General features: G+C 39.6%; 44 protein-coding genes and 2 rRNA genes (1 of these 46 running past the window's edge). 20 read left to right on the top strand and 26 right to left on the bottom strand.

The annotated features are described in order from the left end of the window. The 3 genes from hutC to hutH all read left to right on the top strand — a co-directional run. On the top strand, positions 1-362 hold the 3' portion of the coding sequence (gene hutC / locus EU510_RS09710; protein ID WP_149593337.1) for a histidine utilization repressor. 346 nt of this gene lie to the left of the window's left edge; only the last 362 of its 708 coding nucleotides appear in the window; the start codon falls outside the window, past its left edge; it ends in the stop codon at positions 360-362. Positions 363-427: 65 nt separating this feature from the next. Continuing rightward, positions 428-2,101, top strand: a complete 1,674-nt coding sequence (hutU, locus tag EU510_RS09705) for a urocanate hydratase (RefSeq protein WP_149593336.1) — start codon at positions 428-430, stop codon at positions 2,099-2,101. 2 nt (positions 2,102-2,103) lie between these two features. Next, positions 2,104-3,639: a histidine ammonia-lyase gene (gene hutH, locus EU510_RS09700; RefSeq protein WP_149593335.1), complete on the top strand. Its 1,536-nt coding sequence runs from the start codon at positions 2,104-2,106 to the stop codon at positions 3,637-3,639. Here the strand turns inward: hutH and EU510_RS09695 are convergent. Continuing rightward, positions 3,636-4,406, bottom strand: a complete 771-nt coding sequence (locus EU510_RS09695; RefSeq protein ID WP_149593334.1) for an NADP-binding protein — start codon at positions 4,404-4,406, stop codon at positions 3,636-3,638. The two genes, hutH and EU510_RS09695, sit on opposite strands and share 4 nt — an antisense overlap. A gap of 116 nt (positions 4,407-4,522) precedes the next feature. On the opposite strand from EU510_RS09695, the gene EU510_RS09690 reads away from it, so the two are divergent. From EU510_RS09690 to EU510_RS09675, 4 genes are all read left to right on the top strand, one after another. Further along, a complete protein-coding gene (locus tag EU510_RS09690) occupies positions 4,523-6,550 on the top strand; it encodes a methyl-accepting chemotaxis protein (RefSeq protein ID WP_149593333.1) in 2,028 nt (675 codons plus the stop codon). A 371-nt stretch (positions 6,551-6,921) separates the two neighbouring features. Next, positions 6,922-9,630 carry a preprotein translocase subunit SecA gene (gene secA / locus EU510_RS09685; RefSeq protein ID WP_149593332.1) on the top strand — a complete coding sequence of 903 codons (2,709 nt, stop codon included), beginning with the start codon at positions 6,922-6,924 and terminating at the stop codon, positions 9,628-9,630. 59 nt (positions 9,631-9,689) lie between these two features. Continuing rightward, positions 9,690-10,088: an 8-oxo-dGTP diphosphatase MutT gene (gene mutT, locus EU510_RS09680; RefSeq protein ID WP_149593331.1), complete on the top strand. Its 399-nt coding sequence runs from the start codon at positions 9,690-9,692 to the stop codon at positions 10,086-10,088. 22 nt (positions 10,089-10,110) lie between these two features. After that, complete coding sequence (locus EU510_RS09675; RefSeq protein WP_149593330.1) at positions 10,111-11,211, top strand: phosphotransferase enzyme family protein; 1,101 nt, start codon at positions 10,111-10,113, stop codon at positions 11,209-11,211. Positions 11,212-11,257: 46 nt separating this feature from the next. Here EU510_RS09675 and EU510_RS09670 read toward each other — a convergent pair whose 3' ends face one another. The 3 genes from EU510_RS09670 to pmbA all read right to left on the bottom strand — a co-directional run bounded on the left by EU510_RS09670 (position 11,258) and on the right by pmbA (position 15,657). After that, a complete protein-coding gene (locus EU510_RS09670) occupies positions 11,258-13,333 on the bottom strand; it encodes a M13 family metallopeptidase (RefSeq protein ID WP_149593329.1) in 2,076 nt (691 codons plus the stop codon). Between the two features lie 416 nt (positions 13,334-13,749). Beyond that, complete coding sequence (locus EU510_RS09665; RefSeq protein WP_149593328.1) at positions 13,750-14,235, bottom strand: DUF721 domain-containing protein; 486 nt, start codon at positions 14,233-14,235, stop codon at positions 13,750-13,752. A 72-nt stretch (positions 14,236-14,307) separates the two neighbouring features. Continuing rightward, positions 14,308-15,657: a metalloprotease PmbA gene (gene pmbA / locus EU510_RS09660; protein WP_149593327.1), complete on the bottom strand. Its 1,350-nt coding sequence runs from the start codon at positions 15,655-15,657 to the stop codon at positions 14,308-14,310. 144 nt (positions 15,658-15,801) lie between these two features. Between pmbA and yjgA the strand changes: the two genes are divergently transcribed. Next, positions 15,802-16,335: a ribosome biogenesis factor YjgA gene (gene yjgA / locus EU510_RS09655; protein ID WP_008137688.1), complete on the top strand. Its 534-nt coding sequence runs from the start codon at positions 15,802-15,804 to the stop codon at positions 16,333-16,335. Positions 16,336-16,459: 124 nt separating this feature from the next. Continuing rightward, a complete protein-coding gene (hemN, locus tag EU510_RS09650) occupies positions 16,460-17,833 on the top strand; it encodes an oxygen-independent coproporphyrinogen III oxidase (RefSeq protein WP_149593326.1) in 1,374 nt (457 codons plus the stop codon). Between the two features lie 76 nt (positions 17,834-17,909). Here the strand turns inward: hemN and EU510_RS09645 are convergent, their stop codons facing one another. The 3 genes from EU510_RS09645 to EU510_RS09635 all read right to left on the bottom strand — a co-directional run bounded on the left by EU510_RS09645 (position 17,910) and on the right by EU510_RS09635 (position 20,404). Continuing rightward, positions 17,910-18,425 carry a DUF2489 domain-containing protein gene (locus tag EU510_RS09645; RefSeq protein ID WP_149593325.1) on the bottom strand — a complete coding sequence of 172 codons (516 nt, stop codon included), beginning with the start codon at positions 18,423-18,425 and terminating at the stop codon, positions 17,910-17,912. A 12-nt stretch (positions 18,426-18,437) separates the two neighbouring features. Further along, complete coding sequence (gene yihI / locus EU510_RS09640; protein WP_149593324.1) at positions 18,438-19,022, bottom strand: Der GTPase-activating protein YihI; 585 nt, start codon at positions 19,020-19,022, stop codon at positions 18,438-18,440. Positions 19,023-19,771: 749 nt separating this feature from the next. Continuing rightward, on the bottom strand, positions 19,772-20,404 hold the full coding sequence (locus EU510_RS09635) for a c-type cytochrome (RefSeq protein WP_024600405.1): 633 nt from the start codon (positions 20,402-20,404) through the stop codon (positions 19,772-19,774). Positions 20,405-20,685: 281 nt separating this feature from the next. On the opposite strand from EU510_RS09635, the gene yihA reads away from it, so the two are divergent. Beyond that, entirely contained in the window at positions 20,686-21,354 is a 669-nt protein-coding gene (yihA, locus tag EU510_RS09630) for a ribosome biogenesis GTP-binding protein YihA/YsxC (protein WP_008165591.1), read from the top strand. 9 nt (positions 21,355-21,363) lie between these two features. Here the strand turns inward: yihA and EU510_RS09625 are convergent, their stop codons facing one another. From EU510_RS09625 to polA, 3 genes are all read right to left on the bottom strand, one after another. Beyond that, complete coding sequence (locus tag EU510_RS09625; protein WP_149593323.1) at positions 21,364-21,882, bottom strand: DUF1285 domain-containing protein; 519 nt, start codon at positions 21,880-21,882, stop codon at positions 21,364-21,366. After that, positions 21,879-22,466, bottom strand: a complete 588-nt coding sequence (locus EU510_RS09620) for a YceI family protein (protein WP_149593322.1) — start codon at positions 22,464-22,466, stop codon at positions 21,879-21,881. The genes EU510_RS09625 and EU510_RS09620 overlap by 4 nt, the downstream gene beginning before the upstream one ends. Before the next feature lie 486 nt (positions 22,467-22,952). Then, entirely contained in the window at positions 22,953-25,688 is a 2,736-nt protein-coding gene (gene polA / locus EU510_RS09615) for a DNA polymerase I (RefSeq protein WP_149593321.1), read from the bottom strand. Positions 25,689-26,212: 524 nt separating this feature from the next. Between polA and elbB the strand changes: the two genes are divergently transcribed. From elbB to EU510_RS09600, 3 genes are all read left to right on the top strand, one after another. Then, entirely contained in the window at positions 26,213-26,860 is a 648-nt protein-coding gene (elbB, locus tag EU510_RS09610; protein ID WP_149593320.1) for an isoprenoid biosynthesis glyoxalase ElbB, read from the top strand. A 233-nt stretch (positions 26,861-27,093) separates the two neighbouring features. Then, entirely contained in the window at positions 27,094-27,489 is a 396-nt protein-coding gene (locus EU510_RS09605) for a c-type cytochrome (protein ID WP_149593319.1), read from the top strand. Between the two features lie 164 nt (positions 27,490-27,653). Beyond that, positions 27,654-30,218: a diguanylate cyclase domain-containing protein gene (locus EU510_RS09600; RefSeq protein WP_149593318.1), complete on the top strand. Its 2,565-nt coding sequence runs from the start codon at positions 27,654-27,656 to the stop codon at positions 30,216-30,218. Between the two features lie 15 nt (positions 30,219-30,233). On the opposite strand, the gene rep is transcribed toward EU510_RS09600, so the two are convergent. Then, positions 30,234-32,252, bottom strand: a complete 2,019-nt coding sequence (rep, locus tag EU510_RS09595) for a DNA helicase Rep (protein ID WP_149593317.1) — start codon at positions 32,250-32,252, stop codon at positions 30,234-30,236. Between the two features lie 162 nt (positions 32,253-32,414). On the opposite strand from rep, the gene ubiK reads away from it, so the two are divergent. Then, positions 32,415-32,678: a ubiquinone biosynthesis accessory factor UbiK gene (ubiK, locus tag EU510_RS09590; protein WP_149593316.1), complete on the top strand. Its 264-nt coding sequence runs from the start codon at positions 32,415-32,417 to the stop codon at positions 32,676-32,678. Between the two features lie 54 nt (positions 32,679-32,732). On the opposite strand, the gene EU510_RS09585 is transcribed toward ubiK, so the two are convergent. The 8 genes from EU510_RS09585 to ilvG all read right to left on the bottom strand — a co-directional run bounded on the left by EU510_RS09585 (position 32,733) and on the right by ilvG (position 41,850). After that, on the bottom strand, positions 32,733-33,377 hold the full coding sequence (locus EU510_RS09585; protein WP_149593315.1) for an NAD(P)H-binding protein: 645 nt from the start codon (positions 33,375-33,377) through the stop codon (positions 32,733-32,735). Positions 33,378-33,381: 4 nt separating this feature from the next. Then, positions 33,382-34,044 carry a carbonate dehydratase gene (gene can, locus EU510_RS09580; RefSeq protein WP_149593314.1) on the bottom strand — a complete coding sequence of 221 codons (663 nt, stop codon included), beginning with the start codon at positions 34,042-34,044 and terminating at the stop codon, positions 33,382-33,384. A gap of 30 nt (positions 34,045-34,074) precedes the next feature. Further along, entirely contained in the window at positions 34,075-35,250 is a 1,176-nt protein-coding gene (locus tag EU510_RS09575) for a methyltransferase (protein ID WP_149593313.1), read from the bottom strand. A 61-nt stretch (positions 35,251-35,311) separates the two neighbouring features. Further along, positions 35,312-36,295 (bottom strand): ABC transporter substrate-binding protein, encoded by a 984-nt coding sequence (locus EU510_RS09570; protein WP_149593312.1) that lies wholly within the window; start codon positions 36,293-36,295, stop codon positions 35,312-35,314. Between the two features lie 147 nt (positions 36,296-36,442). Then, positions 36,443-37,996, bottom strand: coding sequence for a threonine ammonia-lyase, biosynthetic (gene ilvA / locus EU510_RS09565; protein ID WP_149593311.1), 1,554 nt, complete (start codon positions 37,994-37,996; stop codon positions 36,443-36,445). A 2-nt stretch (positions 37,997-37,998) separates the two neighbouring features. Then, positions 37,999-39,855: a dihydroxy-acid dehydratase gene (gene ilvD / locus EU510_RS09560; RefSeq protein WP_149593310.1), complete on the bottom strand. Its 1,857-nt coding sequence runs from the start codon at positions 39,853-39,855 to the stop codon at positions 37,999-38,001. Positions 39,856-39,958: 103 nt separating this feature from the next. Next, positions 39,959-40,204, bottom strand: coding sequence for an acetolactate synthase 2 small subunit (ilvM, locus tag EU510_RS09555; protein ID WP_002959893.1), 246 nt, complete (start codon positions 40,202-40,204; stop codon positions 39,959-39,961). After that, positions 40,201-41,850 carry an acetolactate synthase 2 catalytic subunit gene (ilvG, locus tag EU510_RS09550; RefSeq protein WP_149593309.1) on the bottom strand — a complete coding sequence of 550 codons (1,650 nt, stop codon included), beginning with the start codon at positions 41,848-41,850 and terminating at the stop codon, positions 40,201-40,203. Before ilvG ends, ilvM begins: the two co-directional genes overlap by 4 nt. Positions 41,851-42,403: 553 nt before the next feature. Here ilvG and EU510_RS09545 point away from each other — a divergent pair. The 6 genes from EU510_RS09545 (at position 42,404) to EU510_RS09520 (ending at position 49,463) form a co-directional block, all read left to right on the top strand. Further along, the gene (locus EU510_RS09545) at positions 42,404-44,074 is read left to right on the top strand and encodes a phosphoethanolamine transferase (RefSeq protein ID WP_149593308.1); all 1,671 of its coding nucleotides are present in this window, start codon (positions 42,404-42,406) and stop codon (positions 44,072-44,074) included. Then, positions 44,071-44,442 carry a diacylglycerol kinase gene (locus EU510_RS09540; protein WP_149593307.1) on the top strand — a complete coding sequence of 124 codons (372 nt, stop codon included), beginning with the start codon at positions 44,071-44,073 and terminating at the stop codon, positions 44,440-44,442. The genes EU510_RS09545 and EU510_RS09540 overlap by 4 nt, the downstream gene beginning before the upstream one ends. After that, positions 44,433-46,379: an LTA synthase family protein gene (locus EU510_RS09535; RefSeq protein WP_149593306.1), complete on the top strand. Its 1,947-nt coding sequence runs from the start codon at positions 44,433-44,435 to the stop codon at positions 46,377-46,379. The genes EU510_RS09540 and EU510_RS09535 overlap by 10 nt, the downstream gene beginning before the upstream one ends. A 63-nt stretch (positions 46,380-46,442) precedes the next feature. Then, positions 46,443-47,117 carry a response regulator transcription factor gene (locus tag EU510_RS09530; protein WP_149593305.1) on the top strand — a complete coding sequence of 225 codons (675 nt, stop codon included), beginning with the start codon at positions 46,443-46,445 and terminating at the stop codon, positions 47,115-47,117. Next, positions 47,098-48,534 (top strand): sensor histidine kinase, encoded by a 1,437-nt coding sequence (locus EU510_RS09525; protein ID WP_149593304.1) that lies wholly within the window; start codon positions 47,098-47,100, stop codon positions 48,532-48,534. Before EU510_RS09530 ends, EU510_RS09525 begins: the two co-directional genes overlap by 20 nt. 50 nt (positions 48,535-48,584) lie before the next feature. Beyond that, positions 48,585-49,463, top strand: coding sequence for a TraB/GumN family protein (locus EU510_RS09520; protein WP_149593303.1), 879 nt, complete (start codon positions 48,585-48,587; stop codon positions 49,461-49,463). Positions 49,464-49,510: 47 nt separating this feature from the next. Here the strand turns inward: EU510_RS09520 and EU510_RS09515 are convergent, their stop codons facing one another. From EU510_RS09515 to EU510_RS09480, 7 genes are all read right to left on the bottom strand, one after another. Continuing rightward, positions 49,511-50,920, bottom strand: coding sequence for an ATP-binding cassette domain-containing protein (locus tag EU510_RS09515; protein ID WP_149593302.1), 1,410 nt, complete (start codon positions 50,918-50,920; stop codon positions 49,511-49,513). Between the two features lie 345 nt (positions 50,921-51,265). Continuing rightward, entirely contained in the window at positions 51,266-52,993 is a 1,728-nt protein-coding gene (locus EU510_RS09510) for a response regulator (protein ID WP_149593301.1), read from the bottom strand. Positions 52,994-53,125: 132 nt separating this feature from the next. Continuing rightward, positions 53,126-55,459: a fatty acid cis/trans isomerase gene (locus tag EU510_RS09505; RefSeq protein ID WP_149593300.1), complete on the bottom strand. Its 2,334-nt coding sequence runs from the start codon at positions 55,457-55,459 to the stop codon at positions 53,126-53,128. Further along, entirely contained in the window at positions 55,456-55,818 is a 363-nt protein-coding gene (locus EU510_RS09500) for a hypothetical protein (protein ID WP_149593299.1), read from the bottom strand. Before EU510_RS09500 ends, EU510_RS09505 begins: the two co-directional genes overlap by 4 nt. An 88-nt stretch (positions 55,819-55,906) precedes the next feature. Beyond that, entirely contained in the window at positions 55,907-56,701 is a 795-nt protein-coding gene (locus EU510_RS09495; protein ID WP_149593298.1) for a VOC family protein, read from the bottom strand. Positions 56,702-57,282: 581 nt separating this feature from the next. Beyond that, positions 57,283-57,397, bottom strand: a 5S ribosomal RNA gene (rrf, locus tag EU510_RS09485). Between the two features lie 144 nt (positions 57,398-57,541). Next, positions 57,542-57,671: ribosomal RNA gene (locus EU510_RS09480) — 23S ribosomal RNA — on the bottom strand; the annotation flags it as partial.

Raw genomic sequence — 57,671 nt, 5'->3', positions numbered from 1 at the left:
TTGAGGTTGACAGTGTTGTATATCGAAGTGTACTTGTGCATAACGAAAACGACAGCCCTTTGCAGCTAGAAGAGCGTTTTGTAAATCCTGCCCTTGCGACTGGCTACTTACAACAAGACTTCAGCATGCTTACACCTCATGAATATCTATCTAGTGTTGCCCCACTTACCCAAGCAAGGCATACCGTAGAGGCCATTATGCCAAACAGCGAAATGTGCCAATGGTTAAACTTATATAATGAAGAACCATGCTTACAAGTAATCCGACGTACCTGGTCTGTTAAAGGCATTGTGAGCTTTGCACGCCTTGTATCACCAGGCAGTAAATATCGCTTAGGTGGCCACTTAACATTTAAAAAATAACAAACGATAGCGCTTACTGCGCTTTTTTATAACAAATCACCTTGTATATACAACAGGAGCAAAACATGAACAACCGACTCGACACAAGTCGCGTAATACGTGCACCTCTCGGCGATAAAATAAGTGCTAAAAGCTGGCAAACAGAAGCTGCTAAGCGCATGCTAATGAATAATTTAGACCCTGAAGTAGCAGAACATCCTCATGCACTTGTTGTATATGGTGGTATTGGCCGAGCAGCTCGTGATTGGCCAAGTTATGACAAAATTATAGAAACCCTCGATAGACTCGAAAGCGACGAAACCCTGCTTGTACAATCAGGAAAACCCGTTGGTGTATTTAAAACCCACAGTAATGCACCTCGCGTGCTTATTGCTAACTCAAATCTTGTTCCACACTGGGCAAATTGGGAGCACTTTAATGAGCTCGATAAAAAAGGCTTGATGATGTACGGGCAAATGACGGCGGGTTCTTGGATTTATATTGGCTCGCAAGGCATAGTACAAGGAACTTACGAGACCTTTGTAGCTATGGCAAAGCAACACTTTGCAGGTAGCGCTAGTGGTAAGTGGGTATTAACAGGTGGTCTTGGTGGTATGGGCGGTGCGCAACCACTTGCAGCTACAATGGCTGGCTTTAGTGCACTGGTTGTTGAATGTGATGAAAGCCGTATCGATTTTCGTATAAAAACAGGCTACGTTGATGTAAAAGCAACGAACCTTGAACACGCACTGCAATTAATAACCGATGCATGTGTTAAAGGTAAAGCCCTCTCAGTGGGTTTACTAGGTAACGCTGCCGATATTTTTAGTACACTGGTTAAAACAGGCATTACCCCTGATGTAGTCACAGATCAAACATCTGCTCACGATCCATTAAATGGTTACTTACCACAAAACTGGACAATGGAGCACGCTGCAAAAATGCGTGAGCAAGATCCAAAAGCCGTAGTAAAAGCGGCTAAACAATCAATGGCAGTCCAAGTTAAAGCGATGCTGGCACTACAAAAAGCCGGTGCCGCCACTACTGATTACGGAAATAATATTCGTCAAATGGCGCTTGATGAAGGTGTTACCAACGCGTTTGATTTTCCTGGATTTGTACCCGCCTATATTCGCCCTTTATTTTGTGAAGGTATTGGACCATTTAGATGGGTAGCATTATCGGGCGACCCTGAAGATATATATAAAACCGACGCTAAAGTAAAAGAGCTTATTCCTAATGATGCACATTTGCATAACTGGCTTGATATGGCGCGGGAACGCATTCAATTTCAAGGTCTACCTGCACGTATTTGCTGGGTTGGCCTAAAAGATAGAGCGCGCCTTGCACTGGCCTTTAATGAAATGGTTAAAAATGGCGAACTTAAAGCCCCTATCGTTATTGGTCGTGACCACCTCGACTCGGGCTCAGTTGCCAGCCCTAACCGCGAAACAGAAAGTATGAAAGATGGCTCAGATGCAGTATCAGATTGGCCACTACTCAATGCACTGCTTAATACCGCAAGTGGCGCTACTTGGGTGTCTCTTCATCATGGTGGCGGTGTTGGTATGGGCTTTAGCCAACACTCTGGTGTGGTTATTGTTGCAGACGGAACAGATGAAGCTAAAGAGCGTATTGCTCGCGTACTGTGGAACGACCCTGCAACGGGTGTAATGCGCCATGCTGATGCCGGATACGACATAGCAAAAAACTGCGCTAAAGAACAAAATTTAGACCTACCTATGTTAAACGAGGAATGATCATGTTCGAACTTACTCTCACACCCGGATCACTTGATTTAAACACACTAAGAAAAATTAATAATTCACCGGTAAAGTTAAGCCTTGCAAAGCATGCCGAGTCGCAAATAGCAGCCAGCGCACAAACCGTTCAAAACGTTATTAATGAACACCGTACTGTATACGGGATTAACACCGGCTTTGGGTTATTAGCCAATACCAAAATTGCCGACGACGAACTTGAATTATTACAGCGCTCCATTGTGCTTTCACACGCTGCAGGTATTGGCGAATACATGGATGACAGCACAGTAAGGTTAATGATCACCTTAAAAGTAAACTCGCTTTCACGTGGCTATTCGGGCATTCGCCTGCAAGTAATCCAATTTTTTATGCAGCTGCTTAGTAGCGAAGTATATCCATGCGTGCCTAAAAAAGGCTCTGTGGGAGCTTCGGGAGATTTAGCCCCTCTTGCGCATATGTGCCTACCTTTATTAGCTGAAGGTCAAATGCGACATAAAGGAGAAATAATTAGCGCAGCACAAGGGTTAAAAATAGCAGAGCTTGAGCCCCTAACACTTGCAGCTAAAGAAGGCTTAGCATTATTAAATGGCACACAAGCGTCGACTGCGTTTGCACTACAAGGCCTATTTAGAAGCGAGAACTTATATGCACAAAGCTGCGTTATCGGCTCGATAAGTATAGAAGCTGCAATGGGCAGTCGTGCGCCATTTGATGCGCGTATCCATGAAATTCGCGGTCAGCGCGGACAAATAGACACCGCTCAAGTATTTAGAGAGCTACTCGATACGCACTCTCAAATTAGTAACTCCCACGTCAATTGTGAAAAAGTACAAGATCCATACTGCCTTCGCTGCCAACCTCAAGTGCTAGGTGCTTGCCTAACTCAGATACGCCAAGCTGCAGAAGTGTTGCTATGCGAGTCAAACGGTGTAACCGATAATCCGCTAGTTTTTGCCGATGTAGGCGACATTATATCAGGCGGAAACTTTCATGCAGAGCCCGTTGCTATGGCCGCTGACAACTTAGCTATCGCAATTTCCGAAATTGGCGCATTAGCAGAGAGGCGAATTGCATTACTTATCGATTCAAACCTATCCAAATTACCGCCATTTTTAGTTGAAAACGGCGGGGTAAATTCAGGATTTATGATTGCCCAAGTTACCGCAGCAGCGCTTGCGTCAGAAAACAAATCATTAGCGCATCCGGCTTCGGTCGATAGCTTGCCTACATCTGCAAATCAAGAAGATCATGTTTCTATGGCAACCTTTGCAGCAAGGCGCTTAGATGAAATGGCCAATAATACCCAAGGTGTTTTGGCAATAGAATGGTTAGCATCGGTTCAAGGGCTAGAATTTAGAAAGCCGCTTGAACCATCAAATAAAGTGCAAAGCGCTAAAGCGTTGTTACGCGAACATGTGAGTTATTATGATAAAGACCGCTACTTTGCTCCCGATATCGAAGCTGCTAATACATTACTAAGTGAAGGTAAGCTATGCGACTTCATAGAGAGCAGTCCCCTGCCTTCAGCATATTAAATACCGTGCTGATAGCTAAACCCTAAGGCTTCAATGGCTGAGCCTAATATTTTGCGCTCAGCCGAATCAGTTCCTGTGAACGTTGGCATTTCACCATCATGTTGCTGACACTTCATCGCGTAATATTCAGCTTTTGTGGGGTGCGCAGGATTCACAACATTATAAATATTTTGCCCTACTTGCCAGTGCTCTATCACCGCAAAAATAGCATTAATTACATCTTGTTGATGCACCATATTTACTACTTGCTCACTTGATGTATTGAGCTCTTTGCCTGCCACAAAACGCCCCGGTTCTCTATTAGGCCCTAGTAAGCCAGCTAAACGAATTACTTTGCCATCTTGTTCAAACACTTGCTCTTCAGCTTCGTAAAGCTTTATTTGGCGCTCGTTTGTGCATGAAATATCGCTACTTTCGCTATATACACCAGGCTCTTGATCGTACACCCCGGTTGATGAGCACAATAAAAAGCCCTTTGCGTTTAGCTCCTTTGAAAGCTTAAGTGCTGCGGTGAGTGTTTCAGGATAATTACTTTCACTGTGCCTGCTACGTGGTGGAATAGCACATACCCAATAAGCATCTTGTAAATCAACTTGATGCCTCAATTGCCCATCTTCAAGTGTAAACTGACGTTCAAAGTCAAACTCGTGTATATCAGTTCTATGCGTTCCTTGTACTTGCCAGTCAGTCTTTTGCGCACTTACGCATAAAGCATGTCCTAACCAGCCTGCACCTAATACTACTAATTTATTACTTTTATTTGTCATTTTTGTATAAGCCTTTATTTTAAACTCATAATTAGTTCTTTCTATCTAACTTTATAGAGATTTTAAGTAAGATATGATTAGATATAATTTCATAAATAATAAAAATATGTGTACTCATGCTAAATAATTTATCATTACGGAAGAAAATATTATTATTGATTGGTGGAACAATTACCGTTTTACTAATTATCGCCTCAACATTTTTTGTTAAACACATTGCCAACCTTTCTAGAGAAAACATAGAAAACGAAGCACAAAGTTATCTACAGACCGAGCAACTTTCAATGCAAAGTTACTTCGCGATGTACGGTAAAATGGTATCAACCTTTGTTAATAACCCACATTTAATCACCTTTTTTGAAAATTGGGATACTCGCGATCAAGCACTTGAAAGTGCACCTGGCTACAACGAAGTAAACCAAGATTTTGTACGTTTAAGCTCAAATGACGAAAACATTTTATCGGCCTTTTTTGCCTCAGCAACCACCGGTGAATACTTTAAAGAAAACGAGCGTACAAGTCACTACAACGGCCAGCCTTATTACGCTTACAAGCGTGGTTGGTGGCAAGAAGCCATGCGAGTTAACAAGCTTTACGTAGGTCCAATCTCTGTTGATTTAACCACAGGCGTAGCATCGGCTGTAGTACAACAACCTGTTTATAACGCTCAGCGTAAACTTATTGGCATGGGTGGTGTTGATTTACAATTAAACAAAATTAACGACATGGTCGAAAATATTCGCTTTAACGGGCAAGGCTATGGTTTTTTACTCGATGGTAATCAGAAAGTAGTTCATTTTTCAAAAGCCACTGGGCATAAACTTTCAATTACAGATGAAGGTGCAAACGGTAAAGAAGGGCTCGATGCGCTTGAGCAACAATTTACAAATACAACAGGCTTTAAAGAGTTAAATACACAAATGCGAAAAAACCTTGAAGGCAGCCAAATGGTTACTTTTAAAGGTGAGCAGTTTTATGTGGTTTACCATCGTCTGCAGTTAGAGCAGCCTTATATAGATTGGTATGTAGGCTTACTTATTCCAACTAGTATGATTGAAGCGCCCGTAAATGCCGCAGTAACCGCAACAACAACTGCAGTAATTATTATCTTAATCATTATATTGGCCATGATTTTATGGGCTACCCATATGATTTCAAAACCCATTACAACGCTTACACACATTATGCGTGATATAGCATCGGGCGAAGGCGATCTTACTCAAAAAATTGATATTGATAGCCAAGATGAAGTCGGCCAACTGGCCAATCACATGAATACGTTTATTGATAAGTTACGCGCCATGATGCTCGAAACCGCAGCCCAAGCAGAGCAACTAAGTAACGCTGCTGCCCAGTTAAGAAGTGTTTCTGAACAAACAAATTCTGAAATTCAGCAAGAAAAGCAGCAAGTTGATAGCGTGAGCGCAGCCGTGACTGAAATGGCAACTACCGTGCTTGAAATATCACGCAATGCACAACATACAAATAACGCAGCTGAAGAAGTACAAGCAATTACAGCTGAAGGTGCTAGCCGCTCTACACAGGCGCAAACAGTAATGACTGAACTGGCATTACATATTGGCGAAGCATCTAAAGTGGTTGCAGGTCTTGAGCAAGAAAGTAATAATATTGGTGCATTAGTCGATGTAATTAACTCAATTGCCGATCAAACCAACTTACTTGCACTTAATGCGGCTATAGAAGCTGCTCGTGCGGGTGAACACGGTAGAGGCTTTGCCGTTGTTGCTGATGAAGTGCGCTCACTAGCAAGTCGCACTCAAGAATCAACTGACGATATCCGAAATATGATTTCGCGATTGCAGCAAATAGCTCAACAAGCCTCAGTAATGATGCAACAAGGGCAAGATCAAACCGAGGGCTCAGTGCTTCAAACTAAAGAAGTGCTTAGCTCACTTCACAATATTGCGCAGTCGGTTACTAAAGTACAAGACCAAAGTCATCAAATAGCCACATCTACCGAGGAGCAAACAGTTGTTGCTGAAGATATTAATACGAGTCTTTCGGCAATTAATAACTTAGTGAACAGTACCGCTGACCATGCGCACACCCTCGCTGACGAAGCTCGTGACTTAAGTGATTTAGCGGCGGCGCTTAACAAAACGGTTAATCAATTTAAATTATAAAACCTACATTTTATAGTTGTGTTTAACTCTAAAACTTAAGCGCAACTATAACCCTTGTTTTTAATTTATTTAGCACCATATCTTTACAGTTCACTGCTATTTTTACTGTAATTGGGTAATACAAAGTTATTTTTACGAACCAGATCAAATTTTTCGATTTTATACACAGATCTTTTTATTGAGATAGTTTGTTGTTTGGCAGAGTCTGGTATAGTAGCGCACGTAATAAACAGTGCTTTTTGAACGGTTTAATACAAAATTGCTAATTAATATGTTCTAAGTGTTACTCAAAAGCACATATTAATTACCAATTGTTAAAAATGGGTTAGCCGATACTCGGCTGACAAAGAATACATTGTAACGGTTTTATCATGATATCTAATTTATTTACCAAGCTTTTTGGTAGTCGCAATGACCGCACTATTAAAAACTTAAGAAAGACGGTCGCGCTAATCAATGCGCTAGAAACGCAACTTGAAGCGCTTTCTGATGAAGATTTAAGAGCTAAAACAGCTGAGTTTAGAGAACGTTACGATAACGGACAAAGCCTTGACGACATTCTACCTGAAGCTTTTGCTGTGGTACGTGAAGCATCAAAACGTGTAAATGGTATGCGTCATTTCGACGTGCAGTTATTAGGTGGTATGGTTTTACATCAAGGTCGTATTGCAGAAATGCGTACCGGTGAAGGTAAAACACTAACAGCGACCCTACCAGCTTATTTAAACGGTTTAACAGGCAAAGGTGTTCACGTAATTACTGTGAATGACTATCTTGCTAAACGTGATGCTGAAACCAATCGTGCGTTATTTGAATTTTTAGGCCTTACTGTAGGCTGTAACGTACCGGGTATGATGCCACAGCAGAAGAAGCTAGCTTATACTGCCGACATTACATACGGTACAAATAACGAATTTGGTTTTGACTATCTTCGCGATAATATGGCTTTTAGCATTGATGAACGAGTTCAACGTCCATTATTTTATGCTGTAGTCGATGAAGTGGATTCAATCTTAATCGATGAAGCACGTACGCCACTTATTATTTCAGGCCCAGCTGAGGACAGCTCTGAGCTATACACTGAAATAAATACCATCGTTCCTTTACTTGAACTTCAAGAAAAAGAAGACGAAGAAGGTATTGAAGGCGATGGCGACTACACAATCGATGAAAAGTCTAAGCAAGTTCATTTAACAGAACGTGGCCAGATCAAAGTAGAAGAGCTACTTTCTGAACGCGGCTTAATTGAAGAAGGCGATTCGCTTTATTCAGCAGCAAGCATTACGCTACTAAGCCACGTTTATGCAGCCCTTCGTGCTCACAAGCTATACCAAAAAGATGTTGATTACGTAGTAAAAGAAAACGAAGTAATCATTATTGATGAGCATACTGGTCGCTCGATGGAAGGTCGTCGTTGGTCAGAAGGTTTACACCAAGCTGTTGAAGCAAAAGAAGGTGTAAAAATTCAAAACGAGAACCAAACACTTGCCTCTATTACGTTCCAAAACTACTTCCGTTTATACGAAACGCTAGCAGGTATGACAGGTACAGCCGATACTGAAGCATTTGAGTTTCAGTCAATCTACGGCCTTGATACCGTTGTTATGCCAACTAATAAGCCGATGATTCGTGATGACCGCGCCGATTTAGTTTATTTAACACAAGAAGAAAAATACGAAGCTATTTTAATTGATATTAAAGACTGCCAAGACCGTGGACAACCGGTGCTTGTTGGTACTATTTCAATTGAAAGCTCTGAGTATTTATCGCAGTTTTTACGCAAAGAAAAAATTAAGCACAATGTACTTAATGCTAAATTTCATGCGCAAGAAGCTGACATTGTTTCAGATGCAGGCCTACCAGGGACAGTAACAATTGCAACAAACATGGCCGGTCGTGGTACCGATATCGTGTTAGGTGGTAACTGGAACAGTGAGGTTGAAAAACTTGAAAACCCAACTGACGAACAAATAGCTGAAATTAAAGCTGCGTGGAAAATTCGCCACGATGCAGTAATTGATGCCGGCGGTTTACATATCATTGGTACTGAACGTCACGAATCTCGTCGTATAGATAACCAATTACGTGGTCGTTCTGGTCGTCAAGGTGATGCTGGTTCAAGCCGTTTTTACTTATCGATGGACGATGCGCTAATGCGTATATTTGCCGGTGAGCGTATGACTAACATGATGCGTAAACTCGGTATGCAACGCGGTGAAGCAATTGAACATCCATGGGTTAACCGTGCGATTGAAAATGCACAACGTAAAGTAGAAGCACGTAACTTCGACGTTCGTAAGCAACTACTTGAGTACGATGATGTAGCAAACGATCAACGTCGTGTTGTTTATTCTCAGCGTAACGAACTGCTTGAAGAAGGTGATATTTCAGAAACTATTACTGCAATTCGTGGTGATGTACTTGCTGGTGTTATTGATCAGTACATTGCACCACAAAGTCTTGCTGAAATGTGGGATGTGCCTGGACTTGAAGAGCGTTTAAAGCAAGACTTCTTAATTGAACTACCAATCACTCAGTGGTTAGCTGATGACAATAAGCTATACGAAGAAAAGCTTCGTGAGCGTATTGAGCAGGCGGTTGAGCAGTCATATAAGCAAAAAGAAGAGCAAGTTGGCGATTCTGTTTTACGTCAATTCGAAAAAGCGATTATGCTACAAAGCCTTGATCAGCATTGGAAAGATCACCTTGCTGCAATGGATCATCTACGCCAAGGTATTCATTTACGTGGTTACGCGCAAAAGAATCCTAAGCAAGAATACAAGCGTGAATCGTTTGAACTGTTCTCTGAAATGCTTGAAAACTTGAAAGTAGATGTTGTAAGCATTCTAAGTAAAGTACAAGTACGCGCAGAAGAAGATGTTGAAAAAGTAGAAGAGCAACACCGTAAAAGTGAAAATGCTCCTCGCGAATACCAACATGAAGAAGCTGAGCACGTAGGTGGCGAAGCGCCAGAAACAGCGACAGTAATGGCTAGAACAGAGCCAAAAGTTGGCCGTAATGATCCGTGTCCTTGTGGTTCAGGTCAAAAATTCAAACAGTGTTGTGGTAAATTAAAATAGTCACACATTGTAAGTAATTAAAAAGCGACGCTAGCGTCGCTTTTTTTATGGAGTAAAATATGACAATAAAAATAGTAAATGTAGCCGTAGGTGTTATTAAAAAAAACAATGCCATTTTTATTTGTAAGCGCGCCGAGGAGCAACATCAAGGTGGCTTATGGGAATTTCCGGGTGGCAAAGTAGAGTCCGGAGAAAGCGTATTTGCAGCGCTTAAGCGTGAACTAACAGAAGAAGTGGGGATCACAATTCACAGCTCTAGCCAGCTAATGGTGATTGAGCATGACTACGGCGATAAATGCGTTAAATTAGATGTACATGTAGTAAGTAACTTTAGCGGTGAGGCACATGGCGCTGAAGGGCAACCTAGCGAATGGGTAGCAATTACTGAATTAGAAAATTATGATTTTCCTGAAGCGAATGCTGAAATTATCGAAAAAATAGTTGCCCGATACGCATAAAAAAAAGGCATAAGTGAGCACAATGAATATCTCAATACAAAATAAGCTAAGCGAACTATTAACACTGCCCCCTGAGTTAACTCAAGTTACTGCGATTGGTAGCGGCCATATAAATAGTACATGGCTACTTACAAGTATTGATAAACAGTTTATTGTGCAAAAACTAAATACTGAGGTATTTAAAAACCCTGCTCAGTTAGTGAGTAATGCAAAACTAATTGAGCTGCATTTAAATGCTAAACAACTGCAAAATAATTACCCGCTTGAAATAATCAAACATATAACTACACAAAACGACGAACACTTAATAAAAATTGATAATGCGTATTATCGCGTCCTTAACTATATTAGCGATAGCTACAGCGAAGACGTTGTTAAAAATACCCAGCAGAGCGAGCAAGCGGCTTACGCCTTTGGCGCATTTGCTCATGCATTACAAGATTTTAATGCGCAACAGCTACACACTGTAATTCCTGATTTTCATAACTTAGCGATGCGTTTTGAGCAATTAAATACCGCAATCACTAACAACGTAATTAATAGAGTAAAGCACTGCGCTGACGAAATAGAGTATTGCTTAACGCAGCAGCATTTAATTACCGAGCTTAGTAGTATAGCTAAACACATACCGCTTAGAGTGTGCCATAACGATACAAAAATAAATAATATGCTGTTTTGTAATACAACTCACAAAGCAAAAGCCGTTATTGATTTAGACACCTGTATGGCAGGATTTAGGCTTTATGATTTTGGTGACATGGTGCGTACATTTTGCTCCCCCGAAGCTGAGGATTCAACTAACTTACACAACGTTGTTATTCGAAAAGATATATTTTCAGCTATTGTTAAAGGCTATGTAACGCCATTAAAAAGCAGCATGAGTATACTAGAGCAAGAAAGCTTATTATTAGGCGCTAAAATAATGCCGCTCATGTTAAGTGTGCGCTTTTTAACTGATTACTTAAATAACGATGTGTACTTTAAAGTGGCTCATGCAGAGCATAATTTAGAACGAGCAAAAAACCAACTCGCGCTTTATAAAAACATACTGAGTAACGAAGAATGGATGCACGCGTGCTTAGTCGATAAAAAAATTCAAGATACAAAAAAACCAGTAAGCTAAAAACTTACTGGTTTTTTATTAACTTTAAATCGGTCTATTTAGTAAATTACCAAATTTTTACGCGATCTTCTGGCTTGATATACATTTTATCACCTTCTTTTACGTCAAACGCTTCATAAAACTCAGGCATGTTCGACAAGATACCGATTACACGGTAGTGGCTTGGTGAATGAGGGTCTGTTAGTAAACGATTACGTAACTCTTCATCGCGATAGTTACGACGCCAAATTTGTGACCAACCCATAAAGAAACGTTGATCGCCTGTGTAACCATCTATCACTGGTGCTTTTTTGTCACCTAAAGACAGCATATACGCTTTATGCGCAACCGTTAAGCCACCTAAGTCACCAATATTTTCGCCAAGCGTTAGCTCGCCATTAACACTTGCATCTTCAAACGGTTTATATTCGTTATACTGTGCAACTAAAGCCGCTGTACGCTCTTCAAATTGCTTAAGGTCAGTCTCACTCCACCAGTTACGTAAGTTGCCATCACCGTCGTATTTAGCACCTTGGTCGTCAAAACCATGACCAAGCTCATGCCCAATTACTGCGCCAATTGCGCCGTAGTTTACAGCATCATCTGCTTCTAAATTAAAGAATGGTGGTTGTAAAATAGCGGCTGGGAATACAATTTCATTGTTTACTGGATTGTAATACGCATTTACTGTTTGCGGAGTCATGTGCCACTCAGAGCGATCAACTGGTTTACCCAATTTAGCAATCATGTCTGCGTATGCCCATTCGCTATAACGGATATAATTACCTACTAGTTCATCTGAGTTAATCTCTAGCTCTGAGTAATCTTTCCATGTATCTGGGTAACCAATCTTAGGCGTAAATTTGTCTAACTTTTCTTTCGCTGCAAGCTTTGTTTCAGGGCTCATCCACTCAAGATTTTCAATAGCAACGCCATAGCCTTTAATTACGTTATCAACTAACTCTTCCATGCGCGCTTTAGCTTCTGGCGGGAAGTTATCTTTAACGTATACCTTACCTAAAATTTCACCAAGTACACTGTTAGATGCGTCAACCGCTTGCTTCCAAAGTGGTGCTTGTTCTTCTACGCCACGAAGTGTTGTGCTATAGAAGTCAAAGTTAAGGTTAACTAAGTCTTCACTAAGTAGCTCTGCATAACCGCTTACAAAATGAAATTTTAAGTAGTTTTTCCACGTTGCTAAATCTGTATCTTTATAAATAGTAGCAAGCGCTTCTAAGTAGCTAGGTTGACGTACAATAATATCACTTACACTCACGCCGGCATCTTTAAAGAATGCGGCTAAATCAAGTTCACCCATTAGCTTACTAGCATCTGCTACTGTCATCTTGTTATAAGATTTAGTTGCATCGCGGCTTTGCACACGGCTCCACTGAGCATCAGCTAGTGTTTTTTCAAATGCAAGTACGCTCTTGGCAGCTTCTGCTGCATTTTTAACGCCTGACTTTGCTAAAACATCTGTGATGTATTGCTCGTAAGAAGCGCGAATTTTAGTGAATTTTTCGTCATCATTTAAGTAATAATCACGATCTGGTAAACCAAGACCCGACTGAGATAAATACAATGCATACTCGCTTGAGTTTTTAGCATCGTTATTTACAAACCAACCAAATGGTAAAGTACCACCTTGTTTTTGGATTTTAGCCATTAAACCCACTAAATCAGCTTTAGATTTAATGCTATCAATCGTATCTAATGACGGTTGTAATGGCGTAATACCTAACTCATTACGCGCATCTTTATTCATGTAGCTTTTATAAAATGCGCCAATTTTATACTCATCGCTGCCTTTTTTAGCGGCCTTGTTTGCGGCTGCACTTTCAAGGGCAATTTTCATCGCTTTTTGTGACTCATCATATAGCTGCGAAAAAGAACCGTAGTTAGATTTATCACCTGGTATTTCAGTTTTTGCTAGCCACTCACCGTTTACATGGTAATAAAAATCGTCTTGTGCGCGTACTGAACTATCCATATTCGCTAGTTCAATACCAAGCTCTAGTGGCTTTTCAGCGGGTGCTGTTACTACAGGAGTATCGGTTACTTTAGTTTCTTGTTGTTTTTCACCACAACCTACTAGACCAAGTGCAAGCGCTATACTCGCAGCGGCCATTGTTACTTTATTCATAATGATTCCGTTTGTTAGTTAGAATTAAATCATACCAATCTGCTTATGTATGGGGTCTATTTAACGTTAAGAAAATTACGCTAGAACTAGGCAAAAGTTTTTGTATCTAGTTGTTCTAAATAAAAAATTTTTAACGACGTTATAGTACAATTTAATTCGTTAAATTGATCAAAGATTTATGCAGGTTGGTATCACATACCAACTCCATTAAATTCTTGAATATAGCAGGAGTAAAAATAGCACTGCCTGTACGCTTTTACTTAATGGAATGGGTATCAAGGGAGCTTTAAATAATAAAGCACACCACGCAGTATCATAAACCTCATTAAGCCAACAATAAAATGGAATATGTAACAAAGTATTTTGAATGCGGTGAGCTGCCAAATTAGCCCCATCAATAACAAGATGGTGAGTAGTTAAGACTTGCTTTTATTTTTTCCGTGAAGCGCTAAACGCTCTAGTTTTTCTTTTAATGAAGGGGGCGCAGACGATGCTATCGCGTTTAAGTAATCCGCTGTTTGCTCACTCATTTTACGTGAGTTGGTAACGGTAGGACTGCCCGACTTGTTCGCAGTACTTAATCTTTGAGTTGCTTGAGGATTTGCAGTTATTTTTATTTGTCCGAGCTCTGCCATTCCAGCTGCTCTAAAATGTGAAAGCATATCCATTTTTAAATAATTAAGCCTAAGCGCGATAGGCGCAGATACCGCCTCTATCATTAGCGTGCCATCTCGGTAATTACTAACTCGGCATTTATCACCCAATTTAGGACCTAAAAAATCTTTTAATAGGGTTTGCTGTGTATCAAGTGCTTGGCTTTTGCCTGCATAAGCCGATAAACGACTATTTAACCCCGCCATAATATCGGTTAGCGGTTTTGGTGCATATCTATCTTTAGCCATTTTACACCTCGTAAAAGCTCACTTAGACCCAGAGATAATACTCTGGGTCTAAGTATACACTGCGTATTAATACTACGCGCCAGCTATTTGCATTTGCTCTATTAATACTGAGCCGGTTTGAATACCACCACGACGCTCTATATCACCACCAATGGCGGAAATGCCTTTAAACATGTCTTTTAAATTACCAGCAATGGTAATTTCACTTACAGGATATTGAATTTCACCATTCTCAACCCAAAAACCTGCAGCACCACGAGAATAGTCACCCGTTACTGTATTTACGCCCTGCCCCATTAGCTCTGTAACTAATAAGCCAGTACCCATGGTTTTTAATAGTGCAGTTAAATCGTTATGAGTTTGCTCAACAAGCCAGTTATGTATACCGCCCGCATGGCCTGTCGGCGTCATATTCATTTTGCGTGCGGCATAACTTGCTAATAAATAGGTTTGTAGCTCGCCGCCTTGAATAATTTCTCTATCGAATGTTTTAACACCTTCGCTATCAAACGGTGACGATGCCAACCCTTTTAAAATATGTGGGCGCTCAGCAATATTCACACTATTACTAAATACCTGAGTGCCTAAGCTATCAAGTAAAAAACTTGATTTACGATAAAGCGCACCACCACCAATTGCCGACACCAAGTGACCAAACAATGAATTTGCAATATCGGCTCTAAAAATAACAGGCACTTTCATTGTGCCTAGCTTTTGGCTGTTTAACTTAGCTAAGGTTTCAGCTGCCGCTTCAAGACCCACTGCCGCCGCATCATTTAAACCAGCCTGATCGCGAGCAACTGTATAAGCAGAGTCGCGTTGCATATGCTCGCCATCTTGGCCTATTACCATAGTACTAATACTGTGACGAGTGCGCGGAAAGCCTGCAATTAAACCGTGGCTGTTACCATAAACACGTAACCCCTGATGCGATGAAAAGCTCGCACCATCAGAGTTAACAATGCGCTCATCTGCATTTAATGCAGCTTGCTCAGCAGCATGACAAAGATCAATGCCTTCCTCAGGGCTTACATCCCAAGGATGGTATAAATCTAAATCTTTAGGATTAAATTCAAGTAACTCTTTATCAGCAACGCCGTTAAATGGGTCATCCGATGTAAATTTGGCTATATCAATCGCTTTTTCGACTACCGTGCGCAATGTTTTTGGATTTAAATCAGCTGTTGACGCCGAGCCTTTATTATTACCAACATATACACTAATACCTAAGCCGCCGTCTTGGTTGAACTCAATGGTTTCTACTTCACCCATTCGTGTACTAACCGATAAACCAGACGTGCTAGACATCGCAGCTTCTGCAGCTGTAGCGCCTAATTTTTTAGCATGTTCGAGTACTTCTGCTACCGCATCTTTAACTTGAGATATTTGAGAATAAATTGGATCGTTTTGTTGGCTTTTCATAAATTAAGTCCTGAGCCTTAGAGGCATAATGCACGCATTTCTTATATTTAAATGCTAACACACTCAATGCATCACATCAGCTAATATTCCTAAGTATCATATTCATGTATAATGGAAAAAGTTATTTTTATTTAAGAGCACCCCATGGCAAAGAAAAAAGGCAAGCCTGCTGAAATTGAAGAAGAAATTGAATATGTATCAAGAACGGAGCTTAAACGCGAAGCGCAAGAGTTTCATCAGTTAGGTACTGAAATTGCCAAAATGGGTAAAAAACAGCGCGAACGCCTACCATTAAATGACGATTTAAAAGAAGCGATGGTTGTTGCTGATAAAATAAGTAACAAAAGCGACGCGTACCGTCGCCACTTAAATTACATCGCTAAAACACTGCGTACTGTAGAAAACATTGATGATATTAAAGCGATTATCGATGTGATGCTTAATAAAAATAACCAAGCTGAAGTATTGGTCAAAAAAATTGAGCAACTACGTTCAGACCTAATTGAACAAGGCGATGACCTTATCAATGAGACTATTGAGCAGTTCCCGTCTCTTGATCGTCAGCAAATGCGTCAATTGGTTCGTAATGCGGCAAAAGAAGCGAAAGCTGAAAAGCCGGGTAAAGGTTATAAAGAGTTATTTCAATATCTCAAAGATGCCCATACTGTTACATATTAATTAGACCGCATTAATTGATATTTTATTAAAAAAGGTGCTTCGGCACCTTTTTTGTTATAGATCAAACCGCCTTACTGCGTACTTTTTTATAATCACCCCCTGAATAAATACTTAGGTGCGCGTGATGATTAAACTTCCACAATGGGATCAAACCCTAATAAACAAATATAATGTGTCTGGTCCGCGTTATACCTCGTATCCCACCGCTTTATCACTGCGTGACGGGTATGAGCAACAAGATCTACTAAGCGCTATAGAATCGTCAACAAGTCGCTCTCTTTCTTTATATATTCATATTCCGTTTTGTAGCCAGCTTTGCTACTACTGTGGCTGTAATAAAATAATTACCCGCCATCAATCTAAGGCAGATACGTATCTCGACTTTTTAGCAAAAGAAATTACTGCCCAAGCGCCTTTATTTAAAAGCTACACGGTTGAGCAATTACATTTAGGTGGCGGTACTCCCACCTTTTTAACAGCAAAACAAATGACTCGTTTAATGGCGATTTTAGAACAGCACTTTAATTTTACAAGCACCACAGAGCGCGGCATTGAAATAGACCCACGTTCACTTGCCGACAATATGCTTGTTGATTTAAGAATGCTTGGCTTTAACCGCGTCTCGTTTGGGATTCAGGACTTTAATGACGACGTGCAACTTGCTGTTAATCGTCCGCAAAATGCAGGTACTGTAAAACAATTAATTACACAAGCTCGCGAGCTGGGATTTCAATCTATTAATGCAGATATGATTTACGGTCTGCCTCTACAAACGCCAGAGAGCTTTAAGCAAACTATTGAGCAACTTATTGAGCTAAGCCCTGATCGTGTATCAGTGTTTAACTACGCGCATTTACCTGAGCGCTTTGCCGCACAGCGTAAGATTAAAGATGCAGATTTACCCAGTGCACATAATAAGCTCACTATGTTTAAAAATACGCTGGAGCAAATGACGCAGGCAGGTTATCAATTTATTGGTATGGACCACTTTGCAAAAACTGATAACGAACTAGCTGTTGCACAAAATGAAGGTAAGTTACATCGTAACTTTCAAGGTTATACAACCCATGGAAATTGTGATTTATTAGGTTTAGGCGTGTCATCGATTTCGCAGATTGGCACCGCCATTTTACAAAATCAAAAAGAATTAAAACATTATTACCACAGCGTAGAAACACAAGGCGGCTGTGCACTTAATAAGGGCATGCACTTAACACATGATGATGTAATTCGTGCTGATGCTATTAAGCAGCTCATTTGTCAATTTGAGTTAGATATACAAGCATTTAGTGAAAAACACGCCCTTATATTTAATGACTACTTTGAGGATGCATTAGTAGCGCTAACGCCACTTATAAAAGATGGGCTAGTCACTATAATTGATAATAAAATTAGCGTAACACCACGCGGTAACTTATTTATTCGTATTATTTGTATGTGCTTTGATGCTCACTTACAGAAACAAATAAATGCGACGCGTTTTTCAAGAGTGATTTAACCTGAACTCTGGATAATAAATACATCGGCACAAAAAAAGCAGACCTAGGTCTGCTTTTTGTATTTAAGTTGTAGCTTTAATTAAAAACGACTTTATCGCTACCTGGAGCGGCTTTAAACTCGATGATAATTTTAGCGCAATCAGCTTTAACTTCATCTTTAAGTGTTTTTTCAGCTTGCCAACGAGCCTTATCCAGCTTAAAAATCTCTTTTTTAGAGTATTTTTTACGTGCGTCGTGCGTCGGCATTTCTTTAACTACCTGATACATTTTATAAATACCAGGATACTGCGTCGTTAAATCACGCTCGCTTTCAAAGGCATACTGAGAGATAAGTACCCATATGCGTAAACAGCCTTCAGAAAACTCACACTGCTCTTCATTCATTGCACGTGCGATTAAATGAATACTATCGGCTAGTTTTGCGTTTCGCTTTAAACGCGACTTTTCAAGCTTTTGCTTTTGCTCAGCCTGCGTTTTAGCAATTAACTTTTTTTGCGCATTTAACTTATACAGCAACTGACCCGCATAAAATGCCAAACCAGCTATGATAGCAGCGCCTAAAAGTAAGGCTAAAATTACCGAGGTACTCATTATTTATCCTTACTATTTGTCGTCTTCATCTAGCCATTCGTTAGCTAAATCATCAGATAAGTATTGATCGAAGTCAGAGCTGCCTTTGCTTTCAATATCATCTTCAAACTCGTCTTCGTCCTCATCTTCAATACCAAGAATTTCACATAACGCCTGATGACGGGCAATGCGACTATTGAAGTACTTAGCATCTTTACCTGTTAGCATTTCACCTTTTTCATGACGCTCTACTAGTTTAAGTAAACGTTCGTCATTCTCAAGTGCTTCTAGCTCTTGTTCAGGTGTAAATTCAGGCTCGATTACTTTTTTTAGCTCAATAGTTGGCTTTAAGTTGCGTTTCATTTCAACTTTAGGCTCAGGCGCGGTTGCGATTAACGGCACAGGCTTTTTACTGCCTACACGCTTATCTTTAGGCGCATGATTACTATTTTGGCTTTCGCTATCAAGTAAATCTGGCGCATTACGAGAACCGGGCTTTGCGCCTTTGGTTTTTTTAACTCTCTGCTCTTTTAATGCGCGCATTTCTTTAAGCTTATCTTGGCTTAAACGAACAGGTCCGTTTGCTGGGCTTTTGCGTGACTTTTTAGTTCTACTCATATCTTGATCATCTCACTTAAGAGGTTTTGAGCGAAGCGCAAATTAATGGGCATCGCAGTGCTGGCCTAGCCAGAAGAATTCAGTTTGCGCTATAGAGGTTGGGTTTCTCATTTAAAAGCGCCTTAGCTAATTAATCGCTAATTTTAAACGGTGGGTATTGTAACAGGACAAATAAAAAGGCGGTAGAGAAAACATCTCTACCGCCTGCTAATCTGAGCGCCATTATCTGGACACTTCTCCCTTCGACTTTTTTAGTCTTTATTATTTTTATTATTATCAGTCCGTATTGTTATTATTTTTACGTTCCTTGTTACATTCCATTTTGTTTTTATTATTAAACTTCCATGAGTTTTTTATTATTTTCGGTCATCCTGACACTTTTTTATTATTTCCTTTAGTAGCACCAATCTTGTGCTATGTAGTCATGCCGCGCCACTTTCCTTATAGCTGTTTCCGTTTTGTTATTGTTTTTACGACAGGGGTTAATTTACTCGTTAATAATTTTGTTACAACTGATTTATATAACTTTTATTATAATTATTGTACTTAAAAAACACATAAACGTTAAATTACAATAGCTTAGCTTATTATTTAAAAATAAAATAAGACTTTTCTCACAAGATAGCATAGTCAATGTCTTACATACAAAAGGGTGATATCGTTAATTATAGGCACAAAAAAAGCAGCCTTAGCTGCTTTTTGTAACACATTGTAGTGTATTTATTATCAACTGCTAAATAAATACGACTTTAGTGTAAGCCACCTAAGTACTGAGATAGTACTTCAATGTCTTTATCTGTTAATTTCTTTGCAATGTCGCCCATCATGCCATTTAAGTCATTATGGCGAGTGCCATCACGGAACTTTTCAAGTTGAGACTTGATATATCCAGGATGCTGAAAAGAAATTTTTGGAAACTTAGCCAGTGACGAGCCATTACCACGTGGGCCATGACATGCTGCACATGATGGAATTCCACGCTCTGCGTCACCTGCTTTAAAGAGCATTTCGCCTACTTCAACGACATCTTTAGGTGTAGCACCTTCAGACATGTTCATTGAAGAAAAATAAGCTGCTAGATCTTTCATGTCTTGCTCGCTTAGTGGCATAGCCATAGCGCTCATTACTGGATCCATACGCCCTTCTTTGCCGCCTGATGTCATACCTAATTTTAAATCCTGAAGTTGCTTAAGGATATAATCTGGATGTTGACCTGCAATTTTAGGGTAAATATTAACCGGCGCATTACCGTCTGGGCCGTGACAAGCCGCACACGTTGCTGATTTTTCTTTACCTGCGTTTACATCGCCATCAAATGCTGTTGCGTTGCTTGCTGACAACGCACCAAGCAATATTGTTAAAGATAGTGCTATTTTTTTCATGGTGAATTCTCTGTTTCCGACCCTGTATCATCTACAATCGTGATGCTGTAATACATATATTCTACACGATAATAAATTCTCTGGCACGTTTTCTACACATATTAAGCTTATAATTTACAGGGTTTTGACTTAGATTAAGCTTTAACATGTTTTAAATGTACCATAGGTGCTGTTTTTAGGTGGTTAAATACGCTTTTTAATACATCCTTTATAGTATAAAATACGCGCCCTGAGTGAATTTGGTTTACTCAATGTTATTTTTTTAAGTTTTAGGAGAGCCTGTGCTCAAATCTCGTATCAAATATAATACTGCGTCTTTCGTAACAAGCGCTCCCGACATTACTAAATTACCTGCTGATACGGGAATTGAAGTTGCGTTTGCCGGTCGCTCCAACGCAGGTAAGTCGAGTGCATTAAATGCATTAACCGATCAAAAACTAGCACGTACAAGTAAAACTCCAGGACGTACTCAGCTAATTAATACATTCGATTTAGCTGATGTTGACGATATGCGCCTTATCGATTTACCAGGCTATGGTTTTGCTAAAGTGCCAATCGAAATGAAAAAGAAATGGCAGAAGTCGCTAGGTGAATATCTGCAAAAGCGTCAAAGCTTAAAGGGTATTGTTATTTTAATGGATATTCGTCATCCGTTAAAAGATTTAGACCGCGATTTAATTAATTGGGCTATTGGTAGTGAAATTCCAGTATTAGCACTATTAACTAAGGCCGACAAATTAAAGCAAGGTCCTCGTAAATCACAAGTACTGCAAGTTCGTCGTGAATTAAGCACGCTTGATGGGGATATTACAGTTCATGCGTTTTCATCATTAAAAGGCACAGGCTTACCAGAAGTTGCTAAAAAGCTAGATGAATGGTTTTTAGGGCCTGTTATTGCTGTACCACCTACTGATGAAGTAGTCACAGACGAAACTAACCCAGAGGCTTAAGCTCTGGTATTAGGATAAATAAAACTGCTTTCCTGCAGACTTAATAAAATAGCCGAGCTTGTCAGACTCGGCTTTTTCAGCCCACTGATAAAATACACTGCGTGAAACTCGCGCACTACAGCCATAAGGTAACTTTAAATAAGGTACTTTTGACCCTTTATAGTCTTTTATAACTAAAGGCTGCTGGGCGCTCACCAACCACTGCCTAGCTAAATTATCAATACAACACAACACCAGCCCTTGCACTGTATTTTCAAAACGCCAATCAACAATAATAAACGGCGCATCATCAACCGTTATTGTTATTTTTTCGACAGGTGTTTTTAAATAAAATTGCTCATCTTCTCTACATAGAACAGAAGCAAAAAGCTTCACCATGGCTGGGCGGGTTATTTCGCTGCCATCGTAAAACCATTTACCGTCATGATTGATGACAATCGGCAGTTCCCCACAATGGTTAGGCTGCCAACTATCAAAAGGTTTGCTTGGCTCGCTTAATTGCTTGCTAAGCTCACTTAAAGAAATCACTGCTTTTTAAGTGTAATTGCAAACGTAACAGGCACCGCTGTTGCGATTGAAGGTAGGCCTGCTAATTTTTGCAACTGTTTAACACCTTCCGTTACACCGAAATCAGCACTATTAATAATAATAGGTGTAAATGATGACACAGTTAAATCGCCACTTTGTGTGCTATTAACAAGTACATCAATAACCAGTGGTTTTTTATTACCATGAAAATCAAGCTCAGCTTTAATGCCTTTCAATACATATTGACCAGGCTTTTTAATATTACTCAGCTCTTTAGTTAAATTGGCAGTTAAAACAGCATTGGGAAATTTAGCCGCTTCAAACAACAATGCCGTTAAACGCTCATTTCGAATAGGAATTAGGGTTTCAGCTGATGTTAAATCAACATTAACGCTAAACTCACCTTTATCAGAAAGCATACCTTCAAGATTGGTAAAGTGGTGAGCTTCGGCAACAGAGTTCTTTTTTATAGAGACAAAGCTTAATTGGCTTTTATCATTCACTAGCTGCCAATTAGCTTGGGCAACATTAGAGATAACTAAACTTGATAAAGAAAAACCTGCAATAGCTAATGCTTTAAACATAACGCACTCCTTAGTGATAAATTGAAAAATAATAAAAATGAAAAATAATAGCGCTTTGATGGTATCACCTGCAATGTACCCAAACCACCACAAAGTGACGAATGAATAACACAACAAAAAGCATAAATAGAGTAGAATTTTCAAAGATAGAATAAAAAACGGCCCACCAAACAAGTTGGTAGGCCGGTATAGCAAACTGGGGAGAAGCTATCAATTTGTTGCACCCTTTCAGATGCATCATCAACAGGATGTCCTACAGGATAGGACAGGCGGGACTTTAACAAAAGCACGCATTAAAATACAATCATATTCCTGTAAAATAGCTCGAATTGACGAACATATAACTATTTAATACAAATAGTTGCTTAAATTAACGTTATTTTAACTAAAGCTTGCATGTAGCAAATTAAATAGCTGTTATTCGCCATTTTTATTAAACATAAAAAAAGCGCCAAAAGGCGCTTTAATTAAAATACATAAATGGTATTAATGGGCTTGTTCCCAGTTGTCGCCTTCATCGGCTTCAACTATAAGTGGTACATCAAGCGCAGCAGCTTGCGACATCAGCTCACAAATATGTTTTGTGTATTGCTCTGTGCAGTCTGTTTTAATTTCAAATACTAATTCATCGTGTACTTGCATAAGTAACTTAATCGTATTTGGTGTTTGTTCGTGTACCCAACGATTGACGCTCAGCATTGCCTTTTTAATAATATCAGCGGCAGTACCTTGCATTGGCGCGTTAATAGCAGCACGTTCGGCTCCTTTTCTGCGCGCACCATTACGTGCGTTAATTTCTGGTAAATGCAAACGACGGCCAAAAATAGTTTCAACGTAGCCATTTTCAGCAGCTTTTTCGCGGGTTGTTTCCATGTATTCAAGTACACCAGGGAAACGCTCAAAGTATTTATCAATATAATGCTGCGCTTCATGGCGTGGCACATCTAGTTGACGTGCTAAACCAAATGCCGACATACCGTAAATTAAGCCAAAGTTTACTGCTTTGGCTTTACGGCGCATATCGGTGGTTACATCATCAAGCTCTACACCAAATACTTCAGCAGCAGTTGCACTATGCACATCTAAGCCGTTAGCAAAGGCATTTAATAGGCCTTTATCTTGTGAAAGATGCGCCATAATACGCAGCTCAATTTGGCTATAATCGGCAGCGACAATTTTATAACCATCTGCCGCTATAAACGCTTCACGAATACGACGCCCTTCTTCTGAACGAATAGGAATATTTTGTAAATTAGGATCGGTTGAGCTTAAGCGCCCTGTTGCTGTAATTGCCTGATGGTAAGAGGTATGCACGCGCTGTGTTTTCTCGTTCACCATTAATGGTAACTTATCGGTATACGTTGATTTAAGCTTTGATAAACCACGATGCTCAATGATTACTTTAGGTAGCGGATAATCATGCGCAAGCTCTTGCAGTACTTCTTCTGCGGTAGAAGGTGCACCTTTAGGCGTTTTTTTGATAATTGGCAGCCCAAGCTTTTCAAACAGCAATACTTGTAGTTGCTTCGGAGAACTTAAATTAAATGGTTCGCCTGCTATTTCAAACGCTTCTTTTTCAAGCTCAATTAAACGCTCACCTAAACGTTGGCTATGTGCTGCAAGCATATTGCTATCTATTGCAACACCGGTGCGTTCAATGTCAGAAATAACACTAACAAGTGGCATTTCTATATCTAAAAAAACCGATTTTAGTTTTTCATCCGCTGCTACTTTTGGCCAAAGTACTTCGTGTAAACGCAACGTAATATCAGCATCTTCTGCCGCGTAAGGCGCTGCTTTTTCAAGTTCAATTTGGTTAAAGGTAAGTTGCTTTTTACCTTTGCCAGCAATATCTTCAAAGCTAATATTTTTATGACCTAGGTATTTAAGTGCTAGCGAGTCCATATCGTGACGCGTGCCCACACTATTAAATACGTACGACTCAAGCATGGTGTCAAACTTAATACCATTTAACGCAAAGCCTACATTCGCTAATACGCTTTTATCATATTTAAGGTTTTGCCCTACTTTAGCTTTGTTTTCATCTGCCAAAATTGGACCCAGCTTTTGCATTACAAATTCAAGGCTTAATTGTTCAGGCGCACCGGGGTAGTCATGCGCTACCGGTAAATACACAGCTTCACCCGCTTTTACGGCAAAGCTCATACCCACTAATTGCGCTTCCATGTAATCTAGGCTGGTTGTTTCTGTATCAAATGCAAATAGTTCAGCACTGTTTAATTGATTGATCAGCGTATCAAATTGCGCCTCAGTTAAAATAGTTTCGTAATGAGCGTCTTCTACTTTTGGTAATTCAGTCGCTTCGGTAGGTACCGCTAGGTGTGTTTCTGCATCTTTAGGGTTATCGAGTAACTCAGCTAACCAACGACGGAATTCGCACTCACCATATAATGCAATTAATTCGTCTTTATTTGGCTCTTGAAGCTTAAAGGTATCAAGATCTGATTCAACTTCCACATCACATTTTATTGTTGCAAGCTCATAACTTAAAGGCAGATGATCAAGAGCTGCAGCTAACTTTTCACCTATTTTACCCTTAATCTCACTGGCGTGATCCATTACACCTTTCAACGAGCCGTATTTCTCTAACCACTTAACGGCCGTTTTTGGACCACAGCCTTCAACACCAGGGATATTATCGACCTTATCGCCCATTAGTGCCAAGTAATCGATAATAAGCTCGGGGCCTACACCAAACTTTTCAACTACGGTAACAGGGTCTGAAATACTGTCGGTCATCGTGTTTATTAACGTAACGTGTTCATTTACAAGTTGCGCCATATCTTTATCACCAGTGGAGACAAGGACATGCCGTTTTTGCTCAGTTGCAATACGTGCAAATGTGCCAATAACATCATCAGCTTCAACGCCTTCGATGCTAATTAGCGGAAAACCCATCGCTTTGATAATGCTATGTATTGGTGCTATTTGCGTACGTAAGTCATCCGGCATCGGCGGGCGATTTGCCTTATATTCGCTATACATATCGTTACGGAACGTTTTGCCTTTAGCATCAAATATAACCACCATGTGTGAGGGATCATATTGTCTGATCAAGCTTTTAAGCATGTTGATCACGCCATAAATAGCGCCCGTAGCCTCACCTTTAGAATTAGTTAAATGCGGCGGAGAATGATAAGCACGAAATAAATATGACGAGCCATCAACTAAAATAAGTGGGTTTTCGGGGATCTGAGCCATGGTGAATTTGGATCCTAAATGCAAAAAATTAAGGTAATTATAAGCATGCCATAAGGTAGTAAATAAAACGACTGTGAATTACTGTTTATCGTGTTATTAAAACTAGAGCAAGCTGTGGATAAGTGTGTAGATAACAGCCACGAGCTATCCTTCCAAAGCATTATAAAATGCCTAGAAAATACTTTAACTGTATGTTTTAATTTAAAAAAGATAATACGAGGTTCTTTTTTTATTATTTTAAACCAATGTGGAAAAAGGTTTTCTAACGACTGTTTGTGTTGTTATTCACTTTGATTATTCGCGTCCATTTAAATAACCGGAGGAGTATTCTAGCACAATGGATCGAAGATCATAGCGATCCTTTATAATTTTTTTAAAGGCAAAGTGATCGTAAATGGCATAAACCGCAAAACGACTTGCACTGCGAATGATTTTTGTACTAAAAATTTATTTTCGCGAGAAATTTTGAGCATGTTAAACTTCATCCGATCGACTTATAAAAAAGACTTTAGGGGCACAAAAGCATGAAAAACGTAGCAGTAATATTAGCAGGGTCTGGTGTGTACGATGGTAGTGAAATTAATGAAGCAATTTTAACTTTATTACATATAGCCAAAAATGGCGCAACGTATCAGTGCTTTGCACCAGATATTGAACAACTTCATACCATTAACCATTTAACAGGTGAAGTAATGCCTGATAAACGCAATGTATTAACAGAAGCTGCTCGCATTGCACGAGGTGACATTAAATCACTGATTGAACTAGACGTGACTCAGTTTGACGCATTAATTGTACCTGGCGGTTTCGGTGCTGCAAAAAACTTATGCGATTTTGCAATTAAAGGCGCAAAAGCAAATATTAATCAGGACGTTCTTAATGCTTGTAAATCATTTGCAAAAGCGAATAAGCCTGCAGGTTATATGTGTATCGCACCCGCATTGCTCCCATTTATTTACGATAACGCCGAACTTACTATTGGTAACGATGTAGAGACAGCACAAGCGCTAAGTACATTAGGCGCTAAACATATAGATTGTGCGGTTGACGGTGTAGTTATCGATAAACCAAATAAGCTAGTTACCACCCCTGCTTACATGTTGGCAGAATCGATTCTTGAAGCCGATGCAGGGATCGCAAAGCTCGTTAGTAGCGTATTATCAATAAATTGATTTTGATCTTAGGATCTAAAAAGTTAATTGTATAACTGACTGCGCTTATTAAATTGCTTAACAAAAAACAGTAAATAATTAAATTTTATTGCGTTAACGCAAAAAGTAGTCAGTTTTATTAATAAAAACGACTCTTAGCATTTTATAAATTGGCTCAGAGAGTTATAATCGGTTTAATTTCCGTCATCTTTAATCGTGATTGATCACGTTCAAATCGAAGTGAGCAAGGCAAAATGAAAAAATTAACAGCTGCAGCATTATTAATGCTAGCAACCACCGCATACGCACAGCCATATGATAACTCTATGACTGAAGATGCAATTAAAGCACGTCTCGCGCCGGTTGGTGCTGTATACCTTGAAGGCGATAAAGCTGCTGTTGCAGCGGCGCCTACAGGCCCTCGTTCTGGTGAGCAAGTGTATCAAGGTGCATGTTTTGCATGTCACGGTACTGGCGCACTAGGCGCGCCTAAATCAGCTGACGATTGGGCTCCGCGCATTGCAAAAGGTAAAGACACTTTACTTGAGCATGCACTAAATGGCTTTAATGCCATGCCTCCAAAAGGCACATGTATGGATTGTTCTGACGATGAAATTAGCGCTGCTATCGATTTCATGACATCTAAATAAATACAATTGAAATACACAAAAAAGGTTTACTTCGGTAAGCCTTTTTTAATGCATAAAATAGTGCTTATAGCCGCTATTTTAGTAGGAATATCAACTTGACGATAAGCATTAAAAGTGAAATTATATGGCTAATAACTATACAATAAAAATAGCCGGTTAGATCATTGGAAGATAAACACCCCGTATCGAGTAAATTAGCGTATCAAAATAAACGTCTTAAAACGCTACTCGAAAAATACAAACAATCACATCATTTGCAAAATGCCCTGATCCAATTATCAGAGCAAGCTAGTACTGTTGCCGAGCTAACCCTATTATATCCTGCCATCCACGATATTTTACAAAAGTATGTACCAAGTAAAAGCTTTTATGTGGTGCTGTTAAATCAACATAGTCAATCGTTAGAGCTTTCTTATTTTTCAGACGAAAAAGATGGTATTGCTGTGCCGCTTAATCAGTCGAATAGTTTTGATGAAGGTGCAACAGGCTACGTATTTAAACAAGGTAAAACAACATGCTTTACCAAAAAACAAATGGAAGACGCTGCAGCAGAAGGCTTATTCAAAGCATTAGGCACTCCAGCGGAGCATTGGGTAGGTGTTCCGGTTTACCAAGAACATAACATTATTGGTGTATTAGCAGCGCAAAGTTACGATACAAAACAAGTTTATAGCTCACAACAAATACAATTACTTGAGTTTATGTCGCTTTACTTAGCGACTGCAATAGAGCGAGTGAAAAAACGAGAGCTCCTTGAGTCAGAAGTTAAAATTCGTACCCGAGCACTCACTCAAAGTAACGATGCGTTAAACCTTGAAATAGAGCAGCGCAAACGTGCGCTTCAACGCCAGCAAATTCTGTTCAAAATATCTGAAATAGCAACGCAAGCTAAAAACCTTGAAGATGCTTACTTTAAGATACATCAAATAATAAAAACAATTACCTACGCAGAAAACTTATATATTGCACTTTATGATAAAGAATCTGGTTGGATTAGCTTCCCCTATTGTGTTGATGAATTTAAAGAAAACACACAACCCAGGCGCTTTGCTAAAGGCTATAGTGAGCTGGTAATAAGTACAGAAGAAACACAGCTTATACACCCGTATAGAGCAAAAGAATTGATAGAGAATGGTGTAGTACAGCGCTCAGCTCCTGTGCCTAAAGAGCAAATGGCCACTAGTTGGTTAGGCGCCCCACTTAAAACAGCTCAAGGTGTTATCGGCCTTCTTGTTTGCCAAGCTTACGATAACAAACATATTTTTAGCCAAGATGATTGCGAATTAATGACCTTTGTATCGCATCAAATTGCAGCTGTATTACAAACCAAACTCGCTAATCAAGCGATTGCGAAAAGCCATCAAGAACTTGAATTTAGAGTAAACGAAAAAACCAAAGAGTTGCGTCAAACTAATCTGCATTTACAAATGCAAATAGATGAGCGTAAAAAAATAGAGCAGCAGCTTTATCATGATGCACATCATGACTCTCTTACTAGCTTACCTAATCGCAGCCTATTTTTAACTCAGCTTGAAAAAACGCTACAACATTATCAGCGCTTTCCTGAACATCACTTTGCTGTTTTGTTTATTGATTTAGATAAATTTAAAGATATTAACGACCAGCTTGGTCACCATGCTGGCGATCAGTTTTTGATTAACGTGAGTGAATTATTTGCCCAGTGTATACGCGAGCATGATTTACTGGCGCGCCTAGGTGGCGATGAGTTTGTAATTTTATTAACGCATTTAACTGAGCCTCAACAAGCAGAAGATGTTGCTAATCGTATTATCGACTTAATGGAAAAGCCTTTTTGCCTTAAAGGGGAATATTTACAAAGTGGTGCGAGTATAGGGATAACCTATTCAAAAAAAAGCTATATGCATACGGATGAAATTATTCGTGATGCTGATGCCGCAATGTATCACGCTAAAAATTCAGGAAAAAATCGCTACGAGCTATTTCATCCGCTACTAACACAATCAATACCTGCGCAGGCTCTAAAAGCACAACATCACCTTGATATACTCCCTATGAGTTTTAGAAGCTCAGAAATAATTACGCTTGATGAGCAACATCAGTCTGAATCTTTATTTGAAGCATTTGGTGAACACCCAATACTTGGCTTTACTAGCTTTGATATTTTGAAAAAGTTTGCATCAGATAAAGAGCAGCACCTGCAAGTAGAGTTACAACTATTACAACGCGCTTATGCGCAAGCAATTGCTGCAAATGTAACTATGGCACTGGTTCCTTGCTCTGCTTTGCTACTCGAAGAGCACGAATTTGTTTTATTTACAGATACGTTAAATAAACAGCAAGGACAAAGCCAGCTTTGTTTATTATTTGATGAACAAGAAATTCGCCATGCAAGTGCAACACAAATAGAAAACCTAAAAAAACTACCACAGCTAGGCTATTCAATTGGTTTAAACAATTTTGCTAAAGACAGGTGCGAGCTGAATTTACTAACCGATATCAATTTTGACTATCTGCTACTTAGTTCAACCTTTAGTAAACGTGTTTTACAACAAGAAAGTTACGATTTTCAGCTACAGGGAGTGCTTGCAATTACAAAGCTCAAAGCAATGAAGATCATTGCTAAAGGCCCATCAATACTTAATTTTAGGGCTTTGTTAGACAAGCATGGTTTGGCTTTTTTTGTGGGGAAACAACACGCTTTAGTGTGCGCTGAGTTACCTGAAGTACAAGCAACCCAGTCTTTATAAAATTAACCTAAGGTATTACTCAGGCTTTTTAAACATGGCTCGAAGGTTAGCAACTCTTGCTTGGCCTTTTTCCATTCGCTCTGCTTGGGTATTTGGCGCTTTTTTGTTTTCGAACGCTAAATCGTCCTGTGGTAATTCTTGTACAAACCGGCTTAATTCAGTTTGTGAGGTTTCACCAAATTGACGACGTATTTTAGCATAAGTAAGTGTTAACTCCTGCTGAGCACGAGTAATACCAACATAAGCTAGCCGGCGCTCTTCATCAACGTTGTCTTCATCAATACTAACCTGATGCGGTAGTAAGCCCTCCTCCATACCCACCATAAATACGTATGGATACTCTAAGCCCTTTGACGCATGTAATGTTGATAAGTGCACTGCATCGGTTTCATCTTCTTCTTCGTTACGCTCAAGCATATCGCGAAGGGTTAGCTTACTAACAACCTCGGCTAATGTCATTGGTTCGTTGTCGGCATCTCCTGCCAACATATCGGTGATCCAACGATACAGCTCAGATACGTTTTTCATGCGCATTTCAGCCGCTTTAGCACTCGGTGACGACTCGTACAAATATGCCTCGTAGTTAATATTACGCACTAAGTCTTTAACAGCTTCAAGTGTATCGCCACGTACAGCGTTATCAGATAGCTCAACAACCCAGCGTGCAAACCCAGCAAGCGCATTTAAGCCACGCCCTTTTAGTCTGTAGCCTAAATCGTTATCAAAACAGGTAGCAAACAAGCTCGCGTGCTTTTCATTAGCCAGCGTACCCAGCTTTTCGAGCGTAATCGTACCAATTTCGCGGCGCGGTGTATTTACGATACGTAAAAATGCATTGTCATCGTCTTGATTAACTAATAAGCGTAAATACGCCATAATATCTTTAATTTCTGAGCGAGCGAAAAAAGACATACCGCCACTAATTTTATAAGGGATACGGTTACTCATTAGTGATTTTTCAAAGCCACGAGCTTGATGATTACCACGATATAAAATAGCGTAGTCTTTATAGCTAGTTCGCTTCATAAACTTATGAGAAATTATCTCGGCAACTACGCGCTCAGATTCATGCTCTTCATCGCGGCACCCTATTACTTTAATTGGCTCACCGTAACCAAGCTCACTGAATAGCTTTTTTTCGATATCATGCGGGTTATTTGCTATCAATATATTAGCGGCTTTTAGTATTCGCCCTGCACTTCGATAGTTTTGCTCAAGCTTTATTAGCCTAAGCCCTGGATAGTCTTTACCTAACAACACTAAGTTTTGTGGGCGAGCACCACGCCATGAGTAAATTGATTGATCGTCATCACCTACCACAGTAAAACGGGCACGCTCGCCTACTAGCAATTTAACAAGTTGATATTGGCTTGTATTGGTATCTTGATACTCATCCACCAGCAAGTATTTAAAGCGTTGCTGCCAGCGCTCACGAGATGTGGCGTTATTAGTAAGTAACAAAGTAGGGATCATAATTAAATCATCAAAATCCAGTGCGTTATAAGCACGTAGCTGATTTTGGTATCGCGCATACAGCTGTGCGAACAATGCCTTTTGCGCATCACGCGCTTCGCGTATTGCTTGCTCTGGCAGCACTAATTCGTTTTTCCAACTACCAATTTCCATTTTAAGTAGTTTGAGTAAGTCTTTGTCTTTTTTTAGTTCGTCTTCGGTGAGCTCACTAAGAAGCTGGTTGGTATCTTGATCATCAAATAACGAAAAACCGGGTTTAAAGCCCAGTGTACTTAACTCTTTTTTTATTACTTCTAAACCTAGCGTGTGGAACGTTGATACCCATAAACCTTTAGCGTCTTGTTTACCGAGCGTTTGCAATACTCGCTCACGCATCTCTTTAGCTGCTTTATTAGTAAAAGTAACGGCAGCTATATTTCGCGCTTTGTACTCACATTTTTTCACTAAATAAGCGATCTTATTCGTAATAACACGGGTTTTACCAGAGCCTGCGCCAGCTAACACTAAGCAGGGACCACTAATATATTTTACGGCTTCATCTTGTTTAGGATTGAGTTTCATAACGACCAAAGAAATTTAAAAGACGCGTAATTTTAACGTAACCATTACAGCGAGCATAGCAATTGCCTTAATTAATTAAGGTAAAGATGATCATGTGTTAAATACACTAGGTATAAGGTAATATTAGTTATTATTATTTTAGACCGCATCGAAGGGACAAATATGATCAACCCAGCAAAACTTGAAGAAATTGCTAAGCAAATTACTAGCAATATGCCACAAGGTGTAAAAAACCTAGCAGATACACTCGAAGGTAAAACAAAGCAAGTTTTACAAAACAAGCTTGCTGAGATGGACTTTGTGAGCCGCGAAGAATTTGATGTACAAAGCCAAGTACTTATTCGTACTCGCGAAAAACTAACTGACCTTGAAGCTAAAGTTACATTGCTTGAGCAGCAACTTAGCGCTAAAACTGACGCTGAATAATTAATTTAATGTACAAAAAAGGCAGCTTAGGCTGCCTTTTGCGTTTTACTAAGTTTATTCAAATAGCTCATCTAGCACATAATAAAATAACTTAGCCTGTTGCTCTAAACTCACACTCAGCATTTTTTGCGCAACTTGCTCGCCAGTTATTGGTTTGTAACGCTTTAAAAACGGCAGTCGTGTAATAACAGGAAAAATAATACTGCCTATCTTTTCTGCCACTCTAAATTGCTCACGATCACCTAATAATAAAGATGGTTGTAAAATACTTATTTTATCAAAAGGGAGTGCTTTAATATGTTGCTCAAGCTCACCCTTCATTTTCAAATAAGCACTATTACTGTGCGTATTCGCCCCGCTTGATGACACTAAGCAATAATGCGTAACGCCATTACATGCCGCTAACTGCGCTACTATAAACTGATAATCAAAATCTACTTTACGCTGAGCTTGTGTAGAGCCCGCCCGTTTACGGGTTGTGCCCAAACACGAAAACAATACGTCGCCTTTAAAAAGCTCAACGTATTGAGTTAATTTTTCAAAATCAATAACATGATTAACTAGCTTTGCGTGTGTAATAGACAAAGCCCGACGACTTAACGTAACCACTTTGGTATAACGATCGCTATTAAGTAGCTTATGCAGCAACTCATTACCAACCAAACCTGTAGCACCTAATAATATCGCCGTTTTAGTCATGAATTTATTTACTCTCACCCACTTTTTTAAGTACGTGCTGTACTGCTTTTTTATAGCTGTCGGTTTCCTCACTCGCGCACGTTACTACAGACTCTAAATCATGAAGGTGGCCGTTCTCTAAACCATAAACCCAACCATGAACGCTTAGCTCTTGCCCGCGATCCCACGCATCTTGCACAATGTTAGTACGGCATACATTACGTACTTGCTCAATTACATTTAGCTCAATAAGTCGGCTTAAACGTTCGCTTTCTGGCATTGCGTCAAGTTGTTCAAGATGCTTTTCTTTTACATCACCTACATGGCGTAGCCAGTTATCAATAAAGCCAAATTTTGCATTGTTTAAAACAGCTTGTACGCCACCACAACCATAGTGGCCTACCACCATAATATGTTTTACTTTTAATACTTCAACTGCGTACTGCATAACCGACAAACAGTTATGGTCAGTGTGTACAACCACGTTAGCCACGTTACGATGTACAAATAATTCGCCTGGTAATAAATCAACTATTTGATTAGCAGGTACACGAGAGTCTGAACAACCAATCCATAGATACTCTGGATTCTGTTGCATAGATAAAATTTTAAAAAACTCAGGATCTGCTTCACTTGTGCGAGCAGCCCAACGTTTATTGTTATCGAATAAATTTTTTAACTTTCTCATTGCATCTCTTATTAAGTCGAGGACGGAAATTTAATGGATATTAGCGAGAATCAATATATTACGAGGCGTTAACTGCTTTTCACAAAACGTTTTAACGCTTACTTGATAGCCTTGCTGTTGCAAATATAAAGCACGATCGAGCACAAGCCAAACTTCAATTGCCCTTCTGAACACATGTCGAACCAGTTCAACTCGGTCAGTTATTTTTTTTCGAGCCACCCCAACCTCTAAATATTTATTATAATCAGTACCTTGAGGTAGGCTTATTGTCTTTTTTTCTGCAGCCCATGCACAAAACGATTTAAACGAATCTGAGAATATAGCTTTGTTAACCGACGGTACGCTTACGTAATATTGCTCGCCAGTGATCGACTTTCTTAGTGCATCAAAACCAAGTCGCCATTCTAGTTCTGTTTTACGTACTTTTTCCAGACGAGAAGGCGCTGTAACGGTTTCTTGCAAGGCGAGTTTTAAATCGCGATGCGTTAGGTTAAGCTCACTTTGGTTTGCAACCTCACTCATTGCAAGGTACTCATTAGCCGTAAATAAGTGATAGCAACAAGGTGAAAAGCTAATTTGTTGTGCTTTTGCCAAACTTGCTTGCCGCATAAATACTTGGTGCAAACCACCACATGCGTGGAGCGCTACAGCATGCATATTAGGACTAAAGAATTGAGTGATATCATCTTTTAATACATCTGCTTGGCTAAAATGCATTGCCAAACCTTGTTGCTGTGCACTTTTTTGCCCTTGCTCGCATAAGCTTTGTTGCAGCTCAATACTATGCACATCACTTGCGCCATTAAAAGCAAGTATTCGCCCTAAGTGTCCTTTACCCGCACACCACTCTAAAACTGGTTGCTTAATATTAGGTAGTGCAGATACAAAGTCTTGTAACTGATCAAACTTACGACCTTTAATGCCGTTACTTATCCAAAACGGATAATCAGCTCGAGAGTGTGAAGCGCTAGGTAAATCACATAGCTTAGCAAGTTCATCAAGCTGGTTTATATGTTGACTAAAAAATTGATTGAGCTGATTTTGATCGTTATCAAGAACGCTTACTTGATCATCCGTTAGCTCGTTAAGTATGCCTTGCAGTTCTGGCCAAGGAATAGTGTCAAAATCAAATGCGGTGCACTGCCAATACTGACGATGACGCATTAAAAGTGAATCAAGTGCTAAAAATTGCTCAGCTAAAGTCATAACAGCTTAAATAATAAAAAGGCAATTAATTATATCAGCTCAGTGAGGTCTCACTAAACAGTTAATTTTTACTAAAAATCAGTCTCAAATACAAAGGGATTGAAATAATACTCACCAAAATAGCGGCTATAAGCATCCAGGATAACTGCATTTTTTCGGGCTCTTGATATTTGTAGATAAAATGAGATTTCACCTCGTCAAATTCATTTTGCTGTATTCCATATAAGTCAGCTATCAAACGCCACTTTGCTATCGACATATGCCCTAAACTGGTGGTAGGTAGTACTATATAATTTTTTAACACTTCAGCCTCAAAAGCGAGCTGATGAAAGCTTTTATTCGGTGCATACAGTTGCTGGGTGACTGCAATGGCTTCGTCCATGTTCATCATTGCATAGCGCCAGCCTTTTAGACTCGCTTGGTAAAATTTTTCGACCGCTTGCGGGTTTTTCTTCTGCATATTTTCGCTGGTAAATAAAATGTCACTATACACATCCATACCATAACGCTGAGGGCAAACAAGCCGATGCGCTATACCTTGCTGAGTCATATAGTATGGCTCTGTAGTAACATACACTTGCATAGCATCTAGTTTGTTTTCAATCCAAGCTAGGCTTGGGTTTTCACCGTCGTAAACTTTAAGATTATCCACATCTACACCACTGCGTTTAAGCATAACAAGTAGCTCGGTGCCGTCATTTTTGCTCACCGCAGTGATGCGTTTATTAACAAAGTCACGTGGATGAAAAATATCAGACGTGTCTTTAACCATCCAGCAGTAAGGTGAAAATTGCAATAAGGCAGCCATAGCAATAAGAGGTTGGCCATTTATACGTTGCTGTAAAATACCAGAATGCCCTACACCAAATTGTGCTTCGCCACTGGCGACAGGACCAAAGGTATCAGGTTTCATTGGATTAGCTTGTTTAATGGTTACATCGAGGCCAACTTCATTATAAAAGCCTTTTTGCTTTGCCATATAGTAACCGGCAAACTGAAACTGGTGTGTCCATTTTAGCTGTAATGTGACTGATTCTTGCGCCATTATATGGCTGCAAAAAAAGCACAATCCAATGATTAATCCTTTAAATAGCAACTAGGTGTCCTCAAAAGTATGACGATTACCTGTAACTATATGTAAAAAGTGTGATAAAGCAAGCACCCTAGTGAGGTGCCTGCCTTTAAAGAAGGGTTATACTGAGGCTATTTTTTCGACTTTTTCCACTTGCGGTTTTGATGTTAAAAACTGCGTAAAACAAGGGTTTTGGGTTTCATCTTGAACACTATAACCTAAGCGATTTAAATACTCGTTAAACATATCAAATTGGCTTGGCTCAATAGCAAAGCCAGCCAGTACATTCCCCATCGAACCACCGTGATTACGATAATGAAATAAGGTAATGTTCCAATTACTACCTAAAGTATCTAAAAACCGTGCAAGTGCACCTGGATACTCAGGAAATTCAAAACGCAATAAACGTTCATGTAATTGCTCTGGTGCTTTTCCGCCAACCATATAGCGCACATGTAATTTAGCGAGTTCGTTATCCGACAGATCGCAAAATTGGTAATCATTATTTGTTAAGTCTTGCTTTAGCTCATTAAGCTCTTGCTCCCCTTGCCGCAGGGCAATACCTACAAATATTTGTGCTTCACCAGGTCCTGCATAACGGTAGTTAAACTCAGTAATAGCACGGCCACCTAAAGAAGCACAAAACTGTTTAAAGCTGCCTTTTTCTTCTTTAATAGTAACGGCTAATAACGCTTCGTTTTTTTCACCCAGCGCAGTGCGCTCTGCAACATAACGCAGGCGATCAAAGTTTAAATTAGCACCGGATAAAACAGCCGCTAAATGTAACCCTTTTAACCCCGACTGCTGGCTCCACTTTTTAAGCCCTGCCGTTGCAAGTGCACCTGAAGGTTCTGCTATTGCACGGGTAGATACAAAAATATCCTGCATGGCAGCACATATTTCATCGCTACTCACGGTGATAACTTCATCACAAAACTTTTGCGCTAAGCGAAATGTTTCAGTACCAATAATTTTAACCGCTACGCCATCGGCAAAACTGCCAACGCGTTCAAGCTCTACTGGTTTACCTGCTTTAAGTGCCGCTTGTAAACACGCACTTTCGCCGGCTTCTACGCCAATTACTTTTATATCTGGACGCAGCGATTTAATATAAACCGCCATACCAGCAAGTAAGCCACCACCGCCAACAGGGATAAACACAGCATCAAGCTCGTTTAATTGCTGCATAAGCTCACGTGCTACAGTACCTTGACCAACAATGACGTCTGGGTCATCAAATGGTGGAACAAATATACCGTTTCGTTGCTCTGTAAGCTCAAGTGCATGTGCTTTTGCGGCATCAAAATGATGCCCATGTAATACAACTTCACCACCAAGTGCGCGCACTGCGCTGACTTTTATTTCAGGTGTTGTTACTGGCATTACAATAGTTGCTTGATGCCCAAGGTGAGATGCACTCAATGCAACCCCTTGAGCATGATTACCCGCAGAAGCAGTAATAACCACTGAGCCTTTAGGTAATTTATTTAATTTGTTATATGCACCGCGTAATTTAAATGAATACACGGGCTGTTGGTCTTCACGCTTTAACCAAACATGGTTACCTAGCTTTTTACTGAGTTCAGCCATTTCACTAACCTCAGTAACTTTAGCCAAAGGCTCCATGTTTGCTTGAATAATAGCGCGAAAATAATCGAGCTCTTGAGAGACCATAATTAACTAAGCGCCTCCAATTTAGCTAAGTCACGCACTGCGCCTTTATCAGCACTTGTTGCAAGTAATGCATAAGCCTTTAAAGCAGACGATACATAGCGCTCACGATCGACTGGTTTGTACGCCAGTTTTCCGCGTGCTAGTTGTTTTTGCTTACGCGCTTCAAGCTCTTCATCACTTAACGCTAACGTAATTTCACGGGTTGCGATATCAATAATGATTTTGTCGCCATTTTCAACATACGCAATAGCACCGCCACTTGCTGCCTCTGGTGATACATGACCAATTGATAAACCCGAAGTACCACCCGAAAAGCGACCATCTGTAATAAGTGCACATTTTTCAGCTAGGCCTTTTGATTTTAAGTAGCTAGTTGGGTAAAGCATTTCTTGCATACCTGGACCGCCTCTAGGGCCTTCGTAACGGATAACCACGATATCGCCGGCTTTTACTTCGTCGTTTAAAATCCCTTCTACAGAATCATCTTGTGACTCGTACACGACTGCAGTGCCTTCAAAATGTAGCATTTCATCAACTACGCCCGCACTCTTAACAATACAGCCATCGACTGCTAAGTTCCCCGAAAGTACAGCTAATCCACCATCTTGACGAAAAGCGTGTTCAACACTTCGAATACAACCATGCTCTCGGTCGTTATCGCCCTCGTCCCAACGACACTCTTGGCTCATTGCTTTAGTGGTACGAATGCCTGCAGGGCCAGCACGGTAAAATTTGCGCGCTGCTTCGTTAGTAGGATCTGTTGCATCCCATTTTTTAACGAGCTCAGCCATAGTTGACCCAGCAACATGATTAACTGACATATCAACTAAGCCTGCTTTGCCAAGTTCACGTACGATTGCCATCATGCCGCCTGCGCGGTGCACATCTTCAATGTGATATTCAGGTGTTGCTGGTGCGACTTTACATAAAAATGGTGTTTTACGAGAGAGCGCATCAATGTGCGACATATCAAAATCAACGCCCGCTTCTTGCGCTGCAGCAAGTAAATGTAATACCGTATTTGATGAGCCACCCATTGCAATATCAACCACCATTGCGTTCATAAAGGCTGTTTTGTTAGCAATAGCACGTGGCAATACATCTTGATTATCTTTTTGATAATACTCACGACATAAATCAACAATACGAGCCCCCGCTTCAACATAAAGTTGTTTACGGTCTTTATGAGTCGCAAGCGTCGTGCCGTTACCCGGAAGTGCTAAACCAATCGCTTCTAACAAACAGTTCATTGAGTTTGCAGTAAACATGCCTGAACAAGAGCCACATGTTGGACATGCAGAGCGCTCTACTTGCTCTGAATCGGCATCACTTACCGATTCATCAGCGCCTTTAACCATAGCATCTACTAAATCAAGTTTAATATCGATGTTAGCAAGCTTAGTTTTACCTGCTTCCATTGGACCGCCTGATACAAATATTACCGGAATATTTAAACGTAGTGCTGCAAGCATCATTCCTGGAGTAATTTTGTCGCAGTTTGAAATACAAATCATCGCATCAGCACAATGACCATTTACCATGTACTCAACCGAGTCAGCAATTAAATCGCGCGAAGGCAATGAATAAAGCATTCCGCCGTGACCCATTGCAATACCATCATCAATCGCAATAGTATTAAATTCTTTAGGGACACCACCGGCTTGCGTAATGGTTTCAGCCATAAGTTCACTTAGCTGATTAAGGTGAACATGCCCTGGTACAAATTGTGTAAATGAGTTAACTACGGCAATAATCGGCTTACCAAAATCGGTGTCGGTCATACCTGTTGCGCGCCATAATGCACGAGCGCCTGCGCGTTTACGCCCTTCAGTTGTTGTTGCACTTCTTAATTTAGCCATAGTTACCTCAGTTTTTGCCGCAAAATAAGCGGGCATTCCTCATTCTAAAATTGGTGAGTAACCGAGTGATTCAGTTACTCGTAAATTGTTTTTCAGTTCGTAATTACACAGCCTGTTGTTGCTGTAAATTTTGTAAAGTGACTTCTTTGACATCCACCAGCTTGTTTAACTGGCTGGTTAATAGGTGAATTGGTTTATCACTATCTACCGTCATGTCTACATTATAAAAACCATCGTCCATATTGAGCTGAAAATGCGTAAGGTCAAAACCACGATGACGCACCACTCGTAAAAAGCGCTCTACCGCTATACTTTGGCTTTTTAATGCAATAGTTAGGCTATGTTTCATTTTGCTTTCTCCGTCATCATTTCGTCGTTCGCAGCCCCAGGTGGTACAAGTGGCCAAACATTTTCTTTATCATCAATACAGGCATGTACTATGTACGGCCCTTTACTATTAACTAATGCAGTTATCGCATCATCAACTTGATTAGCGTGAGTTATTGTTTGCCCAGGAATACCAAATACAGCGGCTAATTGAACAAAGTCTGGGTTATCCGACAGGTTAGTTTCAGAATAACGCCCTTCAAAAAATAGTTCCTGCCATTGGCGAACCATCCCTAAACGCTGGTTATCTAAAATTAATATTTTTACAGGTAAATTGTTACGACGAATAGTGGCCAATTCTTGAATATTCATCATTATTGAACCATCGCCCGATACAGTAATAACAAAGTCATCAGGGCGTGCTACTTGCGCGCCAATAGCCGCAGGTAAACCAAAGCCCATTGTGCCTGCACCACCACTGCTTAAATGATTACTCGGGTGAGTAAACTTCATGTGCTGTGCTACCCACATTTGATGCTGACCCACATCGCAGCACACAACCCCTGTATTTGGCATGCGTTGGCTTAGTTGGTTTAATAAGTACGGTGCAAAAACCTTTTCACCTGGGTAGTCGTAACGCCACGCATGCTTAATATTCATTTCTTTATTTGTGTCACACCACGCTGTAGGGGTTACAAAGCATTCAAGTGCAGGTAATGACGTTTTTAAATCAGCAATTAATGAAGCTTTAGCTGGTTTTCGCTTACCAACTTCAGCTGCATCGATATCTAAATGGATTACCTTAGCTTTAGCTGCAAATTTAGCTAAGTTGCCTGTTACGCGGTCATCAAAGCGCGCCCCTATACATACAAGTACATCACATTCTTGCACTGCGATATTAGCAGCTTGTGTACCGTGCATGCCTAGCATACCTAAGTAATGTTCGTAATCTGGTAATACACTGCCCAACGCTTTAAGTGTTGATACAGCTGGCATCTGCGTTTTATTTAAAAATTGCATTAGCTCGTCTTGCGCATCAGCGGCTTGTACACCACCACCTACATACGCTACAGGCTGTTTAGCCTCACTCAACAGTTGATTAGCAATAGCAACTTGCTTTAAATCTAACTCTGGTAAGTATTCATCAGCTGCTAACCAAGGTTTAAAAGGGACTTGAGCCATTTGAATATCTTTTGGGATATCGACAAGTACGGGACCTGGGCGGCCGCTTTGCGCTAAATGAATTGCTTCTTGTAATATCTCTGCTAAGTCTTCAGCTCGCTCTACCATGTAGCTGTGCTTAGTACACGAAAGCGACATACCTAGTACATCTACTTCTTGAAACGCATCTGAACCAATAGCTGCAGTAGGCACTTGGCCGGTGATCGCCAATAATGGCACTGAGTCCATCATCGCATCAGCCAGAGCGGTTATTAAATTAGTTGCACCTGGGCCCGATGTTGCAAAACATACGCCTAATTTACGTGTGCTGCGAGCATAACCAACAGCTGCAAACCCTGCACCTTGCTCATGGCGAGTTAGGTAGTGTTTGACTGGCGCGCCATACAGCGCATCGTAAATTGGCATAATAGCTCCGCCTGGGTAGCCAAATACTTCATTTACGCCGTGTTTGGCCAATAAGTCGATTGTTAGTTCTGCGCCTGTCATTAATAAACCCTCATTCCTCAGTGACAACCCAATTACATTTTTACGCTAAAAACTTTACCCTTAAAACTAAAAAGCCCTCCGAACGGTTAAGTGCGGAGGGCTTTTTTAATGCTTAAGTTTTTAAAGCACTACGAAGCCCTCGCGGGAATAATCACCACGATAATAATCAGGACTAGGTTAAGTGCGTTTGTAAGCATGTAATTAATACCAAATTTTGTTCAATTATCGCGAAGGTTATTCCTTCGCTCTCTTTGTATATTAGTACCGCGCTAGGCCCTTTAAGTCAACACCAAAGTTAATCTAACAAAAAGACTAAAATGCAATTTATCAGGTTTTAAAATTCACTATATAAGTTAGTAGTGGTTTTTTTATGCTCTAATTTTATTCTCAGAAATTCACTATTCTTATATCCCTTATTTAAGGTTTGATTAATTTTTAAGAATATTTTTATAAATAAAATTATTTATCACCTTCAGGTAATACGTAGGTTCTCTTAAGCGACTCTTAAGTGTTGTTGCATAGCATGGCGTTGTTATTTTAAACGAGCCTAAATATGAACGTAACAAGCCAAACACCAGCACAAAAAAAGCCAAATCGTAGTAAGCGGTTTTACATTCACTGTAGTGCAAATGCCTTTGTAGTGATGATTGCCTGTTATTACTGTTTAGTTATAAACATTCCTTTTATTCAAGGTTCGTTTAGCGCCATTACCTCTCTTGCATCTTTTTCATGGCTATTTTTACTTTCAGTGCCACTACTTTTGTTATGCCTTTTAATTATTTTCTTTTCAATAGTGTCGGTTAGGTGGTTACTAAAACCAATTAACTACCTTTTACTGATAATTTCGAGTGCCGTGCTTTACGGCTCATTAAATTACGGCGTCGTGTTTGACTATTCAATGATTCAAAACACGTTCGAAACGGATTCAAGCGAAGCACTGAGCTATTTAAATCCGCAACTCATAGGCTTTTTACTGCTGTTTTGTGCGCTACCTGTTTTTATATTAAGCAAAGTGAAAATACACTTTACCCGCCCTCACCAAGAAGCGATTAGTCGTATAAAACTTATTGTAGCGTGCTGCTCATTAATTGCTTTAGTGGTCGTAAACTTTTACGCCGACTACGCAGCGACAGGCCGCAATAACCGCATTTTGAAAAAAGAACTCATCCCATTTCAGTATCTCTCTAGCGGTTATAAATATATGCGCGATCAGCTGCTGTATACCAATATGGAATTTAAAAATATAGATGCAACACCCACTCTTATTGCGCCTAACACCACCAGCGTAACCGTTATGGTTGTTGGCGAAACAGCACGAGCAGAAAACTTTGCTTATCAAAGTTATAAGCGCAACACCAACCCTTATACACAAAAGCATAATGTGACGTATTTTAATAATGTGGCGTCTTGCGGTACGGCCACCGCAGTGTCTGTGCCGTGTATGTTTTCACTGCAAACACAAAATAACTTTGATCGATTAGCAGCCGACAACCAACAAAACCTGATTGATTTAGCACAACAAGCTGGCAGCGACGTACTGTGGGTTGATAACAACAGCGGCTGTAAAAACGTATGCCCCCGTGTTGTTAATATTGATATACCAACCACCCCATCAGCGCTTTGCGATGGAAAATATTGCTTTGATGAAGCACTTCTTACTCCACTTAAACGCAAACTCGCTAATTTAAGCCAAGCTAATACCGTTATCGTCCTACACATGATGGGCTCACACGGACCAACTTACTTTAAACGCTACCCAGATAAATTTAAGCAATTTACACCCACGTGCGATAGAAGCGACATTCAAAATTGCTCACTCGATGAATTAGTTAATACCTACGATAACACAATTGCGTACAGCGACTTTGTTAATGCCCAAGTAATTGAGCAATTAAAAGCACTGCCAAGCAATATAGATAAGCAATTTTTATATGTCTCTGATCATGGTGAATCGCTTGGCGAAGCCGGTGCTTATTTACATGGTTTTCCGTATAGCTTTGCGCCTAGCACACAAACGCATGTTCCTCTTTATATGTGGGCTGATGAGCATAATCAGCGCATTACCAATACCTGCTTAGCTAATTTAGACACCCACGCCGCACGCTCACACAACAATATTTTTCACACCCTTTTAAATTTAATTGGCATTAAAAGCAAAACGTATCAGGCATCGCTCGATTTACTTGCTAGCTGCCAAACAACACCAAGCGAAGTAAAACTATGAGTAATAAAACCATTATAAAACGCCAAGGCTTAATGCGCCTTATTTTTACCTTAAGCCATTCTTTTAACGGCTTAAAATGGATGAGTCGATTTGAAGCGGCGTTTCAACAAGAGCTAGCACTGTTTTCGTTACTCGGTGTGTTTGTGTGGCTACAAGAAATTGCACTAAAGGATAAATTACTGCTTATAGCCAGCCTCCTTTTTGTATTGTTTGCTGAGCTGGTAAATACGGCAGTTGAGGTTGTAGTTGATAGAATTGGCAGTGAATACCATGAGCTTTCGGGGCTCGCTAAAGATATTGCCTCTGCAAGCGTGTTTATAGCTATGCTAATTGCCGCTCTTATTTGGTGGGCTGTGTTATGGGCATAAAGCTAACTTTTATACCTAAAATACAAAATGCACTTGGCCCTGTATGGATTTTTGTTGTATTTACTGTTTTGGCACTTAGCTTTTTAACACTTGCTCGCTTTGGATTAAGTGTATGGCAAGGGGAGCGTGTATTTGGATCGCATGCGTGGTTATCTATATTTATAGGTGGGTTAAGAGTAGATATAGCCACTCTAAGCTACATTATTATGCCCGCATTACTACTTACCTTACTGATGCAAAGCGTAGGTTGGCAAAATAAAGTACGCGGCCTAATTAAAATTTACTTAGTGTGGATGTCTGCTTTACTCGTTTTTTTTGAAGTGATTACACCTACGTTTATAAACGAGTACGACTTGCGCCCTAACCGCTTATTTATAGAATATTTAATTTACCCTAAAGAAGTCTCAAAAATGATTTTTTCAGGCTATAAGTTAGAAGTATTTATTGCTGTTATAGCACTTATTTTAAGCTGTAAATTTGCAAGTAAAGTATTTAGCAATCAATGGCAAAGCAAGTCATCACTAACAGGCTTAAATCAATCAATTTTAGCGCTTGTTTTAGTATGCTTAACTATTTTGGGCGCCCGCAACTCATTAGGGCACAGACCACTTAACCCCGCCATGGTCTCGTTTTCTACCGATCACTTACTTAACGACTTAACCCTTAACTCACTTTATAGCGTCGCGTTTGCAGTTAAGCAACTTTCTAATGAGCAATCAAGTCAAGACTATTACGGTAAAATGCCCACCGATGAATTGCTTAGTATTGTGCGTAGTAACATGCAAAATGCGCAAGCCGCATTTAGCGATGTAACCGCCCCTACAAAAACGTTTCATGGCGCAAGTAATACAGGTAAACCCAAAAATTTAGTCATTATTTTACAAGAAAGTTTAGGTGCTCGTTATGTAGGCACGCTTGGCGGTTTACCGCTTACACCTAATATAGACGCCCTTTATAAACAAGGCTGGGGGTTTGATAATTTATACGCCACGGGCACACGTTCAGTGCGTGGAATTGAGGCAGTAATTACAGGGTTCACACCAACGCCTTCGCGTGCAATTGTTAAGCTTGATAAATCACAACGTGACTTTTTTACCATTGCTGATTTTTTAGCGAAGAAAAATTATAGCACACAGTTTATTTATGGTGGCGAAAGCCATTTTGATAACATGCGAAGCTTCTTTTTAGGCAACGGTTTTAAAAGTATCGTAGATACAAATAACTTTAAAAAAATAGACTTTAATGGCTCGTGGGGCGCATCAGACGAAGACTTGTACGACCAAGCCGACATAGAACTTACTAAGCTTAAAAATCAAAAAAAACCCTTTTTTAGCCTTATATTTTCAAGCTCTAATCATAGCCCGTATGACTTTCCTGACGATAAAATAACGCTGTACGATAAACAAAAACAAACCCGTAATAATGCTGCCAAGTATGCCGATTACGCACTAGGCACGTTTATCGAAAAAGCTAAAAAATCGAGCTACTGGGATGATACTGTATTTATAGTTATTGCCGATCACGACTCGCGCGTATCGGGTTCAAATTTAGTACCGGTTGATCACTTTAAAATTCCGGCCGTTATTTTTGGTAAAGGTATTACCCATAAACGAGATAGCCAACTAGCCAGCCAGCTCGATATTCCTGTTACTCTACTGTCTTTAATTGGCGCAAGTGGTAAGCACCCTATGATAGGTCATGATTTATCAAAGCCAATTAGCAATAACAAACAACGCGCAATGATGCAATACGACAAAAACTTTGCCTACATGCACGATAATAAAGTGGTGGTGTTACAACCACAAAAACCAGCAACCACCTATACGTATAGCAATAACCAGCTTGTACCATGTGAAAACGATGAGCAACTAGTTAAAAAAGCCCTAGCTCACGCGAACTTAGGTAATCTAGCCTACACAAATGGTTGGTATCATTAACCAAGTGACTTGATAATAAAGCCTTGTTAAAGTAACAAGGCTATTTTTATAAACCGAGTAAACATGAAAATCCTCGTTATTGAAGACTCTGAAGCATTACGACGCAGCTTGCAAGTTGGCCTTAGCAACCTTGGTTTTACCGTAGATGAAACTGGTGATGGCTCACAAGGGTTGAGTATGGCACTGAGTGGAAACTACGACCTCCTCGTACTTGATTTAATGCTACCGAGCGTTGATGGCATGAGTATTTTACAAGCACTTCGCAGCAGTAATAACCAAAGCCGTGTGCTAATTTTATCTGCACGAAGTGAGCCTCAAGATAAAATTAACGGCCTTATGAAAGGCGCTGACGATTATTTAACTAAGCCATTTTCGTTTGAAGAACTCCATGCTCGCGTCCTTGCATTACTTCGTCGTGGTTCACTGCAAAACCAACAAAATACCCTTACCGTAGGTAATTGCGTATTAGATCTGTCACTTAAAACTCTTCACTACAAGCAACATGCCATTGAGCTCACGCGTAATGAATACAAAATAATAGAATGCTTATTTAACGCCCCAGAGCGAGTATTGGGGCTTGAGCTTATAAGTGAAGCGGTGGTAGGTCAGTTTGATATGCTCTCTAAAAATGCGCTTGAAGCACACATCTCAACCATACGTAAAAAAGTAAGACAGTTTAATGGCGAGCTCCCGATAAAAAATAAACGTGGATTTGGTTATGTCGCAACAACAAAGTAAAAATCACTCAATAAAACGTAAACTCGTTAATAATATTAGCGCTGTGATCTCAGTTATTTTGTTCACCATATTTTTAACCGTTGATTTAAGTGTTGATACTTGGGTGGAAGATCAGTTCAATCAGTCTTTAACTAATAAAGCTAACTACTTAAAAACCTTAGTTGAAGATGACAACAACGTGGTTGAATTTGATTTTGCTGGTGAGTTTATGTCGGAGTATGAAGCAGCCGATGCCACGGAGTTTTACCAGTTATGGCATGGCCGTGATGTGTTTGAGCGCTCAGACTCATTAGCGCTTTATGAAAATGCTAACCTGCCTTTTTTAGAAATGCCGATAAACGAATCTAAAATTATAGATTACGAGCTTCCTAACGGGCGTGATGGCCGCGCACTCATAAGTCACTTTGTAGCCCAAAAAGATGATAGAAATCCCACCCACTCTGCTGTTTTTAATACCATGACGCTTGCAATCGCAGCGCCGACAGCCGAACTTAATAAAGTACTGATTATTATTGATGTGGTCTTTATTTTAACCTGTGTACTTGGTGTGTTTGGGGTGCGCTATTTAGTGACACGTATTGTAAATAAAGGCCTACACCCGCTACACAACTTAAACGATCAAATTAAGTTACTCGATATTACCGGTGTTGCGCAAACAATAGAAAGCGACTTTAAAGTAGAAGAAATAGAACCCATACGTAACGAGCTAAATAAGTTTATTACCGTTAATCAGCAACTCTATAGTAATGAAAAACGCCTAACAAGCGACATTGCACACGAGCTTAAAACCCCTATAGCTGAACTCATAAGCCTTTCAGAAGTGGCTATTCGCTACCCTGACGATAAACGTATTAGCGATACCTATACCAGTGATGTACTTAATATTTCACAGCGCATGAAAACAATTGTTAGCAACCTATTACTGTTGCAGCGCTCAAGTAGCAGTACAATGCAATTGAATGCGCAAAATATCATTCTAAATAACTTAGTAAATCAAATTATTGATGAGCTGACCTTTAAACACCCAACTATTAAAACGCGTTTAAATAACGAAATAAGTGACGAGATTACACTTAATGCTGACGAATTTAGTTTAAATACCATTTTGTGTAACTTAATCGATAACGCACTATTTTATGGACTCCCTGAGGCGCCAATTAAATTAACTGCCGTAAATAACAGCACAAACATGACCATCTCTGTTAGTAACAAAGTAAATAAACCACTAAGTGGTGAACAGCTAATTGCTATTTTTGACCAGCTCTATCAGCTAGATTCATCTAGAACTAATAACCAGCGCCATGGTTTAGGATTATCTATTGTGCAGAGCTTATGTAACTTAAATAGCTTTACTATTACGGCCAGTAATACCGAAAACAATACGCTAACGTTTATATTAACGTTACCTCTGAAGTAAATTTAGGTTAGTATTTAGACTACTAACCCCCGAGATTTTAAGGACAAACCATGAATGCTCTTACCCGTGTTAGCCACTTTTTTATTATGGCGTTACTTATAACATTTAGCCTTAACAGCTATGCAGCTCCGGCCTTATATAAAATAGAGAAAAATGGCGTTAGCTCTTACTTATTTGGCACTGTACACGTTGGTGATGCCAGCATGAAAGGCTTACCTAACAATGTAACCGATGCGATTAGTGCAAGCAAAGAAGTGATTGTTGAAGTTGATATAAGCAAACTTACTCCACTTGAAATGCAGCAACGCTCAATGCCATTTATGATGCTAAGTGGCGGTAAAACATTACAAACTGAGCTTTCAAAGCAAAATTATACCAAGCTAAAAGATTACTTTGCTAAAAAGTCGATTGATATTGCTATGTTTAATGGCTTAAAGCCTTGGGCTGTTATGGTGACTATGATGCAAATTGAATTTCAAAATGCAGGTTATTCAGATAAAACCGGCATAGACAAGCAAGTGCTTAGTTATGCTAAAGAGCATAATATTAAAATTGGCGAGCTTGAAACCTTAGAACAACAACTACAAATGTTTGATGGTATGGCGCTATTAAGCAATGAAATGATTGAAGAAACCTTTGAGCAACTAGCCGATATTAATACTTACTTTATCAAGTTAGTTAATGCATGGAAAAGCGGTGACATGGACACACTAACCGATTACTACAACATGAGTTTTGATGACAGTAATTACGGTGAAATTAGCGAGCAAGTAATGCTAACTAACCGCAATAATAATTGGGTTAAACAACTCACACCGCGTTTAGCAAACGAGCAGCTATTTATTGCTGTAGGCGCTTTGCATTTACCTGAAAAACACGGGTTACTTAAACAGCTTCGAGATAAAGGCTTTAGCGTTACTCGTCTTTAAAATAAAAATGGGTTGAGTGAATTCTCGCTCAACCTTTCTGTGAGTTTTTAATGAAAGTCTTCCATTTTTAAGTAATTCTCTATTCCTTTAATTTTGTCTGCCGCATGATGATTTACATAAATCACAGTACTTGTATTGGCAGCACAAATTTTCTCTATTAGTAGCAGTACACGTTGCCTGTTTGCTTCATCTAAGCCCAAGCAAGGTTCATCTAAAATAAGTAACGTTGGATGTTTTACCATAGCCCGCACAATTAATAACATACGCTGATCGCCGTACGATAGCTGGGTGAATGAGGTATTTTGTTTATCACTTAAACCAATAAATGCCAGCCACTGCTTAGCAATATTAATTTGTGCGTCGCTCGGTTTTTGATATAAACCTATGCTGTCGTAAAATCCTGAAACAACAGTATTTAAAGCCGATATACTTACGCGGTAATCCATATGTAGCGCGTTAGATATAAAACCAATATGCTGTTTTATATCCCAAATACTCTCCCCTGTGCCACGTTTAAAACCGAACACTTCAATGTCATTGTTATAACACTGTGGGTTATCACCTGTTATTAAATTTAATAAGCATGTTTTGCCTGAACCGTTCGCTCCACTAAGCTGCCAATGCTGATGCTTTTTTATAGTCCAATTGAGATTTTTGAATATGCTTACATCACTGTAACTAACTTTAGCATTACTCAATTTAACTAAGGTATTACCGGTGAATGCCTTTTGCTCTTGCTCGGTATCAGGAGATGGCACATCCAATGAAGTATGTTCTAAATGAAGTAGTTTTAGTAAATCACTCAATTGCTCACTGTCTGGCTTTGCCAAAGTATGTAACAAGCAACCTTGGTTTACATAGCCATAGTGAGTAATGAATGAAGGGATTTCGTCTAGGCGGTTTAGCACAAAAACAAAAGTAATCGTGTGGCTAAGCTCTATAAGTATTTTATTAAGCTGCTGGCAAGATTGTACGTCGAGCCCATCAAAAGGCTCGTCAAGCACGGCTAACTCACTATGGGAGCTGAGTGCTTTTATAAGTAGGAGTTTACGAGTTTCACCCGTTGAAAGGTCTCTAAAATGCCTATTTAGTAATGAGCTAAATTTAAATAATTCTATTAGCTGCGCTAATAATTCATCATTATTACTATGCCCTGTAAAAATAAGGTCTTTAACGAGGGTGTGCTTTTCATGCTCTAATTCTTGAGCTAGTAACTGTTTATGTGAATCTGAAGACACGAGCATAAGCTTATTAATACTACTTATACGCTTACCACTTTCGCACTTAGCTTCACCAACTAACGCAGCTGTCAGTGCAGATTTACCGGCTCCATTAGCACCTAGAAGTAGCCAATGTTCTCCTAGATTAACTTGCCAATCTAGGTTGCATATGTCGTAACGACTTTTACCTTGTCCTTGTAAGTAACCATTAAATTGCTCAAGCGTAATTGACTGCACTAACTTTTCCTAATAAACCTTAAAACAGCAAGTTAACGTATATTAAAAGTGCTTAGCAAGCTTGTTACCTGCAAAATTAATTTATTTCACTAGGGCGTGTTGATCTTTGTGGATTGAAATTTGTTCAATCTAGGGGCGATTAAATCGCGGCGCGAGGTTTGTAACCTAGTGGGCTAAGTCAAAACCGAGTAACAAAGAGTTAATCGTCCCTAGAAAGAACCCGATGGGCAGCGCATGTTTGGTATTTATACTGCGTTATCGCCTATTTATGGGGAATAACCACACTACATAGGCTCTGCCTTGCCTAAAAACCAAACATACTGCTGCAAATTCAACTACCAAAGATCAACACGCCCTAGCAACGCTAATACTATTTAATGCGTCTTTAATTGCTTGCTGACTTATTGGTTTATGCATATGAAGGTTAGCCCCGTATTTATAAGCTCGCTCTATATCATTTTGTGAAGTATTTGCTGTTATAACAATAATTGGCATTATTTTATTAAGAACGGAACGTATTTTTTTAATCGCCTCAAACCCATCCATTACTGGCATATTTAAGTCCATAAAAACAATATCGTACTGATTTTCACTCACCATATCACACGCGACTTTGCCGTTTTCAGCGCAATCATAGCTTAAACCTAATAAGCTAAGTATGCGGGTTAATAACATGGTGTTTAATGGATTATCTTCAACGACTAAACACGTTAGCTTGTCGTTTACTTTAAGAGGTGTTGGGAGGGCTTTACTTATTGTTACTGGTAAACACAAAGACACCAAAGCACCATGAGTTTTATTATTTGTAAAAGTAATTTCACCATGCAGTGCTTTTACAACATATTGAACCCGGGTTAGGCCTGTTCTTAACCCTTGAAAGTGATTGGTTTGTTTAAATGAGTCAAATTCAAGACTGGTAATCTTCTTTGAAAAGCCACTGCCAGTGTCACTCACCGTTAAATGAAACTCTTCATTTAAAAGCTTAGCTGAAACAGTAATTTCACCTTTTTGTGTAAACTTAATAGCGTTACTAATTAACTCTGTAAGTGTGTGCTGCAAACGTTGATGATCCAATTTACATACACAATTTAACGATTCATCTAAACAACTAACTAGTTTTAGGCCTTTTTGCTTACACGCATGCTTGTAAGCTATTACTACTTTATTACACGACTCTAGAAGGTTTTCATCATTTAAATGCGGTACCCATTTACCTGCACTTAAAGCCTGCAAGTCTTGTAATTCATCTAATATGGCTATTAACCTAAGCGCGCAATAGTTAGCTTGGGTTTTAACGCTTTGCTGTTTACCAGAAACCTCTAGTTCTTCAATAGACGTAATTAGTCCCTGCAAAGGTGTTCTAAATTCGTGACTAGCTCTGGCAATAAAATGTTCTTTATTTTGGCTTGTTTGATGAACAAAATCTTTTTGTTTTTTTAGCTCTAAAAGCGTGTCTGAAACCTCTTTTTCCATTGGCATAAAAACAAATCTTAACTCAACAAGTAATAATGTCATTGCCAATAACCAGCATAGTATCTCTAGGTTGGCGACCCAATTTACTTTTTTAACTGCTTGAGATTCAAACAAGCTCACTGCCTTATCAAGCTTTGTTAATAACGTTTCAACATGCTTAATAGAAAATACTGAGTAGTTTATCTCTCCTTGCTGATACAAAAGCCGCTCTGTTTGTTCTATATAGTCAAATACCGCTTTATCTAGCCCAATCGTTTCACCAAAATATAAGTCTACTAACGCTGGATTTAAGTAAATGTATTCGTCATCAGAGTTTTTAGTTAATAATATTTGATGGGAATTTTTAAATGTATTTAGGGACTGCTCAAGTAACTCAGAATGAGCTGGCGAGTAATTACTGATGTTAAGCATAGCGTTACTGTGCCAAGCAATTTTTTGTGAGAGCATACGCTGGCTACCAGCGATGTTAATAATTTTTGCATCAAACTTTTGAACAGAAAAACTATGCTGCATTAATAAAGCAGAGCCACTTATTAATAGCGCTATTGCAATTAGCGCCCATCGGTAACGTGTTCTCACGCTTTTAATAATATTGAACATGTATAAACCAGTTTTTTTATATAAGTGTAGACTAATTTTTTAAAACGAAGAATCAGTCAAAATAATTAAGCGAATTATTAATACCCAATAAAAAAGCCCAGCATCAAGCTGGGCCATAGTCGTAAAATTATATTAGCGATTCTCTAATCGATTATAATCGAACATTCCATATTCTATCCCACGATACTTTTTAGCTGTATCGTGCAATATATCGCTATATTGCCAAAACTGTGGATGAGTACGTCGAATGCCGAACTTAGATTTCAGTGCACCATAATCAGCTTCTATTTGCATCATAGGCAATTGCTCGGCAAAAGCATTTACTTGCTGCTCGTTATTTAAATACCAAATAGCTGCTGGATAATCTCCGATAAACCCAGGAACAATAGTCGCGGTATCTTCATCATAAGCACGTTGGCCATCTTCGTTTAATAAACTAGATATATTGTAGTGCGCATTATGATGAATAATAGTGTAGCCCTTATGGCTATTATCTTCTTGCTTTACAAGTACAAAAGAAAGCTGAGGTAACAAGTTTACCGCTTTTGCTGGCATGTTACTTACTACATTTAACGGCTTTGGCACTTCAGTGTAGTTGTATTTTTCACTTAAAACTGGCGCTAAGGCTTCTTTCATCAAGGTATATAGCTCATGCTGTGGATCATCAGTTTTATAGCTAATACCACTTGGCTGACTAAATTCTCGGTTATTTTTAAAGAACTTAGATAAATCTGGTGGTGAATTACGATACCACTGCTTTTTGATTTGATTACGTTTAGCCTCAGGTAACAATGCTAAAAAGTTTTGCTCACCCTCTAAACGTAAAAAGTCCATATACAGGCGTGTCACTAATTGATGGCCTATATTTCCGTACACATCAAAGCCTGCTACAAGCAAATAGTGAATACGCTCAAACAAAGCATAATCTAATATCCAGGTAGTTTTAGGCTCTTGACCAATAAAACCTTTAACTACAGTTGCACTATCAAAATGGCGGAAAATAGTTAGTGCCGCATTTTTATTATGCCCATCACCTTTCCAAAGTAAGTCAGTTGTGAGGTGCTCACCACCTTTAAACATTTCGTTAGCAAGCTCAACTTTTGCCTGTAAATATTTTTTCTCACGAACTGAATATTTAACCCAGCTAGAAATAGGTAACGCGTTACTTTCCTCTGCGGCAGGAAGTTCTAGCGCTTCTTCATGTTGCATTAGCATTTCCCCTACAGCAGGGGTCGCAACCTTATCAGGATCAGCAAACGCCACCCAAAAGTGATCGTTTATAACATTCAAAGCAATCTGACCACGACAAACAGGCCCTTTTATAAAGCCCATAATAATTAACTCTGCCTCATCAAGCATGAATTGATACTTAGAATTAATTGGAATAACTTCGAAAGTTTTAAAAGGATTAGATGCTGCCTTAGCCTCATAACTAGGCATTTTCGTAACCGTATAATCTGGCGCAATAAACTGCTCATATAAACGCAGTAATTTAGCTTCATTAAGCTCAAGAGGTAAATGTGTTTTAGAAAGTATGGTTGTACGCTCTTGCATAAAACGATAATAAACACGGCTAACTTTAGGGTCATCGTATGGGCGGCGCGTGTTAATTAACTTTATTTCCTCACCAGGAGGCGTACTTGAGCGAACTAGTTTAAAAAAGCTTTGTGGGTTTTCTGAAGTAAAATAAATATGTGCTAAAAACCAATGCTCATAAATATAACGTGCTGATAACTGATACTTTAAGCTATCTTGATTTAAAAATGCTTCCCAGCCCGCTATTTTATTCTGATCATATTTACTTGGTGGTTGAATATGTGACATTTTACCGCCACCTTTAAGCCAGTTCTGTAGGTGATTAAACTCTTCACGCGAAACACCAGGTAAACCATAGGGCATGCCGCCATGAGGTTGATCACTTGCCAATCGGTCAAACTCCCCCATTGTTGCACAGGTTTGCGAACGCGCTAACGAAAAATCAAACTCATCACCTAACACTTCATTTACTGGCAATTCATGGCTTTGCTTTAGCACCAGGCTATTAAATAGCACACTGCCCGCTAAGTTAGCTTCTTCACTTTGCACGCGCTCATTTAGCACTGGCGTAAAGTTTTTCTCTCGCCATTGCTGAGTATTAGTTGCATCAAATAATAAACGGCTTGGGGTCGTTGCCAATAAACGAGTTCCATCGTAAACAAGCTCTTTACTCAAACCTCGGTCAATACCTTCAGGGGACGAGAGCTTGAGTTGGCATGGTGCGTCGTAACAACCATGGCAAACGACGCAGCGGGTATCGAGTACTGGTTTTACGTTTTGTAAAAAATCAGCACCAGCAAGGGTAGAATGTGGAACAATACGCTCTTGCGCTTGCTCTGGTCCAAATAAATCATCGTAATGTGCATTACCTAAGTAAGCACAACCACTAAGAATAATTAATACAAATATACTTATTATTATTTTTTTCATTCGTCCTCGTCACCTAAATCAAAGGTGGGCATCATATCCATTTGAGGAGAAACGAATGTATTCTGACCTTCAGTATTCAAAACAATACTTAAAAGAGGACCATGCGTTAATGTTATCTGCGCATCGTGCTCTTGATCTAATATAGCTAGGTACAAAGAATTAGTTATAAGCAACTCATAACCGCTAACAGTAATAGCGACACTGCTATCTTCACTTGGATTCTGGCAAATTTGAGCAAGTAATTCATCATCGAGTCCAATTGATATTTCAAAATCAGGCTGCTCTAAGTCTCTATTACTTAATGATTCATCTAATAGAAATAAAGGGAGGGTTAAATTGCTATCTTGTTCAAATTCCATTGCGTTCTCTGCACTTTCTGACGATTTAATTGACGAGTATTATATCAAACTAGCGAGCAAATTAACGCTAAAGCTAATGTAACTGTGTTTAAACGTCATCCATAACAGATTCGATCACCGAAAATACAGCACCTTGAGGGTCGCATATAACACTAAAACGACCAACATCGGGGATATCTGTTGCAGGAACACATACTTGTCCACCTAAGCTAGCGGCTTTACTAACAATTACATCGCAACTCTCTACTGCAAAATAAATCATCCAATGAGCAGGGGTATCAGCAGGCCATTCATTTGTCATTTCAAGCATACCGGCAATTGGTTGTCCATCGACTAAAAATAAAGTGTAGTTCATACCTTCCATTGGCTTTATTTCACTTTCCCAGCCTAGTAAAGCACAGTAAAAGTCTCTACTTACTTTACTATTTCTGGTTGCTAACTCATGCCAATAAGGCGTATTTAATTCACCTAAGTGCTTACAACCTTTATGCTCATTGCCTTGCCATAGTGCAACAGTGGCGCCTACTGGATCTTTTAGCATAAGCATGCGACCTGCATTCATAACATCATGAGGACCGGCGATAACTTCAGCACCTAGTTCTTTAGCTTTTAGCGCACAATCATCAACATTATCGACGGCAATGTAAGCCAGCCAATGACTTGGGATCCCTGAACTAATTTGCTCTTTAGGCATTTCGTACATTGCAGCGATATCCTCACCTTGCTTTTGTAGCATGGTGTAGTATATGTTCTCTTCAATAGGTTGATCGTCATGTCCCCAATCAAATAATGATGTATAAAACGCCTTACCGTCTTTCCAATCGTGCGTACAAAGTTCTGACCAACAAAAAATACCATGTGGATGATTATCAATTTCACTCATTATTAAACCCTTATTATTCTATTTTTATCTAAACGAGCTCTGTCACATTTTATAAACGAGATAATGGAACAGATCATAAATTGAGATTAGAGCAATAACTAAGCGGAGTCGATAAAAGAAGGGCAAAAATTCGTTATTCAGTTGTTTCATATTTGAGATTTTTAACGCAGTTAGGATCATATTTAATTCTCTAAATTGGCTAAATATTATTGCTGATTTATACAAATTATTCGCCAAGAAGCGCTTCGCTTAGAGGAATATTAGAGGAATACTTAAATCACTTTTCTGCAGATGTAAAAAAGCCCGATTATTTCTAGTCGGGCTCTCTACAATGTGAAGTCGGTGCGCTACGCAGTAGAATGTCGTAGTGCCCACAGCGGTAGAGAGCCACAGTGAAATGCTACTTTATTGGCCGACTGAGATATTGAGGGGTTTTGTTGTAATTTCAGCGTCGGGAGTCGCTACGCTCGCCCGGCCTACGTGATGTGTGTTGTGTAAGTGTGTGTTAATTGCGCACATTTCACTTTTCTGCAGACGTAAAAAAGCCCGACTCTTTCGAATCGGGCTCTTTACAATTTGAAGCCTGGTAATGTCCTACTTTCACATAGCAAATGCTACACTATCATCGGCGCTGTTTCGTTTCACTACTGAGTTCGGCATGGAGTCAGGTGGGTCCAAAACGCTATTGTCACCAAGCAAATTAGGTTGTCAGTTCGTATCGCTACGCACTAACTGAATTTGGAAAATATCTGATAATATTTTTTAAGTCTTTCAGTAAATATCTACTTTAGTCATATTAACTTCTGTATAAACTATCACATAAAACGCGTTTGGCGTTGTATGGTTAAGCCTCACGGGTAATTAGTACAAGTTAGCTTAATGGCTCACACCACTTCCACATCTTGCCTATCAACGTTGTAGTCTTCAACGGCCCTTCAGAGACTTTAAAAGTCTAGTGAGAACTCATCTC

Source organism: Pseudoalteromonas sp. FUC4 (assembly GCF_008370255.1).
Classification (GTDB): Bacteria; Pseudomonadota; Gammaproteobacteria; order Enterobacterales; family Alteromonadaceae; genus Pseudoalteromonas.
The sequence above is the reverse complement of the archived record's forward strand: the minus strand, read 5'-3'. Positions and strand labels throughout refer to the sequence as shown.

What these genes read in the sequence shown, in the direction of transcription:
- EU510_RS09510 (WP_149593301.1), bottom strand. Translation starts at nt 52,993, where the DNA reads ATGTTCAATATTATTAAAAGCGTGAGAACACGTTACCGATGGGCGCTA.
- EU510_RS09665 (WP_149593328.1), bottom strand. Translation starts at nt 14,235, where the DNA reads ATGGCTAAAGATAGATATGCACCAAAACCGCTAACCGATATTATGGCG.
- EU510_RS09670 (WP_149593329.1), bottom strand. Translation starts at nt 13,333, where the DNA reads ATGAATAAAGTAACAATGGCCGCTGCGAGTATAGCGCTTGCACTTGGT.
- polA (WP_149593321.1), bottom strand. Translation starts at nt 25,688, where the DNA reads ATGGCTCAGATCCCCGAAAACCCACTTATTTTAGTTGATGGCTCGTCA.
- hemN (WP_149593326.1), top strand. Translation starts at nt 16,460, where the DNA reads ATGATTAAACTTCCACAATGGGATCAAACCCTAATAAACAAATATAAT.
- hutH (WP_149593335.1), top strand. Translation starts at nt 2,104, where the DNA reads ATGTTCGAACTTACTCTCACACCCGGATCACTTGATTTAAACACACTA.
- ubiK (WP_149593316.1), top strand. Translation starts at nt 32,415, where the DNA reads ATGATCAACCCAGCAAAACTTGAAGAAATTGCTAAGCAAATTACTAGC.
- EU510_RS09535 (WP_149593306.1), top strand. Translation starts at nt 44,433, where the DNA reads ATGGGCATAAAGCTAACTTTTATACCTAAAATACAAAATGCACTTGGC.
- can (WP_149593314.1), bottom strand. Translation starts at nt 34,044, where the DNA reads ATGAGAAAGTTAAAAAATTTATTCGATAACAATAAACGTTGGGCTGCT.
- EU510_RS09545 (WP_149593308.1), top strand. Translation starts at nt 42,404, where the DNA reads ATGAACGTAACAAGCCAAACACCAGCACAAAAAAAGCCAAATCGTAGT.
- ilvD (WP_149593310.1), bottom strand. Translation starts at nt 39,855, where the DNA reads ATGGCTAAATTAAGAAGTGCAACAACAACTGAAGGGCGTAAACGCGCA.
- EU510_RS09500 (WP_149593299.1), bottom strand. Translation starts at nt 55,818, where the DNA reads ATGGAATTTGAACAAGATAGCAATTTAACCCTCCCTTTATTTCTATTA.
- rep (WP_149593317.1), bottom strand. Translation starts at nt 32,252, where the DNA reads ATGAAACTCAATCCTAAACAAGATGAAGCCGTAAAATATATTAGTGGT.
- EU510_RS09495 (WP_149593298.1), bottom strand. Translation starts at nt 56,701, where the DNA reads ATGAGTGAAATTGATAATCATCCACATGGTATTTTTTGTTGGTCAGAA.
- EU510_RS09605 (WP_149593319.1), top strand. Translation starts at nt 27,094, where the DNA reads ATGAAAAAATTAACAGCTGCAGCATTATTAATGCTAGCAACCACCGCA.
- yihI (WP_149593324.1), bottom strand. Translation starts at nt 19,022, where the DNA reads ATGAGTAGAACTAAAAAGTCACGCAAAAGCCCAGCAAACGGACCTGTT.
- ilvA (WP_149593311.1), bottom strand. Translation starts at nt 37,996, where the DNA reads ATGGTCTCTCAAGAGCTCGATTATTTTCGCGCTATTATTCAAGCAAAC.
- hutU (WP_149593336.1), top strand. Translation starts at nt 428, where the DNA reads ATGAACAACCGACTCGACACAAGTCGCGTAATACGTGCACCTCTCGGC.
- EU510_RS09585 (WP_149593315.1), bottom strand. Translation starts at nt 33,377, where the DNA reads ATGACTAAAACGGCGATATTATTAGGTGCTACAGGTTTGGTTGGTAAT.
- ilvM (WP_002959893.1), bottom strand. Translation starts at nt 40,204, where the DNA reads ATGAAACATAGCCTAACTATTGCATTAAAAAGCCAAAGTATAGCGGTA.
- mutT (WP_149593331.1), top strand. Translation starts at nt 9,690, where the DNA reads ATGACAATAAAAATAGTAAATGTAGCCGTAGGTGTTATTAAAAAAAAC.
- EU510_RS09635 (WP_024600405.1), bottom strand. Translation starts at nt 20,404, where the DNA reads ATGAAAAAAATAGCACTATCTTTAACAATATTGCTTGGTGCGTTGTCA.
- EU510_RS09525 (WP_149593304.1), top strand. Translation starts at nt 47,098, where the DNA reads ATGTCGCAACAACAAAGTAAAAATCACTCAATAAAACGTAAACTCGTT.
- EU510_RS09695 (WP_149593334.1), bottom strand. Translation starts at nt 4,406, where the DNA reads ATGACAAATAAAAGTAATAAATTAGTAGTATTAGGTGCAGGCTGGTTA.
- EU510_RS09645 (WP_149593325.1), bottom strand. Translation starts at nt 18,425, where the DNA reads ATGAGTACCTCGGTAATTTTAGCCTTACTTTTAGGCGCTGCTATCATA.
- secA (WP_149593332.1), top strand. Translation starts at nt 6,922, where the DNA reads ATGATATCTAATTTATTTACCAAGCTTTTTGGTAGTCGCAATGACCGC.
- EU510_RS09520 (WP_149593303.1), top strand. Translation starts at nt 48,585, where the DNA reads ATGAATGCTCTTACCCGTGTTAGCCACTTTTTTATTATGGCGTTACTT.
- EU510_RS09690 (WP_149593333.1), top strand. Translation starts at nt 4,523, where the DNA reads ATGCTAAATAATTTATCATTACGGAAGAAAATATTATTATTGATTGGT.
- EU510_RS09675 (WP_149593330.1), top strand. Translation starts at nt 10,111, where the DNA reads ATGAATATCTCAATACAAAATAAGCTAAGCGAACTATTAACACTGCCC.
- EU510_RS09570 (WP_149593312.1), bottom strand. Translation starts at nt 36,295, where the DNA reads ATGGCGCAAGAATCAGTCACATTACAGCTAAAATGGACACACCAGTTT.
- elbB (WP_149593320.1), top strand. Translation starts at nt 26,213, where the DNA reads ATGAAAAACGTAGCAGTAATATTAGCAGGGTCTGGTGTGTACGATGGT.
- EU510_RS09505 (WP_149593300.1), bottom strand. Translation starts at nt 55,459, where the DNA reads ATGAAAAAAATAATAATAAGTATATTTGTATTAATTATTCTTAGTGGT.
- EU510_RS09530 (WP_149593305.1), top strand. Translation starts at nt 46,443, where the DNA reads ATGAAAATCCTCGTTATTGAAGACTCTGAAGCATTACGACGCAGCTTG.
- EU510_RS09575 (WP_149593313.1), bottom strand. Translation starts at nt 35,250, where the DNA reads ATGACTTTAGCTGAGCAATTTTTAGCACTTGATTCACTTTTAATGCGT.
- ilvG (WP_149593309.1), bottom strand. Translation starts at nt 41,850, where the DNA reads ATGACAGGCGCAGAACTAACAATCGACTTATTGGCCAAACACGGCGTA.
- EU510_RS09620 (WP_149593322.1), bottom strand. Translation starts at nt 22,466, where the DNA reads ATGTTTAAAGCATTAGCTATTGCAGGTTTTTCTTTATCAAGTTTAGTT.
- pmbA (WP_149593327.1), bottom strand. Translation starts at nt 15,657, where the DNA reads ATGAAAAGCCAACAAAACGATCCAATTTATTCTCAAATATCTCAAGTT.
- EU510_RS09540 (WP_149593307.1), top strand. Translation starts at nt 44,071, where the DNA reads ATGAGTAATAAAACCATTATAAAACGCCAAGGCTTAATGCGCCTTATT.
- yjgA (WP_008137688.1), top strand. Translation starts at nt 15,802, where the DNA reads ATGGCAAAGAAAAAAGGCAAGCCTGCTGAAATTGAAGAAGAAATTGAA.